At 38.4% G+C, this 43275-nt stretch carries 32 protein-coding genes (1 of these 32 only partly in view); 20 read left to right on the forward strand and 12 right to left on the reverse strand.

The genetic code is table 11. From position 1 onward, the window contains the following. Both KO529_RS21545 and KO529_RS21550 read right to left on the reverse strand, forming a co-directional pair. Positions 1 to 1763, reverse strand: partial view of a sensor histidine kinase gene (locus tag KO529_RS21545; protein WP_252734509.1) — the 5' portion only. 163 nt of this gene lie to the left of the window's left edge; only the first 1763 of its 1926 coding nucleotides appear in the window; its start codon is at positions 1761 to 1763; its stop codon lies beyond the left edge, outside the window. A 674-nt stretch (positions 1764 to 2437) separates the two neighbouring features. Next, a complete protein-coding gene (locus KO529_RS21550) occupies positions 2438 to 3205 on the reverse strand; it encodes an XRE family transcriptional regulator (protein WP_215949921.1) in 768 nt (255 codons plus the stop codon). A gap of 356 nt (positions 3206 to 3561) precedes the next feature. Here KO529_RS21550 and KO529_RS21555 point away from each other — a divergent pair, with 356 nt between their 5' ends. Beyond that, positions 3562 to 4281, forward strand: coding sequence for a TIGR03915 family putative DNA repair protein (locus KO529_RS21555; protein ID WP_215949922.1), 720 nt, complete (start codon positions 3562 to 3564; stop codon positions 4279 to 4281). A gap of 122 nt (positions 4282 to 4403) precedes the next feature. Here the strand turns inward: KO529_RS21555 and KO529_RS21560 are convergent, their stop codons facing one another. Continuing rightward, positions 4404 to 4931 carry a hypothetical protein gene (locus tag KO529_RS21560; protein ID WP_215949923.1) on the reverse strand — a complete coding sequence of 176 codons (528 nt, stop codon included), beginning with the start codon at positions 4929 to 4931 and terminating at the stop codon, positions 4404 to 4406. A 121-nt stretch (positions 4932 to 5052) separates the two neighbouring features. On the opposite strand from KO529_RS21560, the gene uvrA reads away from it, so the two are divergent. From uvrA to KO529_RS21585, 5 genes are all read left to right on the forward strand, one after another. Next, complete coding sequence (gene uvrA, locus KO529_RS21565) at positions 5053 to 7887, forward strand: excinuclease ABC subunit UvrA (protein ID WP_215949957.1); 2835 nt, start codon at positions 5053 to 5055, stop codon at positions 7885 to 7887. A gap of 94 nt (positions 7888 to 7981) precedes the next feature. Beyond that, positions 7982 to 8668: a TIGR00730 family Rossman fold protein gene (locus KO529_RS21570; RefSeq protein WP_215949924.1), complete on the forward strand. Its 687-nt coding sequence runs from the start codon at positions 7982 to 7984 to the stop codon at positions 8666 to 8668. Positions 8669 to 8679: 11 nt separating this feature from the next. Further along, positions 8680 to 11526, forward strand: a complete 2847-nt coding sequence (locus KO529_RS21575) for a metalloprotease (RefSeq protein WP_252734510.1) — start codon at positions 8680 to 8682, stop codon at positions 11524 to 11526. Between the two features lie 162 nt (positions 11527 to 11688). After that, the gene (locus KO529_RS21580) at positions 11689 to 14100 is read left to right on the forward strand and encodes an alpha-ketoacid dehydrogenase subunit alpha/beta (protein ID WP_215949925.1); all 2412 of its coding nucleotides are present in this window, start codon (positions 11689 to 11691) and stop codon (positions 14098 to 14100) included. Between the two features lie 125 nt (positions 14101 to 14225). Then, the gene (locus KO529_RS21585; protein ID WP_215949926.1) at positions 14226 to 14588 is read left to right on the forward strand and encodes a DoxX family protein; all 363 of its coding nucleotides are present in this window, start codon (positions 14226 to 14228) and stop codon (positions 14586 to 14588) included. A 130-nt stretch (positions 14589 to 14718) separates the two neighbouring features. Here KO529_RS21585 and holA read toward each other — a convergent pair whose 3' ends face one another. Beyond that, entirely contained in the window at positions 14719 to 15717 is a 999-nt protein-coding gene (gene holA, locus KO529_RS21590) for a DNA polymerase III subunit delta (RefSeq protein ID WP_215949927.1), read from the reverse strand. A gap of 26 nt (positions 15718 to 15743) precedes the next feature. Between holA and KO529_RS21595 the strand changes: the two genes are divergently transcribed. The 3 genes from KO529_RS21595 to KO529_RS21605 all read left to right on the forward strand — a co-directional run bounded on the left by KO529_RS21595 (position 15744) and on the right by KO529_RS21605 (position 18303). Beyond that, positions 15744 to 16193 (forward strand): type I restriction enzyme HsdR N-terminal domain-containing protein, encoded by a 450-nt coding sequence (locus KO529_RS21595; protein ID WP_215949928.1) that lies wholly within the window; start codon positions 15744 to 15746, stop codon positions 16191 to 16193. Between the two features lie 159 nt (positions 16194 to 16352). Further along, the gene (locus tag KO529_RS21600; RefSeq protein ID WP_215949929.1) at positions 16353 to 17357 is read left to right on the forward strand and encodes a glycosyltransferase family 2 protein; all 1005 of its coding nucleotides are present in this window, start codon (positions 16353 to 16355) and stop codon (positions 17355 to 17357) included. A gap of 97 nt (positions 17358 to 17454) precedes the next feature. Then, positions 17455 to 18303 (forward strand): OmpA/MotB family protein, encoded by an 849-nt coding sequence (locus KO529_RS21605; protein ID WP_031443860.1) that lies wholly within the window; start codon positions 17455 to 17457, stop codon positions 18301 to 18303. Between the two features lie 82 nt (positions 18304 to 18385). Here KO529_RS21605 and KO529_RS21610 read toward each other — a convergent pair whose 3' ends face one another. After that, on the reverse strand, positions 18386 to 19006 hold the full coding sequence (locus KO529_RS21610; protein WP_215949930.1) for an L-threonylcarbamoyladenylate synthase: 621 nt from the start codon (positions 19004 to 19006) through the stop codon (positions 18386 to 18388). A 47-nt stretch (positions 19007 to 19053) separates the two neighbouring features. On the opposite strand from KO529_RS21610, the gene KO529_RS21615 reads away from it, so the two are divergent. Further along, positions 19054 to 19899, forward strand: a complete 846-nt coding sequence (locus KO529_RS21615) for an alpha/beta hydrolase (protein ID WP_215949931.1) — start codon at positions 19054 to 19056, stop codon at positions 19897 to 19899. A 42-nt stretch (positions 19900 to 19941) separates the two neighbouring features. Here the strand turns inward: KO529_RS21615 and KO529_RS21620 are convergent, their stop codons facing one another. Then, on the reverse strand, positions 19942 to 22263 hold the full coding sequence (locus tag KO529_RS21620) for an ATP-dependent helicase (RefSeq protein ID WP_215949932.1): 2322 nt from the start codon (positions 22261 to 22263) through the stop codon (positions 19942 to 19944). A gap of 256 nt (positions 22264 to 22519) precedes the next feature. Here KO529_RS21620 and KO529_RS21625 point away from each other — a divergent pair, with 256 nt between their 5' ends. The 4 genes from KO529_RS21625 (at position 22520) to KO529_RS21640 (ending at position 27180) form a co-directional block, all read left to right on the forward strand. Then, the gene (locus KO529_RS21625; protein ID WP_215949933.1) at positions 22520 to 23794 is read left to right on the forward strand and encodes an amidohydrolase; all 1275 of its coding nucleotides are present in this window, start codon (positions 22520 to 22522) and stop codon (positions 23792 to 23794) included. 114 nt (positions 23795 to 23908) lie between these two features. Further along, on the forward strand, positions 23909 to 25489 hold the full coding sequence (locus KO529_RS21630; RefSeq protein ID WP_215949934.1) for an FMN-binding glutamate synthase family protein: 1581 nt from the start codon (positions 23909 to 23911) through the stop codon (positions 25487 to 25489). 102 nt (positions 25490 to 25591) lie between these two features. Further along, positions 25592 to 26395, forward strand: a complete 804-nt coding sequence (locus tag KO529_RS21635; protein ID WP_215949935.1) for an OmpA family protein — start codon at positions 25592 to 25594, stop codon at positions 26393 to 26395. A 266-nt stretch (positions 26396 to 26661) separates the two neighbouring features. Beyond that, positions 26662 to 27180 (forward strand): hypothetical protein, encoded by a 519-nt coding sequence (locus KO529_RS21640; RefSeq protein ID WP_215949936.1) that lies wholly within the window; start codon positions 26662 to 26664, stop codon positions 27178 to 27180. 12 nt (positions 27181 to 27192) lie between these two features. On the opposite strand, the gene KO529_RS21645 is transcribed toward KO529_RS21640, so the two are convergent. From KO529_RS21645 to KO529_RS21665, 5 genes are read right to left on the reverse strand one after another with little or no spacing between them, the layout of a single operon-like run. Next, entirely contained in the window at positions 27193 to 28083 is an 891-nt protein-coding gene (locus tag KO529_RS21645) for a patatin-like phospholipase family protein (protein WP_215949937.1), read from the reverse strand. Next, the gene (locus KO529_RS21650) at positions 28080 to 28991 is read right to left on the reverse strand and encodes a patatin-like phospholipase family protein (protein ID WP_215949938.1); all 912 of its coding nucleotides are present in this window, start codon (positions 28989 to 28991) and stop codon (positions 28080 to 28082) included. The genes KO529_RS21645 and KO529_RS21650 overlap by 4 nt, the downstream gene beginning before the upstream one ends. Next, positions 28988 to 31075 (reverse strand): M1 family metallopeptidase, encoded by a 2088-nt coding sequence (locus tag KO529_RS21655; protein ID WP_215949939.1) that lies wholly within the window; start codon positions 31073 to 31075, stop codon positions 28988 to 28990. Before KO529_RS21655 ends, KO529_RS21650 begins: the two co-directional genes overlap by 4 nt. Before the next feature lie 54 nt (positions 31076 to 31129). Continuing rightward, positions 31130 to 31855 carry a hypothetical protein gene (locus tag KO529_RS21660; RefSeq protein WP_215949940.1) on the reverse strand — a complete coding sequence of 242 codons (726 nt, stop codon included), beginning with the start codon at positions 31853 to 31855 and terminating at the stop codon, positions 31130 to 31132. 4 nt (positions 31856 to 31859) lie between these two features. Continuing rightward, positions 31860 to 32441, reverse strand: coding sequence for an RNA polymerase sigma factor (locus tag KO529_RS21665; protein ID WP_215949941.1), 582 nt, complete (start codon positions 32439 to 32441; stop codon positions 31860 to 31862). Between the two features lie 313 nt (positions 32442 to 32754). On the opposite strand from KO529_RS21665, the gene KO529_RS21670 reads away from it, so the two are divergent. From KO529_RS21670 to recG, 6 genes are all read left to right on the forward strand, one after another. Next, positions 32755 to 33774, forward strand: a complete 1020-nt coding sequence (locus KO529_RS21670) for a hypothetical protein (RefSeq protein ID WP_215949942.1) — start codon at positions 32755 to 32757, stop codon at positions 33772 to 33774. A gap of 110 nt (positions 33775 to 33884) precedes the next feature. Beyond that, positions 33885 to 34451 (forward strand): hypothetical protein, encoded by a 567-nt coding sequence (locus KO529_RS21675; RefSeq protein ID WP_215949943.1) that lies wholly within the window; start codon positions 33885 to 33887, stop codon positions 34449 to 34451. A gap of 115 nt (positions 34452 to 34566) precedes the next feature. Beyond that, on the forward strand, positions 34567 to 35589 hold the full coding sequence (locus KO529_RS21680) for a hypothetical protein (RefSeq protein ID WP_215949944.1): 1023 nt from the start codon (positions 34567 to 34569) through the stop codon (positions 35587 to 35589). Between the two features lie 179 nt (positions 35590 to 35768). Beyond that, entirely contained in the window at positions 35769 to 37721 is a 1953-nt protein-coding gene (locus tag KO529_RS21685; RefSeq protein WP_215949945.1) for a PKD domain-containing protein, read from the forward strand. Further along, positions 37722 to 40274 (forward strand): CHAT domain-containing protein, encoded by a 2553-nt coding sequence (locus KO529_RS21690; protein WP_215949946.1) that lies wholly within the window; start codon positions 37722 to 37724, stop codon positions 40272 to 40274. Between the two features lie 179 nt (positions 40275 to 40453). Beyond that, positions 40454 to 42553, forward strand: a complete 2100-nt coding sequence (gene recG, locus KO529_RS21695; RefSeq protein ID WP_215949947.1) for an ATP-dependent DNA helicase RecG — start codon at positions 40454 to 40456, stop codon at positions 42551 to 42553. 18 nt (positions 42554 to 42571) lie between these two features. Here recG and KO529_RS21700 read toward each other — a convergent pair whose 3' ends face one another. Beyond that, positions 42572 to 43168, reverse strand: a complete 597-nt coding sequence (locus KO529_RS21700; RefSeq protein ID WP_215949948.1) for a hypothetical protein — start codon at positions 43166 to 43168, stop codon at positions 42572 to 42574. Between the last annotated feature and the right edge of the window lie 107 nt (positions 43169 to 43275).

The raw sequence follows: 43275 nt of genomic DNA on the forward strand, positions 1-43275 counted from the left end.
AAATAGCCCTGTCCCCCATTTTTTCTTAAATGGATATAAATTTTTCCATTTTCGTCATCGTCCGGGAAGGCATATTTAAATGAATTGGATACCAATTCATTTAAAATAAGTCCAAAGGGAATTGCCCTATCAATATCCAACTCAACGCCTTCGGCATCAATGGTAATATTTATATTATGGCCACCTTTTTTGTAAACCGATTGTACACTGTTAATAAGACTTTCTATATAACCCTGCATTTCTATTACGGAGAGATCATCGTTCTGATATAGTTTCTGATGGATAAGCGCCATCGCCTTTACCCTGCTCTTGCCCTCTTCCAACGCCTCAATAGCAGCTTTACTACGGGTATTTTTTGTTTGTAGGCTAAGTAGGCTGGATACCATCTGCAGGTTATTTTTTACCCTATGGTGAATTTCTTTTAAAAGCGAATCCTTTTCTACCAGCGAAGCCTCTATTATGCGCTTTTGATCTGCAATGAGTCTCTGGTTCTTAATACTTTTCAAATAGGCAAACACTAAACCGGCAAATCCCAAAAGTGTAAATATCAATGAAATAAAAACAATGTTTATTCTTTCCTCTTTGGCCTGTAGATCGCTTCGGGATTGCTCTAGGTCCTTTTTCTGCTGCTCCATCATTTTTTTGGAGTACTCTATCTCTTGTCCGGCCACCGCCGCCAATTGTTGCTTTTTCATGGAGGATTCATTTCTATTTAAAGAATCCCTGATGCGTACATTTCTTTTTAAATAGTCGACCGAATTTTTATAATCGCCTATGCGGTCATAATAGGCCGCTAATAATCTATTTCTTCTAAGGATATTTTCTATTTTAACAGGATCTTGCCCATCCAAAAGATATTCCTTGGCCTTCTCATAGTCTTCTTTCTGTAAATAGCAATCCGCCAACTCCAAGGTGTTTTCTACCTTGTCCGACGAGAACTTACCCTTATTGTACTCATTGATCAGGTTAATGGAGTTTTCCAAATAAGGAATGGCAATATCATATTCCTTGAGTAGGGCATGGCATTTACCAATATTTCCTTCTATAATGGCTTTCAATAAATTGCCTTTGCTAATTTCTTGTTCTGTTTTCTCCCTACTAATATCATTGAGGTATACATCAATAAATCCTTTTGCCTTCTTGTAATAGGTTAAAGCTGTTGGAATGGACATATCCAAAAGAAGGTAGTTTCCAACGTTGCTCTGATATTGGGCCTGGCCAAAATAATCATCCTCCCTTATGGTTTTTAGCTTGTCCTTGATATAGTCGTCCATTGCCTTTCTATGAAGTCCAAGGTTGGAATAGATATCATAGAAAATAACCTTATCCGTAAGGCCTAAATTCTTTTTCTCATTTCTTATTTCAAATTGCCGATCGTATAACCCCAATTTAGCATAGTTGTTGTCTATGAGATCTAAAAGAATTTTTTTGGATGGTAAATCCAAATTTTCAATTTTCTTGTACAATTGGTTTGCAATGGCCACACTTTTACTAAAGTCGCCAATATCATAATAGAGCTGGGATTGCATAAGCTCATATTTAGTGATGCTTATTGAATCCTTTACTTTTTGGGCATTGTTGTGATATACATTTACCGCGGCTTGCCAGTCATAGGCCGAATCCTCAAGATAGCGATTGGGGACCCCAAAGAAATAGTCGAACCTTTCCTGTACTCCTTTCTTATTTTGGAACTCTTGAAAATAATCCGGTTTGGTTGAAGAGTCTTGGGCATGAGAATACCAAAAACACAATGAACAAATCATTAATGAAACAAATATTTTATTAAAAGACTTCACCATTGTTCAATTGTTGTCTAAAAATTTTAATTACTTCTTGGTCTTTTTAATAATTATATAAGCCTTCGGCATATTGGGACACAATACTACAAACGCCAAAGCAGGGTTATTGTTGTACCCCTCATATCCCTAATTACCATCATCATTACTTGCCAGATAATAACACAAAACAAATTAAGTGATTTGTGGGCAAGTTAACCATTATTTCATCCTTCAACTTTTTATGCCGATAGGAAGATTCAAAAATAAAAAAGGCGATACAAATTAATTGCACAGCCTTTTTATATATGTAATGATAAGATTTGGGACTCGTTATCAGTTCAAAAATATATTGTAGAAATGTGAAATTTAGAATTTTGTTGTGTAACACCACGATCTTGTTGTGAAAGTTGGAAATTGAAGATAATCTTGCATTTCATCGATAATAACAAGCATTTCATCGGATAATTAGCCTATAAGGGAAACCTTACAATTAGTTGGTACAAATCTTATTTAAGTGCTAAATTATTGGATGGATCCAGCTCCATCCTGTCCGGAAGCAATCAGGGATAACCACTTTCGAAAATTTTTTATTACCGGATATAACTTGTCTAAAAATAATATACCGGATACCTCTCTTTTAGCCCATCAATAGAACTATATTAATTATTGACTTTTTTTAATTGATTTTTTAGCTCATCCATAGATTCCTGCAATTGTCTTAGCAATCCCTTCTCGGAGGTGGCATCCACCCCAAAGGTTATTTTGCTACTAACTTGCCACAGCTCTTGTATATCTTCTGTATTAACGCTGTATGGAGGATAGTTTTCATTTAAGGATATTAAGGAAATTACGGCCGGATTGGGAGATTTTTCAATTTTTTTCACCAAAACGGCATCCTGTAATACCACAACGTAAATTTTATTGGGACTAATATCCTTTAGACCTTCAACGGCTCTGGCCAATACCCATTCCCCTGGCTTTAGATTGGGCAACATACTGTCCCCTTCAATTTGGAAACCCCTATAAGTTGCATTTCTGAATTCTGGCAAGGGAATATCAAAAGCAGGCAGCTGTTTGTACCAACTGGTGTCCTGAATATTTTGTGGGTATCCGGCTGCGGCTTTAGCGTTTACCAATACCATATTCTCGTTTTCGGATGAATTTACCGTAACCACCTTGGGAATAACACTGATATTTGTAACCGCTAGATACTTTTGGGAACTATCACCAAACAGCCAAAGTGGATTTATTTTGAATTGCTTGAGCAATTCCGCCACTACTTTTCCCGATAATTTGGTACGCCCCCTTTCTATGTCCGCTGTGGTATTTGAAATACCAAGCAAGTTGGCAAAATCAGATTGGGTATACCCCAATTCCCGGCGTAAATCGGTAAAACGCTTGGTCACAATTTCCATATCCTCGTTCATTGTACAGTTTTTAAATTCATATAGTTGACATAGACATACCCCCCTATTTAGGTAAAAGACTATATCTAATAGCTTCAAATATACGTAATTTGGAATATATCCAAAAAATTTATTGGACTATTTCCATAATTAGGAAATAATCCATATATTTGGAATAATTACAAATATAAAATTATGACTTTGGACGATTTGCATCAAACATTAAGTAGTCTAGCCTTTTCCGGGATGGAGGATAATGACTTTATCTCAATTAGTTCTAAGAAGGGGATTGGTTTGGCCAAAGGTCATTTAGTAAAGACCGAAAGAAGACGTTCAAAAAAAGAATTAAGTGTTCAACTAAGTTTATTTGATTAGTTATGGAAAATCCTAAGGTTTTAATTTACGACGGCAGTTTCAATGGTTTTTTAACTACGGTTTTCAAAATTTTTGAGGAGAAAATCCCGGTAGCGAACATCCAAAAGAATAAGGAGCTTCAAAAAGGTCTGTTTTCGGAGGCAATAACTGTATTTACCCAAATGGATAAGGCAAGACGGGTGTGGAACAGCATTCAGAACAAAAGTAATTCGGTCATTAAGTCTATTTATTTTGCCTTTTTAAGCGAAACAAAGGGCATTGAACTTCTTCTTTACCAGTACATCCGTTCTATGTATGCCAATCCCAATGAAGATCCTATAGAAGGAATGTCTGACATTATTTTAAAAATTCAGCAACACTCCAGAATGGTGGCTCGGGAAAAACATAGAATAGAAGCTATTGCAAATTTTGAAATATCACAAGATCAGGTCTACTTTTCCAATGTTTCTCCTGGGTTTGATGTACTACCACTTATTTCTAAATACTTCAGGTCAAAATTCCACGGTCAGGAATTTATGGTGTACGATCGCAAAAGAAAGTATGCCATTTATTACAACCTTTATACCGTTGAAATTATTTCCTTGGAATTATCGGCTTATGATTGCACAGGAGATCTTTCCTATACCAACATAAAACAATTGATAAATAACAAATTGCACTCACATTCACGATATTCCGGAAAATCAGAGATGGCCGATATAGGTGAAAAGGCGGCGGTATAATTAATATCCGCGTTTATTTCCTACAGTGTTTAAATTAAGACCCACAGTCCCAGGTTTTAGGCGTGTTTCTAAGTGCCTTCTATGCAAGGTAATCTATTTGCAGTATGGATAGCTAGTTTAGCTTACTTGGTTTTTTCTCCTACAAAATTATCGCTCTGATTTTTAAAGAGCACGTTAAATGTAGTTAGGCTACCGTAAATTCTGGTTATATACTGTTGTAGGTCAACTTTTTCCTGGTCATCCAAATTATTACTACTATTTATTTTCTGCTCCATTACCCTTATTCGGTCCCTTACCATGACTATTTTGTGAAAAAAGGTGTCTATTGGAATTTCTTTTTCGGATAAGTTGGTATCGCCAGGTTTTAAAACTAGGCTCCCACCCTTCCATTTATCGGCAATTGGGGTAACGGAACTGGCATCGCTCCAGCGCTTTAAAATAGAAATCAACGATTGTTCCACTTCGGAAAAACTTATGGTATCCACTTCGTCCTCCACTGCTTCTATAACTTCAAAATTAGAATCCAATTCTATGGTTTCCAAACCATTGTCCATAAAGGTAACCCAATAATGTTTAGAGGTTACATTGGTAACTACCCCTTTTCCGTATTCGCTGTGATTAATCCTGGAACCTATTCCTAAAAGCTGCATTTAAAAATATTTTAAAGTTAAGAACGCTAATTTATAGCTAAGCTTTTAATCTACAAAAAACTAAATAGCACCTACTTCATTTTTAGGAGTCAAAGTCGTAACTTCGCACATTGCTATGAAAATGATTAATTACGAAGAGAATATTGAGGTTAAAGGCGCTCGTGTGCACAACCTTAAAAATATAGACGTTACCATACCCCGTGAAAAGCTGGTCGTTATTACCGGACTTTCTGGAAGCGGCAAATCATCCTTAGCCTTTGATACCATATATGCTGAAGGTCAAAGGCGGTATATTGAGACTTTTTCGGCCTATGCCCGACAGTTTCTGGGGGGCTTGGAGCGCCCGGATGTGGACAAGATAGATGGTCTATCTCCGGTAATTGCCATTGAGCAAAAGACAACTTCAAAATCTCCCAGGTCCACCGTGGGCACCATTACCGAAATCTACGATTTTCTTAGACTTTTATTTGCAAGGGCCGGAGATGCGTACAGTTACAATACCGGGGAGAAGATGGTTAGTTATGATGATGCGCAGATAAAGGAATTGATCATATCTTCCTATAGGGGAAAGAAAATAAATATACTGGCTCCTATCATTAAATCCAGAAAAGGACACTATAGGGAACTATTTGAACAAATTGCCAAACAAGGTTTCGTTAAGGTAAGGGTAGATGGGGAAATCAAGGATATTATAAAGGGCATGAAAGTGGACCGTTATAAGACCCATGATATAGAGATAGTTATTGACCGACTCAAAATTGAGGAGAGTACCGAATTGGACAAACGTATTTCGGAAACTATAAATACGGCCATGTACAGTGGAGAAAATGTACTGATGATTTTGGAAGAAGGTACGGATGAGCCCCGGTATTTTAGTAGGGATTTAATGTGTCCAACCACTGGAATTTCCTATCCTTCACCCGAACCCAATACTTTTTCCTTTAATTCACCAAAAGGCATGTGTCCCGATTGCAATGGGCTTGGACATATTTATGAGGTCAATGAAAACAAAATTTTCCCAAATAAAAAGCTGTCCATCAAAGGGGGTGGCATTGCACCCTTGGGCGAATATAAAAATTCTTGGGCCTTTAAACAGATAGAAACTATTGCGCAGCGATATAATTTTGAACTTACCACCTCAATTGCAAAAATACCTGAGGACGCTATTAGTGTATTGCTCTATGGCGGAAAGGAAAGTTTCGAGGTAGACTCAAAATCTTTGGGGGTAAAGCGCCTCTATAAAATAGATTATGAAGGCATTTCCAATTTTATCAAAAGTCAATTTAATGAGGCCAACTCCACGTCCATAAAACGTTGGGCCAAGGAGTATATGGACAAAATTAAATGTCCAACCTGTGCAGGTACTAGGTTAAAACAAGAATCCTTAAATTTTAAAATAGACAACAATAATATTGCCGATCTATCCAATTTGGATATTGCGGAATTGGCGGATTTCTTTAATGGCCTAGAAAAAAAGTTGGAAGGCAATCAATTAAAAATTGCAGAGGAAATTATAAAGGAAATCAAAACAAGGGTCCAATTTCTTTTGGATGTTGGCCTGGATTACCTCTCCTTAAATAGAAGTAGTAAATCCCTTTCAGGGGGGGAAGCACAGCGTATTAGATTGGCAACCCAAATTGGCTCGCAATTGGTAGGTGTTCTTTATATTCTGGATGAGCCCAGTATTGGTCTGCACCAAAGGGATAACGAACGATTGATAAAGTCCTTGGAATCGCTCAGAGACCTCGGTAATTCGGTTATTGTGGTAGAGCATGACCGCGATATGATAGAACGTGCAGACCATGTCATAGATATTGGACCAAAGGCCGGAAAGCATGGAGGGGAAATAATTTCGGAAGGTAAGCCTGATGATCTAAAAAACCATAATACCCTAACAGCCGATTATATTTCCGGAAAACTAAGAATAGAAGTTCCAAAAAAACGTAGGGAAGGAAATGGAAACAGCTTGGAATTATCCGGTTGTTCCGGAAATAATCTTAAAAATGTTTCTGTACGATTTCCCTTGGGAAAAATGATCGGGGTAACCGGTGTTTCGGGCAGTGGAAAATCTACCTTGATCAACGAAACCCTATACCCTATTTTAAATGCTTATTATTTTAATGGAGTAAAAGTCCCTATGCCCTACAAGAAAATTAAGGGCTTGGAACATATAGACAAGGTTATAGATATTAACCAGTCTCCTATTGGAAGAACACCAAGGTCCAATCCTGCCACCTACACCGGTGTCTTTAGTGAAATTAGATCTCTTTTTGCCAAAACACAAGAAGCTTCGATTAGGGGTTACAAGCCCGGTCGTTTTAGTTTTAATGTAACAGGAGGGCGTTGTGAAACTTGTCAAGGAGGAGGTCTTAGGGTAATTGAAATGAATTTTCTTCCCGATGTATATGTTGAATGTGAGACCTGTAATGGGAAACGCTTTAACAGGGAAACCTTGGAGATAAGATATAAGGGTAAATCCATTGCCGATGTGCTGGAGATGACTATTAACGAATCGGTGGAGTTTTTTGAAAATATCCCCAAAATTTATCGCAAGTTAAAAACTATTCAGGATGTGGGACTGGGATATATTTCTTTGGGCCAGCAATCTACTACCCTGTCCGGTGGAGAAGCGCAGCGAATAAAGTTGGCTACAGAACTTTCCAAAAGAGATACAGGAAATACCTTTTATATATTGGACGAACCAACAACAGGCCTACACTTTGAAGATATCAGGGTATTGATGCATGTGCTTAACAAGCTGGTAAACAAGGGAAATACCGTTCTGGTAATTGAACACAATATGGACGTGATAAAAATGGTAGACCATATTATAGATATAGGGTACGAAGGTGGTCGAAATGGTGGTATGGTAGTTGCGGAAGGTACTCCGGAGGAAGTAGCCCTTGATAAAAAGAGTTACACCTCAAAATTTTTAAGAAAAGAATTAGGTTTGTGAAATTAACTGTCAATTAAAGATACTATTTTCTTCAAAACTACATTATAACGTTATGAAAATGGTAGTCTAAATTGATTAAGGATAATATTCTAACATGAGAAAAGAACAGCATCACAAAGGATGGAATGAGATAAAAACAAACGATTCTTGGGCCCTATTCAAGATTATGGGCGAGTTTGTGAACGGATTTGAGAAAATGAGCGCCATTGGCCCATGCGTTTCCGTTTTTGGGTCCGCTCGTACAAAGCCAGGGGAAAAATACTATGAATTGGCGGTAAGTGTCGCCAAGAGTATTGCTGAAGCCGGTTATGGAATTATTACCGGCGGTGGTCCAGGGATAATGGAGGCTGGGAACAGGGGGGCACATTTGGCTGGGGGCACCTCTGTTGGCCTAAACATTGACCTGCCTTTTGAGCAACATGACAACCCTTATATTGACGGGGATAAAAGTTTGGATTTTGATTATTTCTTTGTCCGTAAGGTTATGTTCGTAAAATATTCCCAGGGCTTTGTGGTTATGCCAGGCGGTTTTGGAACGTTGGATGAACTTTTCGAAGCAATTACACTTATACAGACCAACAAAATAGAGAAATTCCCTATTATTTTGGTGGGCTCGGAATTTTGGAATGGATTATTGGACTGGATAAAGGATGCTATGCTGAAAATGGGGAATATTAGTCCCAATGATCTGGATTTGATACAAATAGTTGACACGGAAAAAGAAGTGGTGGACATTATAGATTCCTTTTACAAAGGAAATATATTGAGCCCTAATTTCTAAACACAAGATTCTTGAGGAAGTTGGAATACATTCGGAAATCTATTTTATTGTTGATAATTGTATTTATCAATGGTCTTTCTATAGCCCAACATTCCAATAAACTTACGGCTACCCTGGATGTTGAAAACAAAACCTTCAATATTCAACAGGAAATTATTTACGAAAATAATTCCAAGGACACCTTGGAGTTTATTTATTTTAATGATTGGGCCAATGCCTATGCCAATAAGAACACGGCCTTGGCCAAAAGATTTTCTGAGGAATTTAAAAAAGGGTTACATCTTGCCAAGGAGGAAGAAAGAGGAAATACCAAAATTACAAGTACCGTTGATGATAATTACCAAGGTTTGGATTGGGAATATGCCCCGGGAAGGGATATTATAAAAATTAGTCTGAACCGTCCCCTACCCCCCAAAGAATCCACTAAAATATTTATTACTTATAAGGTGAAGTTGCCTTCGGATAAATTTACTACCTACGGATATGATAATAGGGATGGATATTATTTAAAGGATTGGTACCTCACCCCTGCTGTTTATGATGGAGAATGGCACTTGTATTCCAACAAGAATTTGGAAGATCTATATACGGATATGGCCAATACGTCCATAGAACTTATTATACCTAAAAATTTATTTGCAGTCTCTAATTTTCATGAATTGGGCAAAAACCTAGAAGGTGATATTCAACATGTTTATTTTCAGGGAATTAATCAAAAAAGTGGGGAAATAATTATTAGGCCGTCCAAACAATTTGTAAAACATGTAACGCCGGAGATAACTATTTTCACCGACCTGAAGTCTCCGAAGTACGATGAAATATCTTCGGGAATATCCATCAATCGGGTATCAAAATATATCTATGAAAATTTGGGCGATTTTCCTCATAAACAATTATTGGTCTCTGAATTGGATTATAATAAGGACCCTTTATATGGAATAAACCAACTTCCAAGCTTTATTAGGCCCTATGAGGAACAGTTTCAATTTGAAATGAAGTTTCTAAAAACAGCTCTCAATAGCTTTATAAAGGAAACGATGTTCGTAGATCCAAGAAGCGAAAAATGGGTTACCGATGCCATTCTGAACTATTTAATGATCGGTTTTGTGGAGGACTACTATCCAGATCAAAAACTGTTGGGCAAATTATCCAAAATTTGGGGTGTGCGAAATTTTCATTTGGCCAAATTGAATTTTAATGAACAATATCCTCTGCTCCATATGTTGTCGGCTAGAAGAAATATAGATCAGTCCCTCACTACCCCCAACGATTCGCTGGTAAAATTCAATCAAAAAATAGCCAACAGGTACAAGGCTGGATTGGGATTGGCCTATTTGGCGGATTATACGGGCAAAGAGCATGTAGACCGCAGTGTGAAGGAATTTTACATAAATTATAGATTAAAGCCATCCACAGCCGCAGATTTTAAATTCATAGTCGTAGAAAACTCTGACAAGGATATTAATTGGTTTTTTGACGAATATGTGTCGACTACCCAAAAGATCGACTTTAAAATAAAAAAAGTGCGGAAAATGGAGGATTCGTTGGTGGTCATCTTAAAAAACAAGGAAGGCACCAATGTACCAATTTCACTTTTTGGGATAAAAAACGATACTGTAGTTTCAAATTATTGGTTTACGGACATTACCAATCAACAAGCCTTTAGAATTCCAAAGAACGGGGAAGATCGTTTGGTTTTAAATTATGATCAGACCATTCCGGAATTTAATCAAAGGGATAATTGGAAATCTTTGAACGGCTTCTTTTCAAGTAACAAAAAACTAAAATTCCAGTTTTTTAAGGATGCCGAGGATCCTTACTACAATCAAGTTTTTTATGTTCCTGTATTGGGATTCAATAAGTATGACGGACTTTCACCTGGCATGCGACTACATAATAAAACCTTATTGGAAAGGCCATTCGTTTTTGATCTGGCACCTACCTATGCCCCTAATGAAAAGACTTTTGTAGGCTATGGTAAGTTTAATTTTCGCCAATACCACGGTAAAAGCGGTTTATACGTTACCAACTACTCCCTAAGGGGATCTACTTCCCATTTCCAGGAAAACTCGCGCTATAGTACTGTGAGTCCTTCTATAGGTTTTGGATGGAGGCCCAGTAATCTTTTGCTTAACAAAAGGGAAGCCTTGATATTTAGGTCTATTAGTGTTTTCAGGGACATAGATCCCAATCTTCAAAGTTTGGGATTGGAAACGGATCCAGATTATAATGTATTCAACGCAAAATATTATAATACCACCAATAATATAATCAATTATCTGTCCTGGTCTGTGGATGCGCAGTATTCCGATAAATTTACCAAGCTTGCGTATGAATTGGAATACCGGAAACTTTTTGAGAACAATAGGCAGTTTAATTTGCGTTTTTTCGCCGGTAAGTTTCTTAGGAATGAAACGGCTGGAAGTACGGATTTTTTTAGTTTTTCCCTTGATAGACCAACAGACTACCTGTTCGATTATGAGTATTTGGGCAGATCGGAAGGATCTGGAATATATAGTCAACAGATCATCGTTGCCGAGGGCGGTTTTAAATCCAAATTGGAAAACCCCTTTGCCAATGATTGGATGGCAACCATTAATACCAGTGTAAATATTTGGCGGTGGATAGAAGTTTACGGTGACCTTGGTTTTGTGAAAAATAAAGGATTAAAAGAACGCTTTGTATACGATTCCGGTATTCGTTTAAATCTGTTGACAGATTATTTTGAACTTTATTTTCCATTGTACTCGAACAATGGTTGGGAGATATCGCAACCGCAATACGATCAAAAAATTAGATTTGTTATAACCTTTAGCCCAAGGACTTTAACCGGATTATTTACAAGGAAATGGTTCTAAATTATTAATATATTCTCAAATATCGAATCTATTTTTACGATATTCTTATTTTTTAAAAATACACTTCGATATTCTTTAAAGAATTATTAATTATTATCCTCTGCCATAGGTTGCAAAAACCATATTGATTTGATATTTTTGCGATAAACCATCAATAGCGTAATGAATATAGATTCCGAAGCAAGCAACGATATTTCATTTGACGATTTTCAATTACAAATATTGAAGGACTATGAAATTGCAGTTACGAGCAGGGAATGTAGCCTATTGGGTAGAAGGGAAGTTCTGACCGGAAAGGCTAAATTTGGAATTTTCGGGGATGGTAAGGAGCTTCCGCAATTGGCCATGGCCAGATCTTTCAGGGATGGCGATTTTAGGAGCGGCTATTACAGGGATCAAACGTTTATGATGGCTTTGGGGCTTCTTACGCCTAAGGAATTTTTCCATGGACTATATGCCACTACCGATATAACCAAAGAAACCATGAGTGCCGGTAGGCAAATGGGAGGTCACTTTACCACCTATAGTATAAATGAAGATGGCAGTTGGAGAGACCTCACCAAACAAAAGAATAGCAGCGCCGATATTTCCTGTACTGCAGGACAAATGCCAAGATTGCTAGGTTTGGCCCAGGCATCTAAAATATATAGGAACGTTAAAGTTAAACACAGTTCCAAATTTTCCGATAATGGCAATGAAGTAGCCTGGGGAACCATTGGTAATGCCAGTACTAGTGAAGGCGTTTTTTTTGAAACCATAAACGCCGCCGGGGTATTGCAAGTGCCCATGGTGATAAGTATATGGGATGACAACTATGGTATTTCCGTACATGCAAAACACCAGACTACCAAGGAAGATATATCAAAAGTTCTAGTCGGTTTTCAACGGGACAAGGACCATAAGGGCTATGAAATTTTAAAAGTTAAGGGTTGGGATTATACGGCCTTGATCCATGCTTATGAAAATGCCTCTGATATTGCCAGGGACGAACATGTTCCTGTTATAATCCACATAACCGAACTAACGCAACCGCAGGGACATTCTACCTCGGGTTCACATGAGCGTTATAAAAGTGAGGAACGTTTGCAATGGGAAAAGGAAAATGACTGTAATAAGCGATACAGGGAATGGATATTGGAAAACAAAATTTCCACGGAAGAAGAGTTAAAATCGCTTGAAAAGAATATTAAAAGACAGGTTCGAAGCGCCCGCAAAGAGGCGTGGGAAGAGTTTTTGACACCCCATAAGGAGCAAAAAAGTATATTGGTGAACTTATTGGAAAATGCTGCCAACTCCAGTATGAACAAACTTTTTATCACCAAATTAAAAAACGATCTGATCGCCATTGAAGAGCCTATAAAAAAGGATATGGCTTCCAAAGCCAGAAAGGCGATGCGATATTTGTTGGGCGAAAGCAGCAAAGAAAAAGATCTTTTGGCTGCTTGGACCAAGAATTTTTTAGAGGAATCCCAAACCAAGTTCAGTTCCCATCTGTACAACGAACAAAGCAATAATGCCTTGAGTGTTCCTGAGGTTGTCCCTACTTATGATGCAGATCCCGAGCAAGTGGATGGAAGAATTATCCTTAGGGACAATTTTGATTCTCTTTTTGAAAGATATTCCCAAGCATTGATTTTTGGGGAAGACAGTGGAACCATAGGAGATGTAAACCAGGGCTTGGAAGGATTGCAAAAGAAATATGGGGAACTCCGGGTGGCCGATGTTGGAATTAGGGAGGCAAGTATAATTGGACAAGGTATAGGAATGGCGCTGCGAGGATTACGACCCATTGCGGAAATTCAATATTTGGATTATATTTTCTATGCCCTTTTTACATTGACCGATGATCTGGCCACACTGCTCTACAGGACCGTTGGGAAACAAAGGGCTCCATTGATAGTGAGGACCCGTGGGCACCGATTGGAAGGGATATGGCATTCTGGTTCACAAATGGGTGGGTTGATCCACTTATTGCGGGGTATGTATATTTTAGTGCCAAGAAATATGACAAAGGCTGCAGGTTTTTACAATACCCTTATGAAAGGAAACGAGCCGGCATTGTTGATCGAGAGTTTAAATGGGTATCGATTAAAAGAGCCCAAACCAAATAACCTTGGGGATATATGTACACCGATCGGAATTGTTGAAGTAGTTAGAACTGGAGCGGATATTACTTTACTTTCCTATGGCTCTACCTTAAGAATAGTGATGCAGGCAGCTGAAGAACTTAAAGAAGTGGGTATCGATGCCGAAGTTGTGGATGCCCAAAGTTTATTGCCGTTCGATTTACGTCAGGACGTACTTAAGAGTATTAAAAAAACTAGTAGGTTGTTGGTTATAGACGAAGATGTTCCAGGAGGCTGCTCCGCCTATTTAACACATGAAATTATTGAGAAACAGGGAGCGTATAAATATTTGGACAGTGCACCCCAAACACTTACTGCAAAGGCACATAGACCGGCTTATGCCACAGATGGAGACTACTTTTCCAAACCTAACTCCGAGGATATATTTGAAAAGGTATATTCTATAATGCACGAATCAAATCCTTCTGATTTTCCTAAATTGAGATAGCTGTAACGCCCTTTTCAAGGTTTTTAAAAATAATTGGACAATCAAAATTCCTTTTGTTTTTAAAAAACTAATGGTTACTTTTAGTGGCTTTAAATCTATTAATTTTTTAAAACCTATTTCCCCCAATGAAAGACCTAGGCCTACTATTTCTTCGGATTTCTTCCGCTATTGTAATGATTACCCACGGACTACCTAAATTTCAAAAACTGATTGGCGGTAATTTTGAATTTGGAGATCCCATTGGAATTGGCGCCGCCCCTTCCCTATTTCTTGCGGTTATAGGGGAATTTATTTGTCCAATCTTGATTATTGTTGGTTTTAAAACACGTTGGGCAACAGTTCCTACTATAATAACCATGTTGGTTGCAGCATTGATCGTTCACGGAGCTGATCCTTTCCCTGTAAAAGAAAAGGCCGTTTTATTTTTGGTTGCCTTTATCTCAATACTTATGCTGGGGCCTGGAAAATATAGCCTAGATAAGAAGTAAATATTACTGCAATAATTCTGTTACTGCCCAAGGCCTTTCGGTCCTTGCGATCTATGGTACGCGATTTATTCCATGTGGACACATTTTGGAATATTTTTCTTGCTCCTGTGCCACTCAACCTTGAATGGGATTAGAATATTTTGATCAATAATTCTTTTAGTAAGTCCGCCTGTGAAATGTTGGATCCCACACCTTTGCCCTTAACATCCAATTCCCTTAAACTGGAAATAATTTCACTAACGCGTCTCATGGGATAATTTCTTGCCGCTGTCTGAATTTCAGAAACAAAAAATGGTCTTATGCCCAGGGCGGTGGAAACGCTCTTAGGGGAGTGATCCTTTAAGCCGTGATACGAAAGCAATTGTATAAAAAAAGAGTACAAAAGGGTTATTGTTAGAACGAACGGATTGTCCTTTGGATTCTGGGCAAAATAATTGACAATTCTAGTTGCTTTTTCAACGTCTCTCTCCCCTATTGCTTTTTTAAGTTCAAAATTGTTGTAATCCTTACTAATTCCAATATTGGATTCAATGGCTTCCGGGTTGATCTCAACTCCTTTTGGGACAACCAAACACAATTTCTCGAGTTCCTTATCTATCTTGCCCAAATCGGTGCCAAGAAACTCGACCAATAAATTGGCCGCCTTAAAAGTAATGCCGTAGCCTCGAGAATGCAGGGATTTTTTAATCCAATCCCCTACTTGATTTTCATATAGCTTTTTGCCTTCAAATATTACCCCCGATTTTTTAATGGATTTATATAACTTCTTACGTTTATCCAGCTTATTGTATTTATAACATAATACCAATATTGTGGAAGGTTGGGGCTGATCGGCATAGGAAACAAGGTTTTCTATGGTACGGGATAGATGTTGCGCCTCCTTAACAATGACCACTTGGCGCTCCGCCATCATGGGATATCTCTTGGCATTGCTCACGATGTCCTCAATCGTAATTTCCTTACCATATAGGATAACCTGATTAAATCCCCGTTCCTCCTCCGTTAGGACACTTTTTTCAATATACTCCGCTATCTTATCAATATAGTAAGGTTCTTCACCTGTCAGAAAATATATTGGTGCTATATCCCCTTTTTTTATATTGCTTACAATTTGTTTTACCTCATCCATCTAAAAAAAATCATCAACTTTGCACAATGCAACCATTAAACTATCCGTCCTATCCCTTTCGATTCAAAAATAGGGAAAATAAAATCTATATTTTTGATGTCATACGCAAAAAATTTGTGGTTTTACAACCCGAAGAATGGGTAAGGCAGCACGTAGTGCATAATCTAATTTCAGACAAAAATTATCCCAAGGCCCATATCAATGTTGAAAAGCAATTGCTAATTAATAACTTAAAAAAAAGATACGATGTGGTCGTCTTCAATCCGAACGGGAGTATCGAAATTCTGGTAGAATGCAAATCGCCCGATATTAAAATAGACCAAGTGGTTTTTGACCAAATTGCCCGATATAACCTTTTGCTCAAAGCCAAATATTTAATGGTTACCAACGGCTTGGACCATTTTTTTTGTAGCATGGATTTTGAGAGGGAGCAATATAGTTTTCTTACGGATATTCCGGACTATAGACCTAAGTAAGGGATAGCCCAACTATTCAATTATCCATTAAAAATTATGTGCTGTGGACATTGGTTATCAAAATATTCATAGTCATTTATAATTTATTTCTTTACATTGCCGACTTAATCTGAACCTCTAAATTTGAATATATGCCTGTTGTTTTGGGCATTATAGAAAATGTTGAAAATAGCAGTAGTTATACTTAATTGGAACGGAGAAGCGCTTTTGGAAAAGTTTCTACCTTCCGTAACGGAATTCTCCAAGGAAGCCGAAGTTTATGTCGCCGACAATGCCTCTACAGATGGGTCTATCGCCTTCCTTAAAAAGAGATACCCAGAGATAGGTATCATCCAAAATTTGAGCAATGGGGGTTACGCCAAGGGATACAATGATGCTCTGCCTCACATAAACGCCGATATATATTGTCTTTTAAACTCCGATGTGGAAGTAACCAAGGATTGGCTTATCCCAATAATAAAGGAATTTGAGAACAACCCCCTAGCGGCAATTGTTCAGCCTAAAATATTGGATTATAAAAACAAGGCCCATTTTGAATACGCCGGTGCCGCAGGTGGGTTTATTGACAAATTTGGTTATCCATTTTGCCGGGGACGTATTTTTAATGAATTGGAAGTGGATAATGGTCAGTACAACGACGTAAAGGAAATATTTTGGGCTACCGGAGCGTGTTTGTTCATAAAGAAGGATGTATTCCAGGAACTAAACGGATTTGATGAGGATTATTTTGCCCATCAGGAGGAAATAGACTTATGCTGGAGGGCAAAAAATAAGAGGCACAAAGTTTATTATGTTGGAGGTTCAGAAGTATATCATGTAGGTGGTTCAACCTTAAGTAGTATGAATCCAAAAAAGACCTTTCTTAACTTTAGGAACTCCCTGTATTCCCTTGTTAAAAACCTTCCTGCAAGAAAAGTATTCCCAATAATACTTTTGAGACTGGTATTGGATGGTCTAGCGGGGCTGAATTTTATTTTTCAAGGCAGGTTTAAGCATTTTTGGGCAATATTGCAGGCCCATTTTAGTTTTTACAAAAATTTTTCGACCTTATACAACAAACGCGAAAAGGCCTATTTTACAGGTAATTACTACGCTATAAAATCTATTGTTTGGGCTTATTATATAAATCATGTAAAAATTTTTAACAATTTAGTAAAAGATTAACTAAATTGGTCTCGCAAAATATTGCGTTTTATATAATTTTGCCAACATTAAAACGAACCTAATTAAATTATAAATTATTAATTCTATTATCATAACTATGAGAAAAATCATTTTAGGCTGTTTAGGTATTACCCTTTTGTTGTCTTCATGTGTGTCGCAAAAGAAATATGCGGATATGGAAGCCAAAGCAAAAGAAGCACAGGATTTATTAAATTCCGCGACAGTTAAATTAAACACCTGTTTGGAAGATAAGGCTGCTGCAACTTCAAAAATGCAGACTTTGGAAGATCAGAATGCCTTCCTTAAAGCCAACAACCAAGACTTAATTAATAATATGGGTAACCTTACCACTCTTACAAGTAAAGGTGCCGATAACTTGGAGAAATCCTTGGAAAGTTTAAAAGAAAAGGATTTAACTATAAGAAAACTTAACGACGCCATTACTAGAAGAGATTCTGTAAACTTGGCTTTGGTACAAAGTTTAAAAGGTGTTCTTGGAAACTTGGATGATGAGGATATTGAAATCAGTGTAGAAAAAGGAGTTGTTTTTGTTTCTATTTCTGACAAACTTTTATTTAGAAGCGGTAGCTTTAACGTAACTCAGAGAGCTAAGGAAATTTTAGGTAAAGTTGCCCAAGTGGTTAACAACAAACCAGATTTCGAATTTATGGTTGAAGGTCATACCGATACTGATCCATACAACAGCGGTGTTTTATATGACAACTGGGATTTAAGTGTGAAACGTGCTACTTCAGTTGTACGTATTTTACAAAAAGATTACGGTGTTGATCCTAAGCGTATGACTGCTGCAGGAAGAGGAGAATATATTCCTGTTTCCCCAACAGACAAGGCTAAGAACAGAAGAACACGTATTGTTGTACTTCCAAAAATTGATCAATTCTACAGTATGATCGAAGAGGGAATGAAAGATCCTAAGATCAACTAAGAATAATAAATTATTCAACTTAAAAAGCGACCTAATGGGTCGCTTTTTTTTTGCTCTATATTCAGTTGAAAACTTTTTTTTCTTAAAATATATCCAAACTGCCCTTTCCTTCCCTGACCACTATGGGTTCATCCTCAGATAAATCTATTACCGTAGAGGCCATATTGTCCCCATAACCACCATCAATGACTATATCTACCAGATTTCTCCATTTCTCATAGATCAATTCCGGATCGGTAGTATATTCCAATAGTTCATCCTCATCTCGAATGGAGGTTGAAACGATAGGGTTTCCCAGAGCTTCAACCAAGGTCCTGGCAATGGAATTATTGGGAATACGAATACCCACCGTTTTTTTCTTTTTAAATTCTTTGGGTAGATTATTGTTCCCAGGAAGTATAAAAGTATAAGGTCCGGGTAGGGCCCGCTTTAGAATTTTAAAGGTAGAGGTATCAATTTGTCTTACGTAATCCGAAAGATTACTAAGATCGGCACATATAAAGGACCAATTCGCCTTGGCCAATTTTACCCCTTTTATCCGTGCTATTTTTTCCAAGGCTTTGGTGTTTGTAATATCACATCCCAAGCCATACACCGTATCTGTTGGATAAATAATCAGCCCTCCCTTTTTTAGTACATCCACTACCCTCTTAATTTCCTTGGGATTTGGATTTTCTGGATATATTTTTATTAATTCTGCCATATTATTAGTTAAAAAAAGACGTTATCAATTTAAGAAATAATATTATCATGTATAAGTTCGTCTTCATCCTACTTTTAAATTTCCTTTTTATTGTCACTAGCTCATGTTCGGAGGACTCTATTGCCCCGGAAATTGCCGCCTTGGAAGCCAAAACCATGATGAATTTGGAATACGGTTCCGATTTGCATCAAAAGTATGATATTTATCTTCCACAAAATAGGACCAAGGATACTAAAGTGCTGATTTTGATACATGGAGGAGGATGGGCTGCTGGTGATAAATCCGAAATGGATGCATTTAAGGATTTTATCAAGAGTCAATTACCCGGTATTGCAGTGGTTAACATGAATTATAGATTGGCGGATGACAACAATCCTCCATATCCCATGCAAATAGATGATATAAATCTTGTAGTAAGCCAATTGCGCAATAAGGCTCAGGAGTTTCAGATATCCACAGACATTGGATTTATTGGAGCCAGTGCCGGAGCCCACCTTTCCTTGTTATGGAGCTATGCACACGATACCAAAAAGCAGGTGAAGATGGTCTGCAGTATTGTTGGGCCTACGAATCTGTTGGACGAGGCATACATAAATACTCCAAATGAAGAATTAAGGATCCTTTTAGATCAATTTGGGAATGATCCAGAAGTTTTGGAAGAGGTGAGTCCTTTATATCAGGTAACCACAACTTCTCCTCCCACCCTATTATTTTATGGGGCACAGGACCCATTAATTCCAAATTCCCAAGGAATTAGTCTAAGGGATAGATTAATGGAATTAAACGTAGAGCACGAATTTACCCTATACCCTAACGGAGGTCACGGTTGGGTAGGTTTGGATCTATTGGACACGACTATTAAATTAAAGGCTTTTATCCAAGAGCATTTATAGTCTATCCTTGCGTAATAAAAGCTTTCTACGGTGCCTTTGGAATTAGAGTACCTCCAACTTGGCAAACCTTAGTAAAAGTTTTTTAATGTCTCCCTTATCAAATTTAATTTCAGCCTTCCTGTCATTTCCAACCCCTTCAATTTTTATTACCTGTCCCCTACCAAATCTAGTATGGTTTACTAATGAACCTTCGGATAAATTGGGGTCTACCGAATTGGTGTTACCAACAGGAGTACCAAGTTCGGGTTTTAGTTTACGGAGTTTTCGCAATTGATTTTCATTGGGCTTAACACCACTGGGTGGAGTACCTTGTACAGGTTTGTTCTGTCTTAATCTACTCTTATCAACATCGCCAAAAATATCAACATCAATTAAGGGGGTATATCTGGATCTTACCACTGGGGTAAGATTTTCCACAAATTTTTCATCAATTTCTTCAATAAATCTACTGGGTTCTGCATCTACCAGTTTGCCCCAACGATATCTGTTTTGTGTATAGGTTAAATATGCCTGTTTTTCCGCCCGTGTCAATGCAACATAAAACAAGCGCCTTTCCTCTTCCAATTCGCTCCTGGTATTCATACTCATGGCAGATGGGAATAGATCTTCCTCCATCCCCACGATGAATACATATGGAAATTCCAATCCTTTGGCCAAGTGAATCGTCATTAAAGCCACTCGGTCATCATCCCCTGTATCTTTATCAAGATCCGTTGCCAGGGCTACATCTTCCAAAAACTCGCCAATATCCCCTTTGGCATCTGCCAATTCCTTTTGCCCTTCAACAAAATCTTTAATACCGTTCAACAGCTCTTCAATATTCTCCATCTTCCCTATTCCCTCCGGAGTGCCATCTTTTTTGAATTCCAACAATACTCCGGATTTTTTGGCTACATGTTCTGCCAAGGTAAAGGCATCGGCACTTTCGTTCATGATCTGAAAGCTCTTGATCATGGCTACAAAGTCGCCCAATTTCCTTTTAGTTCCAGAATTTATCTTTAAATCTATTCTGTCCAGGTTCTCCATAACCTCAAAAATAGAACGGTTATAGTGATTTGCGGCAACGGTAAGTTTGTCCAAAGTACTCTGTCCAATGCCACGTGTAGGAAAATTGATAATACGCTTAAGCGCTTCTTCATCTTTAGGATTAATGACCAATCTCAAATAAGACAGAACGTCCTTTATTTCCTTCCGCTGATAAAAGGAAAGTCCCCCATAAATACGATATGGTATATCACGTTTTCTTAGGGCATCCTCAATAGCCCTTGATTGGGAGTTAGTCCTATACAATACCGCGAAATTACCATTCGGCATCTGGTTTTGCATTTTTTCTTCAAAAATAGTTCCAGATACAAATCGTCCTTCTTCGGCATCCGTTGGACTCCGGTGCACCTTGATCAAAGGTCCTTCGTCATTGGAAGTCCATACTACTTTTTCCAATTGATTTGTATTCTTGGCAATAATGGAGTTTGCGGCATTCACAATATTCCTGGTGGACCTATAATTCTGTTCCAAGCGATACATACCAACATTGTCATAATCCTTTTGAAAATTAAGGATGTTACTAATGTTTGCTCCTCTAAAGGAATATATACTCTGGGCGTCATCCCCTACCACACAAATATTCTGGAACCTGTCCGACAGTGCCTTAACGATCAAATATTGGGAATGGTTGGTATCCTGGTACTCGTCTACCAGAATATACCTAAACCTATCCTGATATTTGGCCAAAACTTCAGGGAATCTTGTCAACAACTCATTGGTTCTTAACAATAAATCATCAAAATCCATGGCACCGGCCTTAAAGCAACGATCCACATAGTTCTGATAAATCTCGCCCATCCTGGGGCGTTTGGCCATGGCATCTGCCTCTACCAAATCCGGATTGTTGTAATACGCTTTTACGGTAATGAGGCTGTTTTTATAGGAAGATATTCTATTTTGTACCTGCTTATACTTATAAATATCCTTATCCAAACCCATCTCCTTAATAATAGCGGATAAGAGACGTTGCGAATCTTGGGTGTCATAAATAGTAAAATTGGCGGGGTAACCCAACTTATCACCGTCAAACCTTAAAAGCTTGGCAAAAACGGAATGAAAAGTACCCATCATTAAATTTTTGGATTCGGAAGTACCAACAATATCGGCAATACGCTTCTTCATTTCCCTAGCTGCCTTATTGGTAAAGGTCAAAGCCAAAATATTAAAGGAATCCACTCCTAGGCTCATTAAATAAGCAATACGGTAAGTCAATACCCTTGTCTTACCGGAGCCGGCCCCTGCAATCACCATCAAAGGCCCGTCCTTATGCAAAACAGGAGCCTTCTGGGCTTCATTTAATTCGTTAATATAGTTCTCCAAAACGTATGTAGATATTAAGCTCGTTACGATCGGTGAATTTAACCATAAATAGCCTTATCAAAAAATCAACTTTAATATTTGTGATAATCCAACCGAGTTAATAGTTCTAATTTGAATATATTTATCCTATAAATCCAATTTTACATAAAACAACACTTTTTATGATGTTGCCATATGTAAAATTATTAAAAACTAAGGTCAGTGTTTAAGACAATTAAGTCTTGGGCATCTAAAATTTTAAATCCCATTTAGTTGTATGAAGTTATATTTAATTCTCCCAATGCTTTTGTGGTGTTTAATTTCCTCGGCTCAGAAATACAATTTTGAAAAGGAATATAAGAGTATTGAACCCAAGGTTATAGATTGGAGGAGAGATTTTCACCAAAATCCGGAGTTATCCAATAGAGAGTTCAATACCGCTGAAAAAATAGCATCGCATTTGAAATCCTTAGGGATAGAGGTACAAACAGGAGTTGCCAAAACTGGGGTTGTAGGGATACTAAAAGGTAATAAAAATGGAAAAGTAATTGCTTTAAGGGCCGATATTGATGCCTTGCCCGTTGCGGAAAGAAACGACCTTCCGTTTAAATCTACTGTAAAATCCGAATTTCTAGGACAAGAGGTTGGTGTTATGCACGCCTGTGGTCATGATACCCATACGGCCATCCTAATGGGTGTTGCGGAAATTCTGTCCAAAAATAGGGACAAAATCAAAGGAACCATTAAATTTATTTTTCAACCTGCCGAAGAAGGTCCTCCTCCTGGGGAAGAAGGAGGAGCACTATTAATGGTCAAGGAAGGGGTTCTTAAAAACCCGGATGTGGATGCTATTTTTGGACTTCATATTAATTCCGCTACCCCAGTTGGGGTCATAAGGTATAAATCTGAAGGACTAATGGCAGCCGTGCAACGCTTCGTTATTCAGGTAGAGGGAAAACAGACCCATGGTTCACAACCATGGAAGGGTATAGACCCCATTCTCATTAGTGCCAAGATCATAGATGGCCTACAGACCATTATTAGTAGGGAAGTTGACCTTACCAATGAAGCAGCGGTAATTAGTGTGGGCAAGATTACGAGTGGTGTCCGTTTCAATATTATCCCTGAAAGTGCAGAAATGATCGGAACCATAAGAACCTTGGACTATAACATGCAAAAGCAGATTACCGAGAGAATGAAAGAAATGGTACCCGACATTGCCAAGGCATATGGTGGTACGGCCACTATTGAGATAAAAAGTAATACGGACATTACCTTTAACAATCCCGAACTGGTAGTTAAAATGTTGCCTACCTTAAAAAGGGTCGCGGGACAGGATAATGTACAAATACAAAAGGCCGTAACCGGTGGTGAGGATTTCTCCTATTTTCAAAATGAGGTACCTGGATTCTTCTTTTTCTTGGGAGGCATGACTCCTGGAAATACGGCATCTTTTCCACATCATACGCCCGACTTCAGCATAGACGAAAATGGAATGATTCTTGGGGTAAAGGCACTAACAGAAATGAGTTTGGACTTCCTGAACAATTAAAAACTTTGTAAAACAAATGAGGATGCCCAATTTATTATTGAGGCAACTGTAGTTTGGAAACAAGGCCTATTTTCTATAATCACTCAAGTCATCTTTAAAACTTAAATTTCAAATATGGATTCAATTTTAAACATCCTAGCTAACCTACCTTGGTGGGCATGGATAATAGTGTTTTTGGTTGTGGTGGCCATCAGGGACATCTTTGTGCAGAAAGGGCACACCATTTCACATAACTTCCCTATTGTAGGACATTTAAGGTATTGGTTGGAGAGCATTGGTCCTGAAATGAGACAATATTTCGTTGCCAACAATAGGGAAGAACTTCCGTTCAACCGTATAGAGAGGGGATGGATCTATGCCTCGGCGAAAAAGGAAAATAATTACGAAGGCTTTGGAACGGACCGGGACATTTATGCACATCAACATATTTTTGTCAAGAACCAGATGATGGCTTATAAACTTCCAGGGAACCACCCTAACATTACCGATCCCTGTTTTTTACCCTGTGCCAAAATCATTGGATCTTACAACAAACGTAAAAAGCCCTATAGGCCTGCATCCGTAATCAATGTCTCAGCCATGAGTTTTGGGTCATTATCTGCTGCTGCAGTAGATGCTATGAACAATGGAGTAAGAAAATCGGGCGCTTATCAGAATACTGGGGAAGGTGGTCTTTCCCCTTATCATAAACAAGGTGGGGATGTAATATTCCACTTTGGAACAGGATACTTTGGGGTACGAAGTGAAGATGGAAATTTTTCCATGGAAAAAATGAAACAATTGGTGTTGGATAACCCCTGCATCAAAGCTATTGAAATTAAAATTTCACAGGGAGCAAAACCGGGTAAGGGAGGTGTTTTGCCGGCCGCAAAGATAACCCATGAAATCAGCGAAATAAGAGGCGTTGTTATGGGCAAGGATGTATTGTCCCCAGCTACCCATTCGGCTTTCAATTCTGTACCGGAATTAATGCAGTTAATTGAAGATATTGCTGAACAAACAGGTCTTCCCGTTGGCTTAAAAGGAGCCATTGGCAAATTGGATCAGTGGGAGGAATTGGCCAAATTGATGATAGAAACAGGAAAGGGACCGGATTTTATCACCGTTGATGGTGGTGAAGGAGGAACGGGAGCTGCCCCTCCAAGTTTTGCCGACCATGTATCCTTGCCTTGGGTATACGGATTTTCCAGTCTTTATAAATTGTTTAAAAGCTACGATCTAACAGAAAGAATAGTGTTCATTGGAAGTGGAAAATTGGGGTTCCCTGCAAAAGCGGCTATGGCATTTGCCATGGGTGTAGATTGTATAAATGTAGCTAGGGAAGCCATGATGAGCATTGGTTGTATCCAGGCCCAAGTATGCCATACCAACAGATGTCCGACCGGAATAGCTACCCAAAGTAAATGGTTGCAGGGCGGAATAAATGTTCCTCTGAAATCTGATAGATTGTCCCAATATTTCAAAACCTTTAGAAAGGAATTCCTGGAAATAACTCATGCTGGTGGTTATGAACATCCCTGTCAGTTTACTATGGATGATATACAGGTAAATGTGGATGACAATGATTTGAACAGGTCGTTATCCTCTACTTATGGATATAATAAGGCTGTAGTACCTTTTTCAGGAATACAGGATCTTTATAATTGCCCATATTTGGGAGGCAATGAGTATATGAAAAATAAGATTGGCCCTTAATCAAATATAATATTAATTTTGCACGTAATATCAAATTGTATATCCTTGCAGTAACGCAACCAATTAGAATTACCCGAATATTCAAATAAACAAATATTATCTATGAAAAGAATTTTTACCATTTTAGTTTTTTTAATGTACATATCCATTTCACAGGCACAAAGCAAGAAAGATCTTATTCTGGAAGTAGATGGTCTAAGATCTCAGTTAAGGGAGTCTGAAACAGCTCTGTCGGAATCCAAACGCGAAGAAAGAATTGCTTCGGCCAAAGTGGAGTCCTATGAAGCACAGGTAAATGAACTTAAGGAAACCAATGCCAATCTATTAAAAAACTTAAATAGTTTTACGGAAGCCTCCAATAAGAGATCCGACCATATAAATAGCACCCTGGAAAGCCTTGTTCAAAAGGAAGCGCAATTGAGGGTTATCAATGATGCATTGAGCAGTCACGACTCTATAACCCTAGCTGTTTTTACCCAATTTAAGCAAACATTGGGCAGTGATCCCAAGATAACTGTCAGCAATGGTGCCGTAGCGGTGGTAATGGACAACAGTTATATATTTGGCGAGAATTCCAAGAATTTCAAAGTACAGGACAAGGCAGAGGCTATTATTGCCAAGATTGGAAGTATTTTGAAAGCCAACCCTACAATGGATATTCAAATTGTAAGCAATAGCAACTTGGTGGAATCCAAGGACAATAAATTGAATAACTGGGAAATTGGAACCCAACAAGCTGCTGCTGTAGCTAGGATCCTGGAAAGCAAATATCAAATAGAGCCCAAACGAATCATCGCCACAGGGAAATCGGAATTAGGACTTTACAGTATTGAAACTGCTACCGAAATCATTGTACAACCAAGATTTTATGAATTCTTTAAATTGGTAAAGGAGAGCATGAAATAAGTCATTAGAGTTATTGAAACCGTCAGGAACATATTATGGTGAATAGTTTTAAGCACCTCCCTCTGGGAAAGCCAATTCAACAACCGCAATATAAAATCTGATAAAACAGTCATTACAATTTAAAAAGCGCTACTTAGCGCTTTTTTTTATGACCTAGGTTAGTTTAATCCAATTATAGTGGTGACAGGTAAAAAATTGAAACCTACCATAATTTTTAATGGAATAAGCCGTTAAATAATCAACAAACCAAAAAATACCAATACAAAATGAGTGGAGAGGAAATTTTTCAACTATTTGCCTATTTGTTACCCGCTGTAGTAACCGGAGTGGTCGCCTTTTATTTTTTTAGATTACATACCAGAAACGAAGAAGGTAGAAGACGATACCTATTGCATAAAGACAGTCAAAAAAACACCTTGCCTATTAGATTACAAGCCTACGAAAGAATGGCCCTGTTTCTGGAGAGAATTGCAATTCCTAGTTTGGTGGTAAGGGTAGGACCTAAAAACAGCAATAAAAACGATTATGAAAATTTGCTGATCAAAAGTATCGAAAATGAATTTGAGCATAACCTATCCCAACAAATCTATATGACCGATGAATGTTGGAATATAATTAAGGCGGCAAAAAGTGCCACCATACAAATGATCAGGAAGGCAGGAATGAGCGAATCGGATTCGGCAGACAAGCTCCGTGAGGATATTCTAAATGAAACCATGGAAAAAAGCTCTCCTTCGGCAACTGCTTTGGCTTACGTTAAAAAGGAAATTGGGGAACTCTGGTAACTAAAATTTACCTTAAACAACGCTGGAAAATTTTTCCTGTGCGTACCTATACCCTTGTTGCCACCATAGCGACATAAGTTTCTTATTGAAGACCAAGGAGTTTTCAGTTAATTTAGTGGGGGTGTAATATAAGTTTAATTGCACCCCATTATGTTTTGCCGCCAATACCCCTTCAGATATGTCATGATATTCTATCTGGTCCAAAACAAAACCATAAATACTTAACATAAGTGAGAAAGGGTTTCTACCCAAAACCTTGTTATGTTCCATATTTTCGGACTCAAGGATAATGGCATCTATTTCCGTAGCTCCTCGTCTTATGGCTTCCCTAATGGGAACAACACACCCTAGCCCACCATCGCCGTATTCAAATCCGTCTTTTTTTACCAAGGACATGAAAGGAATATAGTTGCATGAAATCCAAATCCAATCACAGAATTCATCATAGGAAAAATCCTTAATGGATTTATATTCGATCCTGTTCTTGGAAAGATTGGAAACCGTCACGACTACATCTTTTCGTCCTTTTTTTAACCTCTGGAATTCCGCTTCACTAAAATTCTTTTTAATAGTCCTTCTCAGAGCCTTGCTTTCTCCAAAAGTACGTTTGCTCTTTACAAATTGGAGAATGGTAGTTAGAAAATTTATGGACACATATTCCCTGTCACCTTTTTTTCGTACTACAAAGGGGTTAAGGCTAAAAATGGAACGTTGACTAACATTGGTATAGATATCATGCAGTTTGTCAATTTGGTTTAAGGCCAATTGTGGAATTAAAAGACTGCCCGTGGAGGTACCAACCAAAATATCATATTCCCGTTTTTCAACTTCCATTAGGTATTGGGCCACGCCACCAGCAAAGGCCCCTTTACTCCCTCCCCCACTAATTACGAGTGCTTTCATAGAATTCCAGTCTCTATTAGGTTGGTTTCAGAGTTTTTATGTTTGGCAAAATTAAATCCACTTTCCCACCATACCGTCATTTTTTCCTTTTCAAATATAAGAGAGTTGGTAGTGAGTACAGTGGGCGTATAATAGAAGTTGATTATTGCATCGTTATGGTTGGCTACAAACTTGCCTATCCTAATATTTTGTTGTTCTATCCTATCCAACATAAAGGCAAACATACTGGTAAGTAATGAAAATACGTTCTTGGAGGGCATTCTATTTAATTGGGTAACCTCTGTTTGCAAAATTATGGCATCCACTACCTTTGCCCCTCTTCTAATAGCCTCTTCAATAGGAACCATACTGCCCAATCCGCCATCCGCATATTCACATCCATTCTTTTTTACCAAGGACATAAATGGGGTATAGTTGCAGGAAACCCATATCCATTCACAAAATTCCTCATAGGTACAGTCATTGATGGATTTATACTCTACCTGGTTCAACGACAAATTGGAGACGGTTACCACTATATCCAAAGGACCATTTTTTAAATGCTCAAATTCTTCAATGGAAATAGTATTCTTGATCAACTGAAGTAAATTATGACTTTCTCCAAAAGTCTTGCTGCCCTTGAAAAAATTTTTCATCACATTTATATGATGGATCCCAATGGTCTCTATGCCATATTTCTTTTTTATCACAAAGGGACAATTACTGAAAATATTATGTTGATTTACCGAAGTATAGACCTGCCTAATTTTTTCAATTTTTTGTAGGGCGAGATGGGAAATCAATAAACTGCCTGTGGAGGTGCCCAAAAATAAATCGTAATTGTGGTTCAATTCTTGCATCAGGTATTGGGCTACGCCACCGGCAAATGCACCCTTGCTACCACCACCAGAAATTACCAATGCTCTCATTCCGAAATCAGTTTGTTGCTAATATAACGTAATTCCTCCTTATTAAATTTTACTCTCAATTTATCTATTCTATCCCGATATTCCTTTTTTTCCAAAAGTTGGTCCAATAATGAACGGGCATATTTTCTAAACTGCCAAGAATGATGCTGGGTTGCATCTACAAGATCCAACAAATTGTTGTCTGAAAAACCAATCAATTGCTCCAAGAATTGAAATGCGCCTTGCCTAACTTCATAGGGGTACACAGGGGAAGTATACCCACTGAGTTCCAAATAATACTCGTTGGTGTTATTGGATTCATAATCCTTGGTGAGCAAAGCCAGGGTGAGCCATAATATGCGAATGTTCTTATTTGAAAAGCCAATGATCCCCTTGGTCTTATCCAAGTATTTTTCCCTTTCGTTCGGGTAATTTATCCAAAGTTTGTACAACATTTCCTCTTTGGTAATATAACTCCTATCGTCCAAAAGTGATTCATATTCAGATTTTAGATCCAGTGGCAACTGTACTGTGGAAGTAGCCAGCGCCTGCCTAACTAGCACACTTTCAATCCTTAACAATTCCTTTATAAAATCCTGGGATAGGGATTTGTAATACGTTTTAATGATTTTGGCCATTAATTGATCGGAATTTGTGCTTTCCAAATACTTTTTTATAATGGATTCATTGTCCATGCTACTGGTCATTGCTTTCTTTTGCAGCCCGAAGAAATTCCTCAAATCCTCCGATTCACGAACCAAGCTTGTTTTAGCCTCCCCAAAAGGAAATTCCTTATCCTCCAACCATCGCTTCCGGAACGCACCCAAATCAGTGTCACTGACCAACTCCATAACCTTAATAAAGTCATCCACAGTGGCATTTCTAAATCTGTACGTATTTAAATATTGTTGTATTCCCTGACTAAAAAATTCCTCCCCCAATTGTTCCCTCAACATATGCAACGCCCATGCTCCCTTTTCATAAAAAGTAAGGCTACTGGCCTTTGGATCAATTAGGGCTTCTCCCTTATCCTCTTTGGTTAATCCCTGTAATTGGATTGCCGATTCGTATAATTTCCAATAATAATATTCATTACCAAAAAGCGCTCTCTCGGCCAACAGGGCATAATAGGTAGCAAAACCTTCATGAAGCCAGTGGCTACCACCGTCCACTTCGGTAACCAAATCACCAAACCACTGATGTGCCATCTCATGGGCATTTACATTTACATAGTTCCTGTCATTAAATGCAATGGAATCCATTACATAGGAATCTGAAAAAATTGTGGTCCCTGTATTTTCCATTCCCGCATATAAAAAGTCCCTAACAGGTACCTGCTTATAATTCTGCCACGGATATGCCACTCCTATTTCCTTTTCCAAAAAGTCGAAAATCGCTGTAGTATATCTATAGGTAGGTTCCACCATGGTACTATCACTTGGGTAGAAATATAGACCAATGGGAATCCCGGTAGTGGATTCCACTTCTTTCTTATGGTAATCCCCAATGGCAAAAGCCAACAAATAGCTACTCATTGGATTGTCCATATTAAAACTCCATTTTTTCAATCCGTCCAATTCTTTGGTCGCGACCAAGGCACCATTTGCTACTACTTCGTATGTCTTATCAAAGCTGATATTGAGGTCATATTCAACCTTTTCGGTCATATCATCAAAACTGGGAAGCCAGTGACTGGTATATTTTCCTTGACCTTGGGTCCAGACCTGCTCGTTGCCAAGAATGTCGTCCTTCCAACCTAAAAAATATACGGTCTGTTTGGGATTGGCAGAATAGGTGATATCCAACGTATAGGTTTTATTGGCCTTAAAGCGTTTATGGACTACGATTTTTTTGCCGTTATTAGTAAGCTTAACTTTTTTATTATTGAGTTTGACCTCTATTAGATTTAGATTTTGGGCATCAAGAAAAACGGTATCCACTTTTTGTAGGACGTTCAATTTGTAGGTTACGGATCCCGTAATGGTTTCGTCCTTGGGATCTATTTTTATATCTACTTTTCCCTGAATAAAATCTACCTTGTCCTGATGCTGGGCGGAAAGTAAATGGGTTGTCAGAAAAACAAAAACAAAAAGGAAATGCTTCATACTACAAATATAAGACCTTGGTACGGCCTTGTTAAATTAATTATGGCATACGGACTATAATTTTTTAAGCAGGTTTTGTGCCTTATTATATTCATCGGCCGTTGGTGGTATTTCTACCAAAACCAGCTTACACTTATTGTAATTCTTTTGCTTCAAAAGTCCCAAGGCTTTTTGCCACAAGGCCTCATTTTTATAAACCGAACTGCCAGACGCAACTTTGTCCAAATCCTTATAGGCATTGCCGTAGGCAGCAGTTTCAATTTGGGCAATACCCCTATACAACAACAATTCTTGATTGTTGGGGTCATTACCCAATAGTTCATTTAGATAATTAATTGCCTCTTTAAAGGACTTGTTATTGAAAGCATTCTCTGCTTTTTTTGCCATAGGGTCTCCACTACTTCTCTGTACCAATGAAATAGTGGGTTGGGATGCAAAATCATTATACTGCGGCTCATTATTATCCATAAGAAAATAACCTCCAATAGTGATCAACAGTACAATTGCGGCTGCGTACTTCCATATTTCAGTTTTGTAACTGGGGGATGCTTTTTTGGTAAAATGCTCCTTACTTATATTTTTGAGATTATTTTCAAAAGCGTTTAAATCCTCCTGGTAGGTGAATTTTTCAGACAAGTAGTCAGAAGTTTCCTTATAGGAATCAAAAGATGCCTTAAAAGATGCATCATCCAACAAACGGGCTTCAAATGCCTTTTTTGCTTCCGAATCAAGGGTGTTGTCGAGATATGCTTCGTATAGTTCTAAATCCAATTCGTTCATGATTTTAGGCTTTTAGGTTTTTATATTCCGACGATTCCTGTACCATTCGAGTCAATTCGCCAATGCACAGGGATTTCTTTTTTCGCGCATAGGCATAGGTTACTCCCAGTTTTTGAGCCACTTCATCCATCGATTTTATTTCGAAAGTTGCTTTTAATAGATCTTTGCAGGCGTCCCCTAGTTTTTGAAACATGCGATTGAACACCAACTTCTTTTGTTGTTCAATATCAAATTCATCTGCCAGTTGTTGTGCATCGTCATTTATAGATACAACCTCTTCGTTTATTGTTACCTCCTTTAAAGAACTTTTTTTGATTTCGTTCAACCATCGCCGTTTACAAAGCAGGAAAAAATAGGCATCGAACGGACAGGTCAATTGCAATCCTTTATGTTTGGCTTGATTATAAATTGCTACCAATACCTCTTGGACAACATCTTTTGCGGCATCTTCATTGCCGCTATTTTTAGTTATATACCCCACCACCTTTGGGACAAAACGATCATAGATGCTTTTAATCACCAACGGACTGTTTATCAATAAACCCTCTATGTACTTCTGATCGGGATGGATGCTTGATCCTGCCATGAATTGAAAATTTTGCCTAAAATAAGAAAACTCTGGGTTCCTTTCTTGTAAAACAAAGTATCGGCTCAACAAAGCTTACAGAACCCCAGCCATTCTCTTTCTGGCCCATTAAAAGGTATTGGCTGATGTTGTCCTAGGAAATTAGCAAATAATAGATAAAGAAGACCCCTTGGTATCACCAAATAACTCCTCGTATCCATAATAGAACCTAATAAAATGAAAATATTTTAAACCAATGGGGTAACAAAATCCAAAGCACATTGATATAGGGGTGAACAATCAAAAAAATCATTCTTAACAAAAAATAATAATCATGAAAAATTCAAAACAAATTTTAGGACTTTTTTTAATGACGGTGGCTTTGATGACAAGTTGCCAAAAAGATGAACATGGAGATAACGATATTTTGGACGTAACAATTGAACGGGCTTCTCCCCAAGATTTCACGGATCTTAAAGCTACCGCCTTAGAAAATCTAAAACAAACATTTCAAATAGATGTGGATGGCTCCGGAACTTTCACGACCCAAAAGGGTGTTGAGATAACTATTAACGGAAGCTGTTTAGCCAATAATGGTAATGCTGTTACAGGCATGGTAGATGTGGAAGTAATAGAGCTTTTTGATAGAGGGACTATGCTGGCCACCAATAAAACTACTATGGGTCTTTCTCCTACAGGAGGCAAGGAACTTTTGGTTACAGGAGGGGAATTTTTTATTGAAGCTACACAAAATGGACAATTGCTACAACTTATTTGCCCTATGCAAGTTTTCGTTCCAACGGCACTTACCGGAGGTGATGATACCGGAATGACGCTTTGGGACGGCCTAATAGGTATGGATTGTGATATTGAAACCGGATGTGATGATGTTACTTGGGTAGAGCAAAAGCGTAATGGCCTAGGAGCTGGCATAGACATTGGTCAAGGTGCTGCCGGGCAATCATTATATATGGCCTTATTCAACAGTTTTGGATGGACAAACGTTGACCGTTTTTGGAATGACCCTAGACCTAAGACGAAGTTATGGGCAGCGGTACCTGAAGGTTTTGATAATGGGAATTGTGCGCTTTATCTGTCATATAATGGGGAGGCAGGCTCACTAGCCAACTTGGACGCCTATGACCCTGAGACCGGATTATTTTCCGAGCATACCGGTATTATTCCAATTGGTCTAGAGTGTCATGTCATCTTTGTTAGTGAGGACAACGGCAATTGGGTATATGCCATAAACCCCGTTACAATAATTGCAGATGGCACTATAGTTATCGAAGAAAGCGATTTGAGCACGACCACCGAGAGCCAACTGATTACCATGATAAACGCTTTGCCATAACTGTAATACACAAAAAACAAAATTTGTTTAGGAAACAGGGTAACAAAAACAAAGGACTGTTGATATAGAAATATAAAACAATAAACAATACAAATTTAAAATAACCTATTATGAAAAAATTGATGCTAATATTAGTTCTCGGAATTGTGTCCTGTACTCCAGATGACGGTGACCCCACAGTGTTTTGTGATAATTCCACTTCGGACTTCCAAACACTTTATCAAAGTATGATCAGTGCCGGTCATTCGGACAATGTAACGTATGACACTGAAATACATGAATATACTTTTATGCTATCTGCAACCAAGGAAGTATGCGAAATTGGGTATCAGAGTCAATCTGGTGTTGCCACTACACCTTATGTTATAGAAATAGTGGACAACACTACAACAAATACCATATACACTGGTTCCCACATTTTCTCGGCTACAGGAACTTCTTATGTCACACCTTCTGCTACCATTAACCTAGTAGCAGGAACCTCCTACACCATAAAACGAATTCAAACCAATTGGGGGGCGAACATTGGAAATACTATTGGACGATTGGCAACCAATAATGCTATGAGTTTTCCATACACTAACGGAATAATGACCATTACAGGTTCAAATTTTCATCAAAATGGCGGACCGGCAATAGACTTTGGGGTGCCCTATATTGATATAATCTTTAAATAAACCCTTTAAAAAACAGTTTTCGAAAAAAAAATTAGAAATCAGGGGTAACAAAACTGAAGCCCTCTTGATATAAGGATGTAAAACATTAAATAAACAAATCTTAAAACAATCAATTATGAAAAACACTAGAAAATTATTCGGAATGGTAGCAATGGCAGTAATAACAATGGCCAGTTGTTCAAGGGAAGAAGGCGATCAAACGGACGAACAGGGAATTCCGTTCCAAGCGGCCACACCACAGGCATTTTCTGGCCTGAAAGCAGATGCCTTGGCAGAATTGACCCAAAATTTTCAGTTCGATGCTTCTGGAATGGGAGTTTTTACAACTGAAAATGGAACCCAAATAAGCATTAATGGTACTTGTTTAACAAAAAACGGGAATGCCGTTACTGGGCAGGTAGCTGTTGAGATTGTAGAACTTTATGACAGGGGTAATATGTTGTTGACCAACAAAACAACAATGGGCAGAATGGACGACGGAGGGAAAGCTATTATGATCTCAGGCGGCGAGTTTTATGTCAATGCCACTCAAGGAGGAGATCAATTGAACCTAGGTTGTAATATGCAGGTAGTTATTCCTGTTGATTTAACCGGTGGTGCCGATAACCAAATGTCATTATGGAAAGGTACCATTGGTGAAGATTGCGATAATGCCGTGGGATGTGACGATATAATTTGGGATGAAATTCGTGATGATGAAGGAAATATGCCTGGTATAGAAATAGGTAAAGGTATAACTCAGGGAGACGCCTATTATACCTTCTTCCAAGAATTTGGGTGGACCAATGTTGATCGTTTTGCAAGTGATCCCAGACCAAAAACAGGACTCTTGGTTGATGTGCCGGAAGGCTTTAATGATGAAAACAGTGCCGTTTATATCTCCTATGATGGAGAACCAAACGCCCTGGCCTTTTTGGATAAATATGATGAAGATCTGGAATTGTTTACAGAACACTATGGTCAAATTCCTATCGGTTTAGAGGCTCATGTCATCTTTGTAAGCGAAGACAACGGAAACTGGTTATATGCCATAAAAGCGGTAACCATTGTGGACAACGGGACAATTACCTTTAATTTATCGGAAACGGCAACTACATCGGATGCCCAGCTTAAGGCCCTGATAAACAATTTGCCATAATAATAGGACATACATTATTCAATGAATTGGTTTTGAATTATTATTCAAGAATGGTGGCCGGTATTAGGCCACCATTCTATAATTACTTAATCTTACAAAAGAATTTTAACATATACCAAAGAGTTATAGAAAACGTTAGTTACTAGGGAGTTTTAAATGTTAAACCCAATTTCGCTCCAATGCAAAAACAACTCACATTACTTTTCCTGTTATTTTTCGGATCTATTATCCAGGCCCAGGAACCGGTTGCCAACGATACAGTGGTACGTTACGCCAATATTGGGTATGATGCCAATGGCAATGAGGTATCCTTTCTTTCCGATACCCCGCCATTACAACAAATAGCAGGGGCACCAAAGGCTTTTTATAGCTATTATTGGGAGTTTGGGGATGGCACTTATAGTACCGAAAAAGACCCAAAACATACCTATAAAAAAACGGGTAGCTATGAGGCAAAACTCTGGGCAACCAACAATTACGATACAGGGAAACCACCGGCCACCAGACCTAAAAAGGTGGTCATTAACGAAATTACAAAGGACGTAGACGATCTGGCTACCATGACCGACGATTTCATGTTGAAACGCAATCGAGAGCCAATGATAGATGAAGAAATGGTCATGATCGTAAGCTACAAGAACACCAACAACTACACATCTTCAGGTAATATTCATCTGTTTTATAACGAAATGGCATTTAAGAACGATAACTTCTTAGAACCTGAAATTAGGTTGCACCATGGTGAAAGTTTGGTTCCTACGGATGTGATGGTCTATAATAGGGATTACAATCCAACAAAAACCTTTTTGACTTCAATAGAAAATGAACAGGTTTCTTATAGCACACAGGCACAGGATTCTACAAAAAAAACCAACCTTCCGCAAAGTATGGAGGAAGCTAAACAAGCCTATCGCTCACAAAAATCAATTTCATTTGAGAATATGCAGCCTGGTGAGGAAAGAAATGTTTTTTTGACCATGCGCACAGCGCCCGAAATGATAAAGGATACCAGTGCCATTATTTCGGTTAGAGGTATTTACGTACCCGACAATAATTATGGTGACCATACGGTAAAAGATATGGAAATGGAAATCGTGACCTCCCATGACCCTAATAAAATGTCCTCCAACGGGGTATTAATGAATTACCGTTTGGTGCGTTTTAAGACCTTGAAGTACAAGATAAAATTTCAGAACAACGGGGAGGGACCGGCACGGACTATCCGCTTGGAAACAGATATTCCCGAAATGTTGGATATGGCCACCTTAAAATTGGAGGACCAATATCCGGCATGTCCAATTTGTCCGAAAGAACCGGTGCGCTACAGTTGTTTGGATACCACTTTCTTGAAGAACAAGGCCATTTTCACTTTTAAGAATATCTATCTCCCTGGAACGGAACAAAAAAATGTACAGGAAAAAGATTCCACCAAGGGATTTGTAAAATATAGCATCCGTTTTGCAAAAGACTTCCACAAGCAGAAAACTAAGAGTCGCACTGCGATTATTTTCGATAAAAATGAACCTATAATAACCAATTACGCAACAACCCGGTTTACACCAGGTATTTCTATCGGGATCAAAGCGGGATATAATTACTATCCTAAGGTAGAAAACGCACAAAGCTATTTTTTAAGTGCCGTGGTCTCTCCCTACAAGCCGTACCGTTTCTATGGACAGGCAGAATTCAGTAATAGTTTTAATTCCAGTACCAGTAGCACAAGTGTTGACCAAGTGGTTGATGACCCCAGAAACGGAAGCATACAGTTACAACGCACCATTACCGCTACAGAACAAAAAAGTGTGAATTGGGAGGTGCCGGTTTTGCTTCGATATAATATTAATAATTACATTGGTATCGGCGCGGGTGTGCAATCTAGCATTAATGTAAGCAATACTGCCAATAATAGTGTAACCGTCGAATATTACGAAGGTGATACGGACCAATTTTTAATGGATTCCAAGACGGATACCAATTCCATGAAGGAATCCTTTACCAACTGGAGAACCGGTATCTTGTTGGACTTTACTGCAGGATTTTCCCGATTGGGACCAAGTTTGGGTGCGCGCTATGTCATGAACAATAAAACCGATTTTAACTATTGGCAACTCTATGCCTTATGGCGCTTCTAATTGAAAAACCTTAGTAAAATATTCGTCTGTGTTTTTTGGGCGCTTCCCTTCTGGAGTTCGGCCCAACTTACGACGGACGAACTTTACAAAGAATTGGACAATCTTGTGGCAAAGCCAACGATTGAAAATCTCCAAGGACTTGTAATTTATTCCAATAACTTCAGCTTAACGGCCAAATCCCCTGATCAACAACTTGCTTTGGTTATAGCCAGATCTAATCTTGGTTATTATTTCGAAAAATATGGCGACCTTTCCAAAAGTATCGAAAACTATGAAGATGCCTATCATCGCTTCAAATCCAACGAATTATCGGATTACAATATTTATGAAAATGCAGCTGTTCCTTTGGCAGCTATTTATATAAGACAGGGAGACTATTTGAAAGCAGAAGAATTATTGATACAGTGCGCTTCCCATGCCAAAAACACCACAAATAATTCCCTATTGTTCAATACTGTGTTATCACTATCTGCCCTTTACAATTCCACATCCAGATATGAGAGATCGTATTTGTTGATCAATGAAACCCTGAAGAAGAAAAGCATACCTCTGGGGACCGCAGCGGCTTTGAAGAATAACCTTGCTACCGCATATTTTCGGGTCGGGGATTTTGAAAAAGCCAAACAGCTGCTTTTAGAAATTACTGCACTGAGAGGTATTAATCATGTCAATTCCTTTAAAAGTCTTGCATTTATAGTGCTTAAAGAAGGCCATAAGGAAATGGCTCTGGATTACTTTGAAAAAGCGAAAAAAGCACTTTTGAACGATGAAGGCGTATCTGCCCGCCAATGGGTAAACCTATTGGTAGAGGAGGCCGAATTGCTTTTGGAAATTGGCCGTACCCTTGATGCTCAAAACACATTGCAAAAAGCTTTGACGGTAATGCTTCCCTCCCATTCTGGGCAGAACCTTCCAGATGAAACCATTTTATTTCCGGATCGTAATTTTCTTCGCATTTTTGATGCCTACGCGGCTACCGCTGAAACCGTAAAGGATGCCTTGAGGGCGTATGATCTGGCATTTTATGTAGCAAATTTGCTGCAAGAGGACTATACATCCCAAGAAACCAAAATAATACACCGGGCAGACGCAAAGCATCGAACGGAAAAATGTATAGACCTTATATGGAAGCACTATTCCCACACCAAGGATCCAATGTGGGCCGAAAGGGCCTTTGTCTATTCTGAACAGGGAAAGGCTATGGTATTGACGGAAAGAACGATGCTTAATAAACAGCAGGATGGAAAAACCAATGGATTGGAAAACCTCCTACGAGACCGTGATAAGCTCACCGACCAGCTATTGCGAGCACAATTCAAAAACTTGAATGACAAAATATTGGAAACTTTCATTTCCGAATTGGCAGACGTAGATCGGCAAATTAAGTTGCTACAATCCAATTTGCCTAAAATGTTTCAGACAGAGCTAGATCTAGTTGAATTGCAAAACAAGTTAAAAACGGATGAAGCGGTACTACAATCCTATTTTTTAGGGACAAAAAGCAACTATCAATTTACAATCGATGATTCAGGAATACGGATGTACCAACTTCCCGATACAGAAGAACTGTCCTCTTATATTTTGAAATTTGTACATCTATTTGATGGTCCAAAAGCTATAAATAATGAGGTTTCAAACTTTGCAAAAACTGCATTTGAGCTATTTGAGGTGCTACAATTACAGAACGCTTTGAATAAAAAACATCTAGTATTGATCCCTGATGGACTATTGAACTTCCTTCCTTTTGAATCGCTTTTGACCGAACCTACAAAAGGCACATCGTTTTCCAAAATGCCCTTTTTAGCGGTATCGAAAAAGGTAGCGTATGCTGTTAATGCGCACCAATATCTTACATCAATATCCAATAGCAAAAGAAAATCGGTTTTAGGAATTTTCCCCATCTTTAAAGGAAGTCCCGAGGAATTATCCTATTCGGAGGAGGAGGCAAAAGCACTTGGGGGCGCCATGTCCGCAGAATTGGTTTTGGAGTCCCGGGCCACAAAAGAAAATTTTATCCAGAAGGCAAAAAACCACGACCTAATACATTTATCTACCCATGCAGGCAGTGGTGATTTTGTAGTCCCCGCCTTTGTACAATTCTATGATGATCTGCTTTACTTGCCTGAATTACACAGTTTGGATATGAGTGGCAAGACCATTGTTTTAAGTGCCTGTGAAACCGGAATAGGTAAACTACAAAAAGGGGAAGGAGCCATCAGTGTAGCCCGTGGTTTTCAGTATGCTGGTGCCTCCTCTGTACTTTTTTCGCTCTGGAAAGTAAACGACCAGAGCACTGCATCGTTAATGTCCCGATTTTATGAATCTTTTAGGTCTACAGAATCTGTATTTGAATCGAATCATACAGCCAAGCTGTCCTACCTACGGGATAATAATATTCCCAATTCTAAAAAATCGCCATATTACTGGAATGGTTTTGCGTATTACGGAGCCCTTGATTCCAATAAAAATGCGCATAACACTTTTTGGTGGTGGGGTGCTTCACTACTGTTTGTCGGATTCTTGGCAATAATATTTGGTTTAAAGAAAAAATAAGAGTGAAGAAAGGATGGTTTACTTTTGCTATAGTGGACCGATAATAATAAACCCACACTTGCAGTTGTTTGACGGAACTGCTATTTTAGTCTGGTCAAAAATAGCATCATAAAATCCGGTCGTCCTATCTTACTTTGCAACCACTGTTAGTAGGGCTTCTAATAATCAGGTATATTTCAATGAATTCCAATGTACTACAAACGCCTATTGTCTATCTAAAAGGCGTTGGTCCCAACCGTGCCGAGACTTTACAATCGGAGCTTGGAATACATACCTATCAGGATTTAATTAATCTTTTTCCCAATCGTTATATTGATAAAACCCAATATTATAAAATTAGCCAATTACAGCGGACCAGTTCGGATGTTCAAATTGTTGGGAAGATTGTCAACATTAAAACGGTTGAACAAAAAAAAGGTAAACGATTGGTAGCCAAATTTATTGATGATACGGGAGAAATGGAACTGGTTTGGTTCAGGGGACAAAAATGGATCAGGGAAAACCTCAAGTTAAACATTCCATATGTTATTTTCGGAAAGGTCAATTGGTTCAATGGCACCTTCTCCATGCCCCATCCAGAAATGGAATTGTGGGAAGACCATGAAAAGGGCTTAAAAATATATATGCAACCTGTTTATCCTTCCACCGAAAAATTGGCCAACAAGGGCGTAACCAATAGGGTGACCAACAAACTTATACAGCAATTATTTTTGGAGACCAAAGGACGATTTGAGGAAACCCTATCCCCTAGCCTCATAAATGAATTAAGCCTTATTTCTAAAGGGGAGGCACTTTTTAATATCCACTTTCCAAAGAATCAGGAATTATTGGCCAGGGCACAATTTCGGCTAAAATTTGAGGAATTATTTTATATACAACTACAGCTGATTTCCAAAAACTTAATGCATAAACAGAAAATAAAGGGATATAATTTTGATAAGGTCGGAACCCTTTTCAAAACCTTTTACAAGCATCATTTGCCATTTGAACTTACCAATGCACAGAAAAGGGTTATTAAGGAAATTAGGGCCGATTTGGGCAGCAACGCACAAATGAATAGATTACTTCAGGGAGATGTAGGGTCGGGCAAAACTATTGTGGCACTCATGACCATGTTACTCGCCATAGATAACGGATACCAGGCCTGCCTAATGGCGCCTACGGAAATTCTGGCCAACCAACACTTTATGGGCATAAAGGATCTTCTAGGAGATATTGGCGTTAACATTGCCCTACTTACTGGATCGGTCAAGAAATCGGCCAGAAAGGTAATTCATGAACAATTGGAAAATGGGGAACTCCATATTTTAATTGGTACCCATGCCCTGCTGGAGGATAAGGTTGCATATAAAAATCTGGGCCTTGCAATTGTGGATGAACAGCATAGATTTGGCGTTGCACAGCGCGCCAAGTTATGGCACAAAAATGATGTTCCGCCCCATATCTTGGTTATGACCGCTACCCCTATTCCCAGAACCTTGGCAATGAGTTTATACGGCGATTTGGACATTTCTACCATAGATGAGCTTCCCCCGGGAAGAAAACCTATTAAAACGGTCCATAGGTACGATTCCAACCGCTTGAAAGTATTTCAGTTTATAAGGGACGAGATTAAAAAGGGGCGACAGGTATATGTGGTTTATCCCTTAATTCAGGAATCCGAGGCTTTGGACTACAAAGACCTTATGGATGGTTACGAGAGTATAGCAAGGGATTTTCCTATGCCCGAGTATCAGATATCCATTGTACATGGTAAAATGAAACCAGCTGACAAAGACTATGAAATGGAACGATTTGTTAAGGGGGAAACACAGATTATGGTCGCCACAACGGTAATTGAGGTAGGCGTTAATGTTCCCAACGCATCGGTAATGATCATTGAAAGTGCGGAGCGTTTTGGGTTGTCACAACTCCACCAATTACGGGGCAGGGTTGGTCGTGGGGCCGATCAAAGTTTTTGTATTTTAATGACCGGACACAAGCTGTCCTCAGATTCCAAAACAAGGTTGGAGACCATGGTAGGCACCAATGACGGATTTCAAATTGCTGAAGTTGATTTAAAGCTCCGTGGTCCAGGGGATTTAATGGGAACCCAGCAAAGTGGTGTACTTAATCTTAAGATAGCCGATATTATCAAGGACAACGATATTTTAAAAACGGCAAGATACCATGCCCTAAAAATTTTAAAGGAAGATATTACTTTACAAAAGCATCCCGTTATACTCCATGCCTATACGCAATTGGTGAAGTACAAGAATATTTGGAATTATATTAGTTGAGATTGCCAATAGGATTGGTCAATTAGTTTTATTGCGGTTTTTTGGGGGCTTGCATTCCTTGCAGAAATCAGAAAATTCCATCAGTTCTTTTTTAACGGCCTCATGCTCTTTTTCCAATATTGCCGACTTGTTGCCAAAATCCGTTTCCAAATAGACCCTTGAACTGATCTTATTGCGTTCTGCTATCATTTTATCAAAATAAGGTTGAAAAAACGTTGCATCGGAAAAGGTTTTTTTGTTCTGAAACAGTTCTTTTCTAATCTTTCTGGCATAAAGCTCTGAGAGATCAAAATCGAATTTAACAAGTGTTATCAATCTTTTAGCTTCCAAACTATCCGGAGCCATTATCACTGCTGCATCCTTATGAAATGTACAACTCACTTTGGAATTGAAGTTCTTTGTAAACATAAATTCAACATTGGACATTTGAAATTCAAAATCCAATATAACCCCAGATAGTACCAATACTTTGTCTATATCCTTGTTAATAGCTGTTTTTGAGCCTTGAAAATCCTCAATTTTGAACTTATAAGCTGGTTCCCACTCCACGGTATTCACCTGTGAGAATAAGCAATTGGTAAGTAAGAATAAAAGGAAGAATAATTTATATGACATATAATTGATTACCATTGTCCACCAGCAATCCACTTTATAGATTGCCTACATCTATTTATAAAGTAAATATACTAAATATACATTGTTATTGGATCAATCCCAAAAGT

The sequence above is a fragment of the Arenibacter algicola genome, from assembly GCF_018860365.1.
Taxonomy (GTDB): domain Bacteria; phylum Bacteroidota; class Bacteroidia; order Flavobacteriales; family Flavobacteriaceae; genus Arenibacter; species Arenibacter algicola_B.

Bases quoted from the DNA above. Each gene is read 5' to 3' on its own strand.
- KO529_RS21650 (WP_215949938.1), bottom strand. From the start codon at position 28,991: ATGAGAGCATTGGTAATTTCTGGTGGTGGTAGCAAGGGTGCATTTGCC.
- KO529_RS21585 (WP_215949926.1), top strand. From the start codon at position 14,226: ATGAAAGACCTAGGCCTACTATTTCTTCGGATTTCTTCCGCTATTGTA.
- KO529_RS21700 (WP_215949948.1), bottom strand. From the start codon at position 43,168: ATGTCATATAAATTATTCTTCCTTTTATTCTTACTTACCAATTGCTTA.
- KO529_RS21550 (WP_215949921.1), bottom strand. From the start codon at position 3,205: ATGAACGAGGATATGGAAATTGTGACCAAGCGTTTTACCGATTTACGC.
- KO529_RS21625 (WP_215949933.1), top strand. From the start codon at position 22,520: ATGAAGTTATATTTAATTCTCCCAATGCTTTTGTGGTGTTTAATTTCC.
- KO529_RS21645 (WP_215949937.1), bottom strand. From the start codon at position 28,083: ATGAAAGCACTCGTAATTAGTGGGGGAGGGAGTAAAGGGGCCTTTGCT.
- KO529_RS21680 (WP_215949944.1), top strand. From the start codon at position 34,567: ATGAAAAACACTAGAAAATTATTCGGAATGGTAGCAATGGCAGTAATA.
- KO529_RS21655 (WP_215949939.1), bottom strand. From the start codon at position 31,075: ATGAAGCATTTCCTTTTTGTTTTTGTTTTTCTGACAACCCATTTACTT.
- KO529_RS21555 (WP_215949922.1), top strand. From the start codon at position 3,562: ATGGAAAATCCTAAGGTTTTAATTTACGACGGCAGTTTCAATGGTTTT.
- KO529_RS21675 (WP_215949943.1), top strand. From the start codon at position 33,885: ATGAAAAAATTGATGCTAATATTAGTTCTCGGAATTGTGTCCTGTACT.
- KO529_RS21605 (WP_031443860.1), top strand. From the start codon at position 17,455: ATGAGAAAAATCATTTTAGGCTGTTTAGGTATTACCCTTTTGTTGTCT.
- KO529_RS21640 (WP_215949936.1), top strand. From the start codon at position 26,662: ATGAGTGGAGAGGAAATTTTTCAACTATTTGCCTATTTGTTACCCGCT.
- KO529_RS21660 (WP_215949940.1), bottom strand. From the start codon at position 31,855: ATGAACGAATTGGATTTAGAACTATACGAAGCATATCTCGACAACACC.
- holA (WP_215949927.1), bottom strand. From the start codon at position 15,717: ATGGATGAGGTAAAACAAATTGTAAGCAATATAAAAAAAGGGGATATA.
- KO529_RS21610 (WP_215949930.1), bottom strand. From the start codon at position 19,006: ATGGCAGAATTAATAAAAATATATCCAGAAAATCCAAATCCCAAGGAA.
- KO529_RS21615 (WP_215949931.1), top strand. From the start codon at position 19,054: ATGTATAAGTTCGTCTTCATCCTACTTTTAAATTTCCTTTTTATTGTC.
- KO529_RS21635 (WP_215949935.1), top strand. From the start codon at position 25,592: ATGAAAAGAATTTTTACCATTTTAGTTTTTTTAATGTACATATCCATT.
- uvrA (WP_215949957.1), top strand. From the start codon at position 5,053: ATGATTAATTACGAAGAGAATATTGAGGTTAAAGGCGCTCGTGTGCAC.
- KO529_RS21685 (WP_215949945.1), top strand. From the start codon at position 35,769: ATGCAAAAACAACTCACATTACTTTTCCTGTTATTTTTCGGATCTATT.
- KO529_RS21670 (WP_215949942.1), top strand. From the start codon at position 32,755: ATGAAAAATTCAAAACAAATTTTAGGACTTTTTTTAATGACGGTGGCT.
- KO529_RS21560 (WP_215949923.1), bottom strand. From the start codon at position 4,931: ATGCAGCTTTTAGGAATAGGTTCCAGGATTAATCACAGCGAATACGGA.
- KO529_RS21595 (WP_215949928.1), top strand. From the start codon at position 15,744: ATGCAACCATTAAACTATCCGTCCTATCCCTTTCGATTCAAAAATAGG.
- KO529_RS21665 (WP_215949941.1), bottom strand. From the start codon at position 32,441: ATGGCAGGATCAAGCATCCATCCCGATCAGAAGTACATAGAGGGTTTA.
- KO529_RS21580 (WP_215949925.1), top strand. From the start codon at position 11,689: ATGAATATAGATTCCGAAGCAAGCAACGATATTTCATTTGACGATTTT.
- KO529_RS21630 (WP_215949934.1), top strand. From the start codon at position 23,909: ATGGATTCAATTTTAAACATCCTAGCTAACCTACCTTGGTGGGCATGG.
- recG (WP_215949947.1), top strand. From the start codon at position 40,454: ATGAATTCCAATGTACTACAAACGCCTATTGTCTATCTAAAAGGCGTT.
- KO529_RS21570 (WP_215949924.1), top strand. From the start codon at position 7,982: ATGAGAAAAGAACAGCATCACAAAGGATGGAATGAGATAAAAACAAAC.
- KO529_RS21600 (WP_215949929.1), top strand. From the start codon at position 16,353: ATGTTGAAAATAGCAGTAGTTATACTTAATTGGAACGGAGAAGCGCTT.